We start from the raw sequence: 57,671 nt of genomic DNA on the forward strand, positions 1-57,671 counted from the left end.
AGTTGTTTGCTTATGCGGTGTTATGAAACATTTGCCTAGGGGGAATCTACTTCATTAATCTTGATTGAAAAATTCTCTGTTGTAATGTAAATAGTCTATGTCAATAGAAGTTCCCTAATAAATAAAAGAGGACAAAGTGAGAATCGTTAAAAATTTTACTATTATTTTTTTCCTGATTGGATACATACAGTGCTTTGCTTCCAATACGATACAAGTCAAAAAATCGGATGATTACTACATGCAAATCGCGATAGAGCTTGCAAAAAATAATCCCCAAGCTCCTTTTGCTGCGCTTATTGTTGATAATAAAACAGGGAAAATTTTGGCAAGAGGACTTAATGCCAGTAAAGTTAATCCGACTTTTCATGGGGAAATGGTTGCAATCAATAATTGCATCAAAAAACATCCGCATGTAAATTGGTCAAATGTTACTTTATATACTACCGCAGAACCATGTTCTATGTGTCAAAGCGCTGTTGTTTGGGCAAATATACCAAGGGTTGTGTTTGCTACTTCTTTGGAATATTTAAAAAGTCACGGATGGGATCAAATTGATTTTCATGCATCAGAAATTAACGAGAAGTCTCCTTTTTATCATGGGGTAATTATTGGCGGGGTTCTTGCTGATAAGGCTAATCCCTTATTTGCCTCTTCTTTTCACAAGAATTAAAAACAATTCACTATAAAAACTAACCTATTTTTATAGTGAATTTTAATATTAGCTCATCTGATTAAGTACACTTAAACTTTCGCATACAATTTCTTGACCCAAGGGCCAATGGTTAGTCCTTGAAATAGAATGGAGAAAATCACTACCATATAGGTCATCATCAAAATTGCATCGAAGGCAAATTCATTTGTTTTTCCAACGGTGTCGCGTAGAGAAAGAGCCAGTGCTACCGATATTCCACCCCGTAGGCCACCCCAAGTAAGAATTTTGATACTGTGTGGTGCGAAGTCCAATTGATGTCGCATTAAAGTTAATGGGATTGCCACTGAGATCCATCGTGACAGGATGACTACTGGAATTGCAATGATCCCAATCAATAGATATTGTTTATTGATGGTTAATACCAGCACTTCTAGACCAATTAAAACGAAAAGTACGGCGTTTAGAATCTCATCGAGCAACTCCCAAAAGGTATCTAGGTGTTCGCGAGTTTTATTGGACATCGCAAATTTTCGCCCGTGGTTCCCTATAAGTAAACCAGCTACTACCATTGCTATAGGGGCTGAGATATGAATTCGTTCTCCTAGGGTATATCCTCCCATCACCAGTGCTAGCGAGATAATAATTTCAACTTGATAGTTATCTATGGATTTTAACATTTGATAGGTAATATACCCCGCTACTAGTCCGAATAAGGCTCCACCAATGGCTTCTGTAACAAACAGCATTAATAAATGTGAGATGCTGATTTCTTGTGTTCCTGAGGCCATTTCAAGAATACCAAGAAAAAGTACAACACCTATACCATCATTAAAGAGTGATTCCCCAGCAATCTTCATTTCCAAATTTTTAGGTGCGCCTAAAATCTTCAAAATACTTATTACTGCGATGGGGTCGGTAGGAGAAATAAGTGCTCCAAAAAGCAGACAGTAGATAAAAGAGATTTGCATGTTAAGCATATGAAGGAGCCAATAGGTTAACAGGCCTACAAGGATGGTGGATACAAGTGTGCCAATAAGGGCTAGTACAGTAACAACGATTTTCTGTTCGGCGAGTTGACTAATATTAACATGTAGTGCACCTGCAAAGAGTAAGAAGGCCAACATTCCATGAAGCAGGGCTGCATTAAAATTAACCTGCTCCAAAAAGTTTTTGGCATTTGAAATAATTTCAGGCCATAGCATGCCACTTATATTTAAGCCTAAAGAAAACACTAAGGCTATGGCCATCAATCCAATCGTCGGCGGAAGTTTAAACAGTTTAAAATTGATGTAGCTAAATATCGCCGAAAGCGTGATGAGTACGGCAATGATTTCAAAAAGCGACATAAACATTCCTTTGTTTAAACCGAATTAGCATTAGAATCCATTTTCTTTTTGATTAAGTCAGTTATTAATACAATATTTATGCGAACAAAAGCAAGCTGCATTATTATTGTGGCATGTTTCCTTATCATCTAATATGCCCATCCCCAATGACCACCCATTTATAGCTTGTTAATGCATCTAAAGACATAGGGCCACGGGCATGCAATTTTTGCGTACTAACTCCTATTTCAGCACCCATGCCAAATTGTCCACCATCGGTAAATGCTGTTGAAGCATTAACATAAACAGCGGCCGCATCAATATGATCAAGAAAATAATTCTGTGCAGTTTGCTCTTCGGCAATAATTGCTTCACTGTGTCCAGAACTATATTCCATAATATGCTTAACTGCTTCTTTCACTGAATCGACCGTCTTTATTGCCATTTTATAAGAGAGAAACTCTTGCCCAAAGTCATCTGGCGTTGCCTTATGGAGCAATTCTGTTGGATAAAATGATCTTAGTGCTTGGAAGCTTAATTGATCGGCAAAAAGTTCAACATTTTTATTGGCAAGTGGCTTTACAATTAAAGGTAAATCAACCAAGCGATCTTTATGGATTACTAATGTATCCAGTGCGTTGCAAACGCTCACTCTTCTTGTTTTTGCATTATCAATAATTAAACGGCCTTTCTCTGTATTTCCACTTTGATCAAAGTAAATATGAACAATTCCAGCACCCGTTTCAATGAAAGGTATTCTTGCATGCTCACGTACAAAATTGATTAATGATTGACTTCCTCTTGGAATACACACATCAACGAACTGATTGGCTTTCAAAAGAATATGCGTTGCTTCTCGTTCTAAAGGCAATAAATAGACGATAGTTTTACTGATGTTGTGATTATTGAGTACTTGATGAATCAATGAAACTAAAAATAAATTAGTATGGTGAGCCTCCTTTCCACCTTTTAAGACACAGGCATTACCTGTTTTAAAACATAATGTAAACGCATCAATGGTTACATTAGGCCGTGATTCATAAATAATTGCCACAACCCCTAATGGAACAGAAACTTTCTGAATATTTAATCCGTTGGGAAGCCTTTTTTGTTCTAGGATTTTTGTTTGTGAGTAGGGTAAAGAAGCGACGTTTTCAATATCAGACGCTATCGTTTCAATTCGCTCTTTAGATAAAAGCAAACGATCGTACTTAGGATCATCTTTACTCATTAATGCTAGATCTTTTTTATTTGCATCAATGATTTGATTTACAGAGTCTCGTAATCGTTGTGCAAGCCCCAATAATATTTGGTTTCGTTTTTCTTCATTAACAAACCTTAAGCTATAACTGTCTTTTTTAGTTGCTTTAAGTTGGTTAGTGACTTCTTCGATCATGAGAGCACCTTAAAAAATATGTAAATGATCATAATGAATAAACTCCGGTTTTGCGGAGTGGCCTAAATATTCATTTAATTTAATTGCATCGTATTTAGCAAGTCCAATCCCTATTTTTTCATGATTGGGAGTCAGTATTTCGATTAAGTCACCTCGCTTAAAATCGCCAGTAAATTTTTCAATACCCACAGGTAATATACTGATAATTCGCTTATTTTCCTTTATAATTTCGACAAGGTGAGCGTTTATAGTGATTGTTCCTAATTTTTTTTCACCATATGCAATCCACCTTTTGATATTTGATCTTTTTTTAGTGGGTAGAATAGTGGTACCTAAAGATTCATTACCGAGAATGCGCATAATTACCGCATGTTGATTGATGCTTGCTATGTGTGTCGTTATACCCAGATTCGACATCCTGCGCGCTGTCCCAAGTTTGCTAATCATCCCACCTCTGCCATGAAGACTTTTTACTGCGGAAACTTCAGGCCAATCATTTTTGGGATGGATCATTGAAATAAGTTCTGAACCGGTTTCATCGGGGTGTTTCGTGTATACCCCTTCAACATTACTCAAAATGATGAGTTTATCCGCATTTATCATTGCGGCTATAAGACCCGATAATTCGTCGTTATCAGTAAACATCAACTCTGCAATAGCAACACTATCATTTTCATTGATAATGGGTACAATATTCTTATGCTCTAAAATTTCACGCAGTAATCTTGAAATATTCAAATAGTGTTGTCTTGTTTGAAAATCTTGTTTCGTAAGTAACAATTGAGAGGCAAGCATATTATATTTTTTGAACATCGAAGCATAAATATGCATCAGCTCATATTGCCCCAATGATGCTAAAACTTGTTTTTCTCCTATCGAACTCCCGTATTGGCGGTCAAAAAATTGATGTGCAACTTTTCGACCCGAAGCAACCGCACCTGAACTTACTAATATAACTTGATGGCCGGTTTTTTGGAGTGTGACAATCTGTTCCACTAGATGGAGCATAATGGGTTCAAATGGAGTGCCATCACTTGATAAAATACTTTGGGTTCCGACTTTGATAACTATTTTCATTTTTGACTCATTAATGTAACTTTTTTCAATTGATTAGAGTACTCTTTAATGGTTTATGAATTGAGCGTCCTAATTCTTAAAACATAATACTCAATTTGTTGTTCTATTGCTTTTGAAAATTATAAAAGACAATTGATTAGAGTGAAACTCATGGGTATTTTTCAAGAAAGACGTTTTGGAGATTTGTAAGCATATACACAATAAGTTGGGAGATTATTTTAGTTCAAAGAATGAAAACAAATATTAAAAATAGTCTATATAAGAAATAAGGGCTATTAAAAAAAAATAATATGATGAATCTTAATAAGAAAAAAAGTATTTTTGCAGGATTATACGGGAATACTTTGGAATGGTTTGATTTTCTTCTCTACGCTAATTTTACTCCCTTATTTGCTGAATTATTCTTTCCATCAAAGATATACTTTGTTTCTCTCCTTCTTACGTTTGGTGTATTTGCCGTGGGTTTTTTTATGCGTCCCTTGGGAGGAGTATTATTAGGGCACTATGCCGATCATATTGGCAGAAGAAAAACCTTAATTCTCTCAATGTCTATTATGACTTTTTCTACAGCGTGTATTGCATTAATCCCGGGGTTTAATACTTTAGGCATCGTGTCGCCGCTATTGTTTGTTTTTTTTAGGTTAATTCAAGGAATAGCTGTGGGAGGAGAGCTCCCTGGTTCAACCACTTTTCTTATTGAGCATATGGCAGATCATCGACGTGGTTTTGCCGGAAGTTTGGTATTAAGCACCGCCTTTCTAGGTATTTTTTTAGGTTCATTAACGGCTTCTTGTCTAAGTGTTTTATTACCCGACGACATTCTTAGAGACTGGGGATGGCGTTTGGCTTATTTGATAGGAGCTCTACTTGGTGTCCTAGGAATTTATTTACGGGTGACCAGTGTGGAGCCCAGCACTTTTTTGCATACCAAGCATACTACAGAACTTCCTGCAAAAATTGTTTTTTCTGCATACCGTCGCAAATTATTGTTGGCTATTATTTTTACAAGTATTATGGCTATCAGTAATTACCTACTAATTGCTTATATAACAAGCTTTCTTGTCAAATCAGAAGGATTTGTATTAAAAGATGCCCTAGTTGTTAACTTTATCGCTTTATTCGTTTTGACGGTGTTAATCCCTTTGATGGGATTATTATCCGATTTTTTTGGTAGGAAACCGATTTTTTTGTGCGGTGCTTTCGGTATTTTAATTTTTATTTATCCTATATTTATTCTTTTTTTGAGTGGTATTTGGTGGCATGTACTTGTAGGAGAAATATTGTTAGCCGTAATGCTCGCACCTTTGAATGCTACAGTGCCTACTATTCTTGCTGAAATGTTCCCCACAGCTATCCGAGCTAGCGGTGTCTCTATTGGGTATAATATAGGTCAGGCATTTTTTGGTGGGACAATACCTGTAGTCGCTCTAACGTTAGTTGAATTAACGGGAAATAAGTACGCTCCAGCGTTTTATATTTTATTTTGGGCTATTATCGCGATTATTGCTACTCGATATGCGCAAGAGACTTATCTTAATAAATTAACGTGAGTTTCGTATAAGCGAACGTGGATTTATTTCGACCCGTTCGGCTGAGGAAGCGCATAGCGCTGTCTCGAAGCCTTAGCACGAATTTTCAAGTTCTGTGTTAAGTCTTCGAGACGGCATACATGCCTCCTCAGCCCAAACGGTTTGAGATGGGGGCTGGATCTAAATAGATTCTTTATCCGAAACTTACGTTAAATTAGGACAAGACAAAAAACTTGGCTCATTTGATTTTTATTTCTTCAGTGGTGACTCACATGTTTCTAACGGACTAACAGCTTCTAATGGAATTCTAGAAGCGTTCAGTACCCGGCAAACACAGCTATAATGTCCGAGAATCGTAAATAACTCCATAATGAGAGCGACGCTATAACGTTCAAGTAACTTGGTAAACGTTTCATCGGTTAATGTTGCCAGATCTTCGAATTCATCAACTACCTGACAAATAAAATTTTCTTCATTAGATAAAGAAACGACTTTTTGTTCCGTACATATAATTTCTAATTCTTCGGAACTAATCCCTGCTTTTCGAGCTAATGCTTTATGCTGATGTAGCTCATAGGCCGAATTAGTTTTAAATCCATAACGGCAAATGGCAATTTCACGTAATCTTGGATCAAAATTTCCTTTATAAATACCTGCAACAAAATCCAACCACGGTTTATGTGTATTCGGCGCTAAAGTAAGTAAACGATGAATATTTAAAGGAGGAAGACTGTTTAATAAATCTACCGTTTCTGGAGGTAATTCATTATCTTGGGGTAAAGGAATGTGTTTAGGCGTATTCATTTTTCATTCTCCTGAATAAACGATAATAAGCGAACTCTTAAATTAACATAATTAGATTGACCTAGGCATTTTATATCTTTCAAATGCATCATTTACCACTAATTCAATCGTGTAGTTACCTTTTGGAGCGAAAGTATAATTTGGATTTTTCTATTTTAGACCGAACCGCCATCTATATTGATTTAACTCCAAAATTTGTTAATATTCAACACCATGTGATCACAATAGTCACATTTTATTTACTTAGGAGGCATCACGTGACAAAAATCTATCATCATCCAGCCAACAATACATCTGACGTTGACTACACCAAGGGAATACCTGCCAATTCAGTCTTTATTTGTGATGGGGGGGCCTATCAATATGCCTACATAGATGGGGATGTTGGAGAAGGTGCAACCATTATTAAAAGTAATTCAGGTAATATTCATTTTACTGGGAATATTGGCGCTAATGTTGTTTTTAGAATTTCAGGATTAGGAAATGTTTCCATTAATGGGAAAGTTGATGATTCTGTTGTATTTGTCTTGGAAGGGGTAGGAAGTCTAAGTTTTAATACCAAACCCTCAGCAAAAGTTCTTGAATCTATTTTGACAACTGGAGAACGAAATATTCATTTTTCAAAACCTCAAAGTTCTTTAGCTACTTCTAATCAAGGATTGTTTAAGCATTTCACTCCTCTCAATATGAGCAATCTTCAAGATGATGGCATCCATCCACCGCGTAAACATCGCACGCCTCAATAAACAGTATTGATTTTAGTTTTTAAATGCTATGTAAAGACCAATGGCGCATAATGCGCCATTGCTTATAAAATCCCAGTGGTATTTTCTATAAGTAAATTTACAAGTAGGTATCATAATATTGTGACTGGCCCATCGAGGATTAAATAAAAATTCAATGGTCCAACTTCGTATATAACTAGACTGTATTCTGTTCCTGATAAAGTATGCCTGCGGCTAATTCCTCATAAAGACGAATCACACTAATTAATTGCTCTAATTTACTGATCGTGAGTTGATATGCCTGTTGGTTAATTTCTATCTTGCTGTAGAGCAAATCATTGTGGCTAATAAGACCTTTAGCATAGAGATCTTGTTGTAAGAGATATCTTTTCTGCAAAGCTGCTAAAGAGAGATAGTCTTCATGATATTTAGCCATGAGTTTTTGATTGGCGGCGATACTATTGGCAATGAGGCGTAATGCATTTTGGATGACATTATTATATTCCGCTAAACTCCTATTAAAAATTGCTTTACTGGTTAAAATCTGTCCAAACAAAGAGGGAGATAAGTTAAATGTTGCGTACATATCCCCATAAGGTGCTGAATGGGTAGGATTGCTAAATGTACCATTTAAGCTCGCTTTTCCCCAAAAATAATCTAACGTTAGGGCAGGAAGGAGTTGGGACTCTGCAATATTGACGCCACTGCATGCGGCAAGTAGCGAAGTTAAGGCTATCATTACATCCGGTCGACGTAGAATCACTTGAGTATTAATCTTGTTCAGTGGCACTGCTTTACTGGGTAAGTTAATAAATGATTTCCTGGATTTTATTTTTCCTGGCGGCTGATTGATTAAATAACGTAGTGCATTTTCACTGGCGATGATGTTGTTTTGTACTTGTTTTTGCAGTCCTAGGATGCTTTGTAATTGGCTTGTTACAGTTAATAATTGTAGATCATTTGCTAAGCCTTGGTTCTTAGCTATTTTTAATGATACTAAAAGCTTTTCATTGTCGTGTTCGATTTGTTTCAATAGCACTAATTGATGATTCCAGGCGAGTAGTGAAAAATAACTACCAGTCACTTCGCCAATAACAGTTAAACGTACCCCAAGATAATATGCTTTAGTACGTTTTAAAATAAATTCTGCTTTTTTTTGTTGAAAATAAAGTGCAACAAAATTTTGGTAATAGCTGGGAAGAACGCCGTAAAACACACCCGGGTTTCCCAAAGCAGGGTTTTGGGCAAACCCCATTAAAACATTTAATCCAGGCAGCCAATTTAAGCGTATTGTTTGTAGCTCAGCCTGAGCAACACGAATTGATCGTTTGGCGATTGTCACATTATTATTGTATAGAAGCGCTTTCTCGACAAGTTGGTTGAGCAGAGGATCTTTAAAATCTTCCCACCAAGCTTGATAAGGAAGTCGATTTAATGCATCATTGCTTGAGTCTCTCAGATATGTAGGAATATAAATCGACGAAAGTCGTGAGTTTTTTGCGCTTGGCATGCATGCTACTAGCGCACTTGTCATGACTAAAATAATTAGTGTTGCCAGGCTGCGCAATTAAATGGTTTCCATAAAAATAACATGACTAATATTAAAAAATGGTAACACAAAAGCTTCGAAAGTTAAAACCTTATACAGTTGTACTTTCATTGGTCTTACTTGCGGTTTTATATTACTTTTTCTCTTTTTTAGTCCCTTTTACTAATAATGCTTTTGTCGTCGCCAATGTTCGCCCTGTAGCGGCGATTGTTAGTGGATACATTACGGATTTATATGTGGAAAATGAACAATATGTCCATAAGGGACAACCTTTGTTTACCGTTTTCCAAGAACCTTACAAGCTCACTTATAATCGGCTCATTGAAGAGGTTCATACTGCGAAAGTGGATCTTCAAAGTTTACAACATCAATTAGAAAAAGATAAACAATTACTGATACAGTACGATCAAGAATATAAGAGAATCCACTTAAATTATCTTCGAAATAAAGCGGTTTTAAAATCAGGTGCAATATCTGAAATTAATGTTAAAGATTTGCACTATGACGATCGTGGTAGTTTCGCCAAAGTGAATATGCAAAAGCAGCAAATTAGCGTGGATAAAAAAAATATTCAGAGTTTACAACATAAGATCAAAGCATTAATTTATAAAATGCGCTATGCCAAAGTTAATTTAGAGCAAACGACTGTTTATGCCCAAAGTAATGGCCGTATTCAAAATATGTATTTATCTTTGGGAACGCCCATAGAAATAAATAAACCCATCTTTTCTTTTGTAGATACGGATAATTTTTACATTCAGGCTAATTTTACTGAAATTGATTTGCGTATGGTCAAGACGGGCGCTAAAGTCTACATTATTCCTCGCATGTACTTTGCTACGAAGTTATATCATGGCACGGTAGTATCTGGTGCTTGGGCTGCTAACCGTCAATTGACAAACCCTAAGACGCAATTACAAACGGTAACCAATGATACTAATAATTGGATACTTTTGCCTCAGCGTTTTCCGGTGCAAATTAATATCGATGATTATGATGCCGAACATTATCCGCTGCCTATTGGAGCAACTTGTTATGTCATTATCAAGATATAATTGTCTTAAGGATTAATTTTCTTATGGAAGTGACTTCCGAAAAAACAATAATGGCCGCACGTATGGCCATCAGTATGATTATCGCTTTAATCATTACAACGTATTTTGATATTGTTGAGCCCACATGGGTTTACATTTCTTTATTTATTGTTTTATTTGAACAACGCACTATTGGCGCTTCGTTGACTCGCTGTTCTATGCGGGCGATTGCTACAATTAGTAGCGCTTTATATAGCCTTATTATTATTTTGCTTTTTCATAATGCTTATCTTATGAATATTATTGGGTTTATTATAGGGATTTTTTTATATACGTATTTATTTTTAGGGACTAAAAAAAGTTATATTGGAATTTTAGGCTGTGTCACTCTCGCTATCTGCCTTATTAATTATAATGATTTTACCTATGTATTTATGCGTCCAACCAATGTAATTATTGGGATATTAATCGGCTTCTTTACATTACGGTTTTTTTTTCCAACCCGTGCTACAAAAGTGCTTATTTTAGAAATGCAGAAATTTCTAAACGAATATGCCGCTTTATCTAATTACCTTGCAAATATAGACAACTCAACAACAGACTTATCCAAACATTTAGTTCAGTGCGAATCAAATGTTTTAGCACTTATTCTTCGCTTTCAAACATTAATTAATGAGGCCCAGGTTGAAATAGGCAAGGATTCTGAATTTACCCAAGTCGCTGCGGACATTCTGCAATCTTTCCGGCATATTTTTCGTTATTACGCTTCGATAATCGCATTAATCCTTTATGAGGGGGTTAAAATCAATGAAAAGGATAAGGAAAGTTTTCTTTTTTTAAGCAACACATTAAATATATTGGAAGAAAATCTTTTTGCTTTAAGGCGTAGACGCAATTTACTTATGGATCCTGGTAGAATATCTCCACAGGATGAAAATCTATTATCGTTGATGCTTAATTTACTTGTTGCAGAATGCAGCTCGTTGGAAATTAAGATTCATAAATTAATCCGTATGACTAAAGTAATTAAATTAACGTGAGCTCGACGTAAAAGATCATTTTTATATACATTTTTGCTTCATATGAATATTTTTCATTACAAAAATGAAAACAGGTTCTTATGAGAGTGAATGCATTATTTATGCTCATAAAGAAGTTTATTGTGTCAGTATGTATTATAATTAAAATGTTATAAACAGGAATTTATAACTCTCGTTAAGCTGTTAAAGGATAGGGAGCTTAACATGGCTACTAAAGTTGACATTTTATATGTAGAAGATGATGAAGTTGATATTAAGGCAATGCAGCGTGAATTTCTAAAAATGAATAAGCCCATTAATATTGCTATAGCAAAGGACGGAAAACGTGCTCTGGATATGTTGTATGGACTTAATGGGCAGCTTGAAATTAAACCTAATGTAATATTACTTGATCTCAATTTACCGCAAATGAATGGTATTGATTTTTTAAAAAAATTGAGAGAGGGCTTTAATTTTTCCGATGTCAAAGTGTTTGTGCTTACTGGTGCATATACTACGGAAGAAAAGCTTGCAACAAGTGATTTAAATATCTCCGGTTGTATTATCAAACCTTTGAAATATGAAGATGCATTAAATATTTTATGGTGTGCCTCTGCAGGCGAAGACATGTCAAAGTTGCTTTTTATGCAGTAAAAGCAGAATAATTGAAGAAAATCTAAAATCTTTATTTTTCTAATGTACACTACTTTTTTAAGTATTTTTACTGAGTAGAATATGGGGTTGGCTAATGGCGCCAACCTCCAGAGCGTATGATTCATTTAGATTATTTTTACTTAAAGGGGCTTATCTTCAGCTTTAATATGCCCCTTAAGTAAGGAGAGGTTTAATGACATACCATTTCTGCGGGTCTTCCAGGTACTGGCACACAAGTTTTGTAATATTTTCCCTTATAGAAGTAGTTATAATAAACGCCATTAATAAAGTATAAATAATACATGCCATTATAGAAATAATTGTAATAGCGTCCATTATTGTAATAAACATAATAGTTATTATTATGGTAGTAATTATAATATCTGCCATTATGGTAATAAACGTAATAATTATTCTTGTAATGGTAATTATAATATTTACCATTATGGTAATAGTTGTAATTATTTCCTTTATAATAATAATGTCCTGGTTTTACGCCCCCATGGACATTCACATTAACGTTTTTGTTTACATTGACATTATTTACATTAATATTAGTATTTTTATGCTTAATCACCTTATTTTGGTAATTGTGATGTTCGTAGGGACGCTCTACGGGGCCATTTCTATAGCGCTCAAAATGCTCTCTGTTTGCATCAGCAATGGAAGGCAAAATAAGCATCATGATGGAATAAACCATATATGCTCGCCAATTATAATTTTTACTACTCATGATGGTACCCCTCGCAAAATAAAAACCGTTAAAAGTAGAATTTCCCAGAAGTGATGCGTAGGAGATTCTGTAACTATTAAGTAGAAAAGTTGAGTCAACTATTATTCATTTTTAATTTTTAAGCAAGTTGAAAATTCAAACTTTAGCTTAACCCCCGCACTTTTTAATACCATCAAAGGCTCAATTTTTATTAATAAAAATAAACAACGGGATTGTGAGTCAAGTGATTTTTAATTACAATCCATGTTTTTAAATAAAGCAGATCATGTGATGAAATACAAGAAAATTAAAGAGCTTATTGAGAAAGCAGGATTTTATTATGTAGATGAGGGAAGAGGCATTGGCTTGGCAGAAGGAAAAAATGTAGCCTATTATCAAAAAGACAGTTACGGTGTTACAAGACAACAGCAAAGCATTTGTCTCGCAACAGACAAAGAGAATGAAGAGGACATTCTGCCCATTTTTTCGATTAATGTTCCTGAAAAATTACGTGATGCTGTTTACGAAATTATGAATGCGCCCTCAGAAGAGTGTGTACCAGCCAAGAATGCATGTATTGGATAAATGCATTTCAGGCAGTTTTAATAAATATAAAGGCTATGTAAAACATCAAATAAAGCCCAGCAAGGAGGATGATAACTCCACTACTGTAAATGAAAAATTTTATCAGGTTAGAGGGGTTATCAAAGCGGTATTGTCCCAAAGTAATTATTCTAAGTGTCAATTTGCCTGTTGAATAAATAAATGGATCAATAAAAAGATCAAAAATTACATCGATAATAAGCCATCCTAAAAACCGAAATATCCATCTTATAAAACCCACTATTACTTCATCAAACATTTTGTCCTCGAAAACAAGGAAATTTTTGCATCACCTGTATCTTGGTTACGAACTCTTGGGCATTACTAAGGCGACATTTTTGCTGAAATACGTTCATAAAAATATAAGCCCCTTTTATGTTGCCATAGGGGCTATATTATCTCTTACAGAGATTTTATCGTTAATGACTCAGCTTGGGGAAAGATACCGTTATCTAAAAGGGAAATTATTTCTTCATTCTTTAAAACATCACCGAGCATGCTATGCTCTTCTTCATCTATCCATGTTTCAAGATTTTTTAACAAGCGAGCTCTTTTTCCCCAAATTGCGGAAGGGCTTTTCTCTGCTGCATGAGTCGTGATTTTCTCGATCACTTGGTTGACTAATAAGGTAAAATCCTTATCTTCATTGCTCAATTTACTGTTGATGGTTTTAATATGCTCTTCACAACTCCATTTTGCTTTTAATCTTTTATAGATTAAAGGAGACATAGTGACAGCATGAGAAAGAAGAAATGCTAAGGAAGCGCCTAATGCAAATGGCGTGACGCCTCCTTCCTCACTTTTGTTCCAAGCTAAAAAACCACCAGTAGCTGTGCATGTAATGACGAACCCTCGCTCTATTAATTCTCGGGTTGAGTAGTGGTGGTTGCTAAAAAATAAGCTTCCTGGCCTGTTCCAATTAATCAAGTAATCTGTTTTTTGATTTAAGAAAGACCTTACATTATCCAATGACAGCATATTACTTCCTCTTTGAGTAAAAGAACTTATTATCCTTGGTTTCTTTATGATTGCAATATTGTTTCTTAAAGCCTACATTTTGGGTTTAATTTGAACTATATTGTGTCTTTAAATAAAAATTTCTCATAAATTAATATTATTTTAATAATAAATTTGATAACTATCAGATTCCCTATGCATTTACCTATAATTATCAAATCAAACTCGAATTAGGATTAAATGTGCTCAAGATTATTTCTCATCCTGGAAAATACGAGCAAGCTGAAGCTGAAAATGTAAGGTACCAGGATAAACATATGCCATTTGGTTATTTTGAAATGCAAAATTTCCCTTTTCGCTCAGCCCAAGAAGATGCATTGATATGGGAAACATTGGAGCAACTCTTAGACTCATTAAATCCAGAAGAAATTGGCAAACGCTTATGGACAACTTATCGAATTTTAGACGAGCAAATTTTAACGATGGAATACACTGACGGAACCACTGCTTCGACTACAATATTTGATGGACGAGGTAATTTAATTACGGCAACTTTAGCGGATGCTGCATCTTTTGCGGCAATTTATGATAAAGAGGAGCATCTCTTGGGAGTGGTCCGGCTAAATTCAGTCACTCATAAACCTACGGATCCAGGAGAAGCTCTGCGAATTGAGCAAACTGGGGGAACTGTAGTGTGGGACCGGGTTGATGGTGTGCTCGCTATTTCACGTGCTATTGGTGATAAGTTGCTCAAGCAACATGGGGTTTATTCTGAAGCAACAATTGATATTACGAATATTGATGATCTTGGAAAAAAATGTAACTTAAGCCGCGAAGCAATTGGGAAAATACAGATTATCATGACTTGTGACGGGTTTACTGATGGTGCAAGTAGTGACACTAAAAGAAGTCATGAGCAATTTTTATATCAATCATTACATGAAATTATAAAGTTAAATAAAAAGCAACCGGAAGTAGAAATAGCAAAAGCATTGGCATACAAAGCAAAAACAAATGGTTCATACGATAATATTAGTGTTGCGATACAAACGATAACTCACAATACCCCTGCTTTTTTGCTTGGAGTTTATGATGGGCATGGAGGTGCTGAGGCTTCAACTTATGTCGCAAATCATATTGGCGATGAATTTAAGAATCAATGTATTTTAACGTTAATGGCGTATACAGAACAGGCGCTGAGTGTTGAAAAAAATAAGCGTGCATATCTACGTGATAATTCGCAAGAGGTGAGAGATGAGAGAAAAAGACGAGAATCTATTATCGGTAAGACAGTATGATTCAATTGTCAACAATCTAATATTTTATTGATTCACCCATTGCACAAAACGTTCTGCTTGATCTATCCATAATTCTGGATGTAATAAAGTAAAATGACCGTATGAAAAGGGTGTTCCCTTTTGTAACGTCCATTGTCCATGTTTTACGCGCTTCATTAACTCGGATACTTGATAAAATTCGGGTGAGTCTAATGCATCATCAGTGAAGTCCAGCGCAAAAATCTTTGCTTTTATGGAATGTAACAAAGGTTCTGGATTGTAATCCTTAGAAGCTGACATCACATAAATTATATTATTAGCATCTTGTTTTGTACTGTCTAATACCGCGTTATTAATGTAGTTAGTCGCATCTTTTTCATTGGCAATGATGCGTTGCATATGAGGTACACCATCAACCATCATTGCTACTAACGGCCATATTGATTTTATTCCATAAGGAGGTGTCTTATAATTACCGTTAAGCCAGGATGGATCATTTTTGATACTGTTAATAACGATTTGTCGCCATAATAAATTTCGCCCATCGATTGCGTGAGGTAGTGAAACAATAGGCATGACTCCATCCATAAACTCAGGATATAACTCACTCCACATCCAGGAATGCATACCACCCATTGAAGTGCCAACAATCATTTTTAAATGAGAAATTTTTAATTGTTCAGTAACCAGGCTATGTTGCAATGCCACCATATCATGATAATTATAATGGGGAAACGCCATGCGTAAGCCATCACTCGGCTTACTCGATTGTCCTTGACCTACATTATCTGGAAAAATTAAAAAGTACTTATTGGCATCAAAGGGCTTCCCTGGAGCTAATAGTGCTTTTTTAAAATGTTCAAACATTTCTTTCCCACTACCACCAGTCCAGTGTAAAAAGAGAATCGCATTAGTAATTTCACCTTGATTATTTTTTTGGGGAACCCCTAATGTAATATAATGTATGCGCAGATTATCTAGGCTTTGACCATTGATAAAGCGATATTTAGCTATAATAAAATCATCTTCTTTATAATTAATTATTTCTTGTTGATGAAATGCAACTGGAGCATTATTGGTTGTTTTTCCATAGACCTGATACATCTGGAAAAATAAAATACAGCAGCATAGTAGAATTTTCATTTGCTCCATTGCGTTCCTTATAGTTATTTAAAATTTGAAAAGTCTGAATAGTTTGATATTATCGTGCCTTTTCAATTAAACATTCTATTGCTAAACATTGACTCATGCTTTTAGGGAAGTGTTTGAATTTTAATTCACTATACGTAATAAGCACGTTCCCCTGTATTGGTTTTTTGACTTCGTCTGAAACGAATTAAATCTGTTCTTACTTCTGCGTTGAGTTATATCCTTATCATTTTCAAAACTACGCTACAAAAATCGTTAGAGTACACTAACTTCATTTTTTTATAAATATTTAATGGGATCTGTTTTATAGGATTAAACTGTCTGCTCAAGAGGTTTTCAGCGACAGGTATGAAGAAGAGGGGCCATTATTTTTTGAAGATCATTCTTCTGAAATTATTGATGATGATGTATTTTGCAGGCTACAAACATTTTCCAAACGTACTTATTACTGTTTTTTCACATTGAAGAACACGACATTTGTAGCGTTGTTCTCCAGTAAGTGATTTACCATTTTTGACTCTATTATTGCTCGAGCAATGAACACATGTTGCTTCTATGACAGCCACAACTTTTGTCCTTGAAAATATTAAATGTTATTAAAATCAATAAATTAATTGCGCCACTTATTTTTAGGAAGTCCCTAAAGGAATTCACTATGACTAATCGGAATTAAAAGATCATTACTGCTTAATATTCGAACACTATCATTTCTAGTATAGAGGCAATAAATACTAGGAGGCTATCATGCCTAAGTCAAAAGTCAACCAAGGATTGTTCGGAATAACTGTGCAAACCTGGGGCACTAAGGATAAACAAAGTAATGGAATGATCAATTTTATGGATCAACAACTTTTTGGCGGTGATGTTGGTCATGCTTCCATCAACATGAAATTACCAATTAATGAAGATACCAAAAAATGGATTGAACAATATTGTTGTAAAGAAAGCTATGAAAAGTTCAAGACAAAGAACGGTGACGTATCTTATGAGCGTTATCTTGAAGAAGTTGAGAAAGCGATTCCTTTTTCACAAAAAAAACAAGAAGTACGCAAAGCACAATTTAATGAATCAGGAGCACTTCAAACCTCACAAGAACGAGCTTATGAACAAGAATATTTTGATATTGATTTTAGTTGGTGGCCTAGCCGCGTAAGTACTACAACAATGGATATGATTAAAGAGCGTGAAGGAAAACATGTCAATTATGCTGAAGAATGGAGGGATTACCTTCAACCAGTGCAACGATTACATAGGGGAAAAATTGGTCAACGGCTCATGGATTATGATCCTTTAACCGTTACTCACCAACGTGATTTACCTGATTTTATTTTAGAGCGAATGAAAAAAAGAAATAGCATGGAAAAAAATGATGAAAAATTAAATGCTATTACTCTCTTAGAGAAAAAAATTGGCGAATTAACTAGTACTACTTTTGGTTCAACCATGAAGTTAATGTTTAAAAACATAGGTATTGATGGTGAAAGTCTAAAAAAAGAGTTTTATGAAGGTAACAAGCAAACTGATAATATTGAAGAACTTAAAACCTTTCTAATTCAAAGGGTATCCGACACTAAAAGTAACTTAATAAATGAAAATGAAAACCTTAAGACTCAATTAGAAGATAGTTCCGATATTGATGCGTTACAACAAAAAATAGCGGAGATATCAGAAAGCATTAAAACTGTCGCTGATGAAATAACCGAAATAAAACGCGATGAACGTTTAGATGATTTGCATGCTATTTTTAACGAAGCCAATGGCCCCATTCCTTTTACTGGGCAAGTCGATAGTATAGTGAATGGTTTACCAGAACTCAAAGACCTACTCAAATTACAATACGGTACTATAAGTGCTAATTCTGTTACTCGTTTGATTGCTCATATTGATAATTTAATCATAGAAAAACAAGCAAAGGATCAAAGTACCCATGCTCAAACCTTAGAAAAAATTGCTAAATATGAAGAGATCTGTAAATTACCTGAAAATGAGCAAGAGGATGCTTTATGGGATGAAGGTTTAAATGATGTTAATATTGATGAGCTTCGCAATCAAATAAAATCCGATAGTGGTTCAATAGAACCTCTTAAACAAATTAAAAGTGAGTTATTAAATTATCAAAATGATGGCCTGTCCTTTTCAGCTGAGTGGGAAGTAAAATTCAATCAGGTGATGACTGATTGGCATAGCGCCATAGATGAACCATGTCAATTCATTACTCCAGAAAGTAGTAAACAAATTGCGGCAACAGCCCTTACCTTAAAAACTACTCGAGATGAGGGGATTGTAGAAAAGCAATCAACCCAGGACAAATTCCAAAGTGAGCACGCTAAATTAAAACGAGATCTTGCCTATTTTGAAGAGTTTGAAGCTTTTTTTGAAGACAATAGTTCTGCTTATTCTACCCTAGGAAGGGCTCCTCATCATACTGTCTCACTTCCCTTACAAACCGATACAAGTAGAGGATTATCACCCGTTGAAATGCTCAAAAAAATGCACGAGTTAATTGTTGAAGATCCAGAAAAGTTCAATCTTTATAAAAAAAACTGTTCATTAACTTCAATGGAAGTCCTCAAAGCTGGAGCAAAACATGATCCTTACTTATTGCAAGTGATGGACACTCCCGCATTAGGTTTTTTTGGCACTCCGCAACAAGTACTAACTAATGCTCAAAATGCTCAAGCAGCGATAGATAACCAAAAAACAAATACGATTTTAAAAACCTTAAATCCCGATCGTTATTTGGATAGAGCATTAGGCTACGGTATTTCACTTTACATGGAGAAGGACAGTTCTAAGTTACAACAAGCCTTAGGAATCACGATCGGATCGCTCGTTTCTGTAGCGAAGCTTCCAGGAATAATAGCCGATGCGGTATTGGATCCTACAGCCTCATTAGACGATTTGGTTGATACCCTTGATCTGATTTATGAACGTGATTCAACCAAACTCAAAGTAGGAATGACTATTTTATCATCTCCTGCACTTGTATGTTTGGGAGCTATGTCAGGAATACAAAAAACCTTTGAATTAGCCGCCACCCCGTTTAAGTTTTTGTATCATAAATTAAGTCATCAACCAAAAGAATCCATGGATTTAATTACCGTGCCAGTAGGTGGTTATAAGCAAGAGGAGAGTGCTAGTAGCTCCTATACAAACACCGCTTTAGCTAGTTTAGTGAATCAAGGTATTAAACAAAAACTAGACGCTAATACCATTACTATAGCAAAGCAAAAGAATCCCAAAGATACCTTAGATGCTTTTGCAAAAGCTTTAAGCGACAATCCCAAAATGGTTGTTGTATTAGATGCCAAAGCGCATACACAACTTTTGTCTTATGTATTAAAGCCAGAAAATGCTGAGCAAAAACAACTTTTTTATAAATGCTGCAATCAGTCAGTAGCGCAAGCAGCTGCTTTTGAACCTAAAACAAAAGAAGGGATAAGAGAGTTCATTCCTGAGGAAAGGAGACCACAACAAACACAAACCAATGAAGCTGTTGAAGAGGTTACTATGGAGAATAATGAACTAGAAGAGGAGGAAATGGATGAGCATTCAGCATTAAGTATGTCCATGTCTTAAAAGAAGAAAGGGGGTTAAATTCGATTTAGCCCCTTCTTTATTCCAAGAAACTTTTATAATGTCAAAATGCTTAGTACTTCTCTCGATAATGAAAATCTTGATTTTTTGAAGATCAATTAAAGCAAATTATGGAATGAGGTATTGAATGGAACTATTAGATGGGTCAGGTGATCTGGAACAAAAATACGTTGTTTGCGGCGCCGACCTTTATCAATACCTTTGAGCTATTTGATTTCACTATGAAATTGCTCCACATACCATCGGATTTCAAACTAGCGTGAAATACTAGGTGTTTGCACATCGTTTAATAAGAAGGCCTCTTCAAGATTTTTTAGTGAGCCACGATATAATGCGAGGGTTTGTTTGCTTTTTCCTTGCTTTAGGAAAATAAACTCGTGTGAATTAATCCAAAAAGGGCTCCACGCTAGCATTCCTTTGGGTGTAATTCGTATGGTTTTGCCTGATTTAAGATCAAGTGTCCATAATGCTGGGGGCGGCCCTTCCCAGGTTTTTTCATGAACCTCCTCATCCATATCTACATCCATAAGCAGTGTTTTTCCATCAGGAGAAACTTGAATTCGAGATGCACTACTCATGCTCCCGTGAGGGATAAGGGTGTCAAGAGGCCATTTTTTTAGGAGCATGCCTTCAAGATCCATCCAATAGATTGCATCAATATCATGATTTAAAAACGATTTTCCATCGTGAGCCCAAGCAGGAGTGTATTTATTTTGAGTATCTTTTAGCAGGCGATAACCACTACTATCCGCATTGATGAGGGCCAGATACCAATTATTATCGATAAAGGTATTGAATAATAATCTTTTACTGTCGGGAGACCACACGGGGTTAAAGTTATTTTGGGAGGGTATATTTTGTAATTGAGTTACTTTACCTGTTTTCAATTCCACTATTGCTAGGTGGCGATCCGACGATTGATTGTCGGCTGTATTATAGGCAATGTATTTTCCGTCCGGTGAAATTTCAGGTACATATCCCGCAGTTATTTTTCGAGCCTTGCTGCCATCAAGATTGGCGCTCCAAATAAAACCCGATCGTTCAAAGGCGATCATAGGATAAGCGTGTACAAAGACGCAATAAATTAATGAAAACAAGAACACGGGAATTCGCATAGAAATTAAATTTATTCTGAAATAATTTTTGGATGTCATATTTTTACCATAGAGTGATTTAATGGCGTTAATTGTTTCTGCTCGTTTTCTCTAGGATTGTTAGTTGTGGGCTGTGACTGTGATGGTTTTGAGCGCCAAAAATGTGGTCTAGAGGCCACTGATGTAATAGCATGACTTATATTATCTACTTCTCTTTGAATGAATTGAAGTGGCCAATGCTTGGGATTCGTATTATTGTAAAAATCAGCATACTGACTTAAATACTGATAACCCTCTTGCAGTGCATCCATCATCATGACAACAAGTTCATGCTCATTGAGTGAATTGATTTCTTCATCACTTAAATTAATTATTTTTAAACTTCTTAAAATACTTAATTCAACCTCTACCTCATTGATAAATAAAGTCGGAATCAGATGCGTCTTTGTCGCTGCTCGCAGTAATATTTGCGATTCCATAGCGTATTTATTGCCAATCCGTAAATGTTTTCTTGGCAGCTTTTCAGGTATGCCATCTACATAAATAGAGGTAGTGTGTTCGTGCAAAAAGAAAAACAAAACCGCCTCTACTTTATTTTTCAATAGAGGATTGTCTTGAAGCTTTTGATCATTATAAATTTGCTCAAACAATAATCCTACTCGTGTAAATCGTTGCCAAAAATCAGTTACATCCTTCTGATAATGGCGTTTCAAGAAACCAGCATGAATGAGATCGTGTTTTAATACTTCTAAAGAGCGGGTTTCTCGAGTAGCTCCATCTACGTTCATGGTTTTGACCCCATCAAACGAGACATGCTCACCACAGGCAATAGCAAGCACTCGGATGCCGAAAAAGGGTGATTGCTCATCGAGTCTAAAACTGGTCATTTGATTAATATCTTGTATTTTGACTAAGCCAGACATTGATACATGACTAATAAATTTCGAATAATCTTGATTTTCTAACTCCGTTTTAATGCTCCAATCACCTAGAGGGTGTACCACACCATAAACCATTGTTTTTAGCTGTTTCTTATATTCCAGTTCTAATTGCTCAGGCTCTATTCCAGTAATAAACGCAGACAAACAAAAACAGTAATAAGCATGTTCCGCAAAACTCATGGTTTCTTTTAATTTCAGATTATCAAAAAAAGTATTTATATTTTTCTGTGCTTTTTGAGAACGTTCAATATAAGTTTCCCATTGAATTAAAGCATGTTTTGCATAGGCTAAATCATGATCAAACATTTGCCTGACACTTTTTGATGGAATCAATTCAGGGCGAAGATTAGGATGTTCTTTCATTAAACTTTTGAACAGCTCAACTCGCTTTTGCAGCGGGAAGGGTTTGTTCAAAGCAGACAAATCATATTTTGATTCCATAACAATCTCTAAGTATTTGGTCAATTTCAAAACGAGCAATTGAATGTAACATTAATTTGAGTGTCTCAAATTTGCTAATTTTGTTGTTTATTATAACAATTGTCAATCACATGCGGAGTTTATCCTCAATAGTGGCGTGAGTACGATTAATATTAGAGTTGGTTATGGTTTCTAAAAGTGAATCGTCTATTTGATTAAAATGATTGATGAGCTCATTACAATAATTTAATGCATGCTCACTCGTACATCTTAAGTGAGGCTCTGAATGCATCATTGCCTGAACAAGATTAACAATTGCTTGTTCGGTAATGGTGAAGTTAGATTTATGAACGGAGATGTTTGCCTTTCCATTCTCAAAAGAGACTGTATATATTTCCGGAAATAAATACATAGTTACAAGGCCCATGGCATACAAATCTTTGCAAAAATGATCGCCAAAAGTATAAGGGTCGCTATACGCTGCGGTCCATCCAAACGATTTAGTTGATCCTCTTTTATGGGAAGTCCCAAAATCAATAAGTTTCATCGACTCCATAGTTAAATTTAGAACAAAATTTTGGCACTTAACATCTCCATGGATGCGATAGTGTTGGTGTAAGGTATTAAGATCAGACAAGCCAGAGCTTAAACAGAGTACTCTTTTTTCCATGGGTATTTGTAATAACTCATTTGCATGATAATGATCTAAACTGAGTTCGCGTTGCCATTCAGAAACAATATGTGCTTTTCCTTTATGGGAAAAATAAAATGCTTCTCGCCCTAATAATCGATGATATTTAACTTCACGAATGGCTGCTTTTTGGGCTTTATTAAGATCGGGTTCGTTTAATTTTTTAATTCCATAAAGAGGCTCATCGGAATCGAGAAAGCGGTACCCTTTTTTGACTTTACCAAAACCACCACTTTCATAGGAATCACTATGTTGTGCAAAGAAAGAGTGTTTATTATCTAATAAAAACTCAGAGCGAGGGGTGTTTGTTTCTTTTTTGCTTTTTTTGCTCATTGTAGATTCTGAAACAGGAGATAATTTATCGGTGACTCTTTGCAATGCTTTTGCAAATGACTGATGATCTAGCAGTTCACTTGCACTAAGCCTTGATAATACTCCATAAAATTGTTGTAGATTTGCATCCGATAAAGAAAAAAGAACGCCTAATTCTTCCTGATTCATATAAAAATGGCTTTTCTCGAATAATTCAAAGAAACTAAAAACGTCCGTGACAAATAATCCCTCTTTGGGCTTTATTAGCAATAATTTATAGTATGAAGTTAGAGTATTTTGGTCTAACACATCCGCTTTCTTTAAATAATGAATGGCTCTATAGGCCCGGTAACTATCAAGCTTTTTATTAATAATCGTATGAATTATTTCTTGATTATCTTTTAACAAGGATTTTTGAGATAAGATTTCTAATATTTGCCCAAATGAAAAAATATCATGGGTGTCAACATAATCAAAGATTTGGTTATCAAGCAGGTCATTTTTCTGGAGTAGTTTTAAAACGGAGTTTTTTTCTATAAAAAAAGAGAAATCTTGTTTTAAAAGTGATGTCACATGCTCCATTTTTAAATCAAACTCTTTAGCGCTGAGTAAGATCGATAGAGTTTCAATCAGAAGGTGAGCTTGGTCATTTGTACCTATTTTTTGAATTAACTCTTCATTAAGTGTAATTTTTGCACGATTTAATAATGAAATTAAGGTATCAATCGAATACAGAGATTTTCGGGCTACAAAATGTTTTAAACATTCATCATCGAAACAATTGGCTTTATCAAGCTCCTGTAATAAGGTGACAACGATGCCTAGCTCATTCGTTTTGCTGGTAAGTAAGTTGAGTGCAGTGGATGTTAGGTGATTTTTACTCTCTAAAAATCTTAAAGATTGTTCAATAAGCACACAAGAATGAGGTAGTTGTGAAGTGAGTGTTAAAACTGTTGCAAGAATTTCTTGATTTAACCGAATTCGTTGTGATTGAAAGCCACAAAATAAGCGGTGCAAAAGAGAGCGGCTTTCAAACGAAAGTGCATAAATAGATGCGAAATTATTTTCATGAATCATGCCTGCGTTATTTAAAACTATATAAATATCCAACAAGTAATGTTCCTCAAGCTTTTTTCTTATGGACTGCATGAGTTGTAAGTTACTATCAGGAGCAGTAATTTCAGGGATTTTTTGGAGTAGTTTAAAAATATCGGCAGAGGTTAATTCATAATTATCTTGCTTGTTAGCAAATTTTTTTAAGTATTGTTTTAATTTTTTGGCCCTTTCATGAGCACCATAAATCGATTTACGTGCATACCATGTTTGATCATATTCATTTAATAGTTGCCGAAGCTCATATAACTTCATTCTGACTCCTTTTTAGAATGATTTCTTAAAAAATGTTCAAATGGTATCACTTGGAATAAAAAATAAGAATATGTAACTGATATTATTGGGAAATTTTAAATGGTTTTAACCAAAGTAAGTCCATTCATTAAATTGCGGATACCCTTCAATTTCATTTAATCCGTTATAAATTTATGCTACTTTATCATTGCTAAGGTAAATGAACAAAAAAGAAGTGCGCAACTGATAGAGACAGATTCTTATCATGCCTAATTTTTACGTCAAAATTAAAGAAAGCTCTTTTACTTGGAGATTCATCAATTTTTTTTTAGATTACATAGCTTATTTTTGCGATGGTTTGATTTTTTTGAAAAAAAAAATAGGGGCACTGCTAAGAAAAGAGTGTTCTCCTATTTCTCATGGACATTCATTAAAAGCGTTTATTCGATATTGCCAACGACAGCCTGCACAACCCATACTTTTTCCAAATGCTCATAAAGATATAGCTGTTTCTATTATTATTCCAGTTTACAATCAATGGACATTAACTTGCGCTTGTTTAAACTCTATTTTAAAGACATGTAATGGCAAAGTTAATTATGAAGTAATTTTGGCTGATGATTGCTCAACAGATGAAACAATGAATGCAGCTGCGCTGTATCCAGGCCTAATCGTTATTAAAACGGAAAAAAATAGTGGATTTTTACAAAATTGCAATCATGCCGCACAACAAGCTCGAGGGCGATATCTTCTATTGCTTAACAATGACACTATAGTGTTGCCTAATTGGTTAGAAAGTTTATACCAGACGATGGACGCAGAGGAACGTATTGCGATCGTTGGTTCTAAGATTTTATGCCCAACCGGAAAGATTCAAGAAGCAGGCTCTATCATATTTCAAAATGGTGCTACTCAAAATATTGGGTATGGTCGTCGTCGCGATGTTTCTTTTTTAAATATCAAACGTGATGCCGATTATATTTCTGGTTGCTCTATTCTTATTCGAAAATCATTTTGGGACTTTGTAGGAGGATTTGATCCTCGCTATAAAAATGCGTATTACGAAGATACAGATTTAGCGATGAGTGCTCATGCGCAAGGAATGAGGGTGGTTTATGAACCTAGTTCGGAAGTAGTGCACTTTCTCCATAAGACTTATGGGCGTACCTATCAGAATCTTCTAGAGAAGAATAAAAAATTATTTATAGAAAAGTGGCACCATGCTTTAAAAAATTATTCTAAATTTGGTTCTTCCTGGCATGTGGCAATGATGCGAGCAGAACAGACCCCATCTGTAGCGGCCCATCATCGACGAACAACGAATCGTTTAAATATATTATATTACTCTCCTATTCCTACTTATCCCGCTAACCATGGCAATCGTGCTCGAATATGCACTCTTATTAAGAAATTTGAGAGGATGGGGCATAAGATTCATTTCGTTATGTTAGAAAATGCTGAATATAGTAAAGCCGACTTACAGGCAATGAAAAATCAATTTACTACCTTAGATGTTATTCCTTGTAATAAGGCAATGGTTAGTTTTGGTGTTGTTCCCTATGATGGTTGGTACCAAGAGGGTATTGGCGAGCATATTTATTTTTTATGTAAACGTTATGATATAGATCTTGTTTTGTGTTCTTATATATATCAATCAAAACTGCTTGAATTTGTACCTGATTATATTTTAAAAGTAATTGATACCCACGACAAAATGGGAAATCGTTCCGAAATGTTGCGTCTCAATAATTTACCATTAGGACACTTTTCATGTACTCCAGAAGAGGAAGGCACTTATTTAAGAAGAGCTGATTTGGTCATTGGAATCACTGAGGAAGAGACCAGATATTTTGAAACGGTTTCTGGCCAGAAAAATGCTGTAGCGATTTCTCATATTACTGCTCCTAAATTCTTAAACAATAAATTTTCCTCATTAGATAATATAGGTATTGTTGCAAGTAATAATCAATTTAATCTGGCTGTCGTACAGAAACTTTTGGAAAGTATCGGTCGCTATTTACAAAAAGAAGAGGATTGCCCCTTTGTCATCCATGTTGCTGGCGAAGTTAATAAAGCAGTTGCTAAAAGGATTTTCGATTCTAAAATGAACGTTTTTAAAAAGTCTTGGGTAAACATGCATGGCTATGTACCTAATATTACAGAATTTTATAGTCAGATGGATTTGATTGTATCCCCAATGTTGTGTGGTACAGGAATCAATATTAAAACAGTGGAGGCAATGGCTCATGGAATGCCATTATTAACTACCGCACACGGTAGTAGAGGAATGGATTTGAATGATCAGATGCATAATCATAAGGACATTAATTCTTTAGTTAATTCTTTATTTTTTATCAGTAAAAGTCCTGCAGATGAACTGCAGCGTCTTGCGGATTTGAGCCGAGAGAAGTACATGCAATTTTATGAAAAAAACGAAGATAACTGTAAATTGCTGTTTGAGCATCCGCGATTAAAAATTATAACGTAGGATGAAACAAATTAATTCGCCTCCCGCCTAAGTGCCACGGCTTGTCCGCGGTATCCAGTAGATGGTCAAATTAAAATCCATTCTTTCTCATTCATTGATTCATAAGGTAAAACCCATAGTATGACGGTTCTGACACCAAGTATAAACGGGTTTGCAATGCTTAGACTAATGCTATGGTTGAAGCTGAGGGAGAGCATGCTACAAGATGGCATTTATGACAAGCTGCGGCACTTAGGCGGTAGGCGAATTGTCAACAGACTTTATATGGCAATTTAAAAAAATTTTAAATAGAATGAGGCTAGCCCAATAAATTATTTTCTCATAATAATGAAACACATATTGCTAGGGATGAGCCGTTTATTATCGAATGTGATTGCCGCACACCGACTAACGGGAATTGATCGTGTGATTATGGCTTATTTAAGGCATTATGAACATCATGTAAGCGGGGTAGTGCAATTTAAGTTAATCTATTGGAAACTTAATCTTATTTTATCACAAAATACAACCAGTCAAATTTTGCAATTAATTGATTCAAAGCCAAAATACTATAGATTTAAAATTATCTTTTTGCTAATCAAAGGAAGAGCTACAAAAAAAGAAAGACAAGGGCTAGCAGGAGGAGTTTTATTAAACATCGAGCCAGCTCGATATGATGGTCATCCTCACATAAGTAACATCCCAGGAGTAATCAGTTTATTCATGGTCCATGATTTAATTCCCCTACATTACCCCGAATATTGTTCGCCTGGAAGAGGACAAGAATATCTAAGCATGTTCAATTGTCTTACAAACTATGCGCACGGTATTCTCACCAATTCACAAGCTACTTTGGAGGAACTACAAAGCTTTGCTGTATCTCAACGTAAACAATTACCTCCTACCAGAGCTGTGTTGCTAGGTAGTGATCTGCACCTAAATTTGGCGACACCCTCAACCGTTCCCCCTTTATCACAGCCTTATTTTGTGATCCTTGGAACTATTGAGCCTCGAAAAAATCATTTACTTTTATTACAAGTTTGGCGTCGTTTGGTGGAACAGCTTAAAGAAAAAACACCGCGCTTAGTCATTATTGGCAAAAGAGGTTGGGAGCTTGAAAATATTGTCGATTATCTGGAAAGATGTGAGATTTTACGAGAGCTTGTTATTGAAGTTCTTGTAAATGATAATGACTTAGCCTCTTACTTATGTCATGCACGCGCCTTATTGTTCCCCACTTTTGCAGAGGGTTATGGCATACCCTTAGCGGAAGCCTTATCCTTAAAAGTACCTGTAATTGCAAGTAATCTCCAGGTTTTTAAAGAAATAGCCAGAGACATCCCCGAATATATTGATCCTTTAGATGGAATAACCTGGTTAAAAACGATCAAGGCTTATACTCATGAAAATAGCGAGCAACGTTTCTCCCAATTGCAGCGATTATCTCATTATACGCCACCAACGTGGGCTGAGCATTTTGAAAAACTGGATGCATTTATGGAACATTTATTACAATAGCTTGGAGATAACGTTCGTTTAGCGACGTCAAGGCATTTCCATGGCTTGACGTCGAACTCACGTTAATTAATATAAGATTCAAATCGATTTAAAATTGCGTCTACCGGTCTTGAGGGAAGTAATTGCGACAATTTAATAAGCAAATGTAGTGGTAATGGAAAGACAATAGATGCTTTATTCTTTAGTAAACCTTTTTGAATAATTTTCGCCGCTTTTTCGCAGGGAACTAAGAAAGGCTTAAGTCCAGTAAGCCGATCCGACATATCTGTTTTTACATAACCCGGGCAAATCACATTAACATGAATTTTGTATCGGATAAGCCACGCACGCAAGGATTGACCATATATATGAAGTGCTGCTTTACTGGCACAGTAACTTGGAGATTGAGGTAATCCACGTAAACCAGCAATGGAACCCATCATGGCAATTTGTCCTTTTTTTCGTGCCATCATCCTAGGAATCAATGGATTCACTGTATTCATAGTCCCTTGCAAATTAATGGCAAGCACCTGGTTAATATCTTCTTCTTTTTCAGGTTGCCAGTTAGCTTGTAGTGTTGAAGATACTCCAGCATTAGCAATCACTAAATCAATAGGTGTTTTACTATCTACATCAATAATAAATTTTTTTAATTGAAGGGTGTCTTGGACATTAATGCGTTCATAAGTCGTATGCGCTCCTTGTTCTTGGCAACATTGAGCAACATGGGTCAATTTTTCTAGATCTCTTGCGACTAAAATTAAATTTATATCTGCTGAGGCATATTGAAGTGCTAATTGTTTCCCTATACCACGACTTGCACCTGTAATTAATATTGTTTTTTTATTCATTTGAATGATGCTCTTTATCCATTATACAATTTAGCATTAGTTATCAACTAAGTTAACAAGCATAAATCGCTAATGAAATAGCTGCTTGAAAATAAAATTGTTTAAAAGCAATCTATGCTACCCTACAAGATGACGGTTATATAATTGTTTGTTATTATCTTACAGTATAAATAGGATGGTTATTTCTCGTGTTATTATAAAACCGAATCATTTTATATGTTTAATTGGATTTAATCATGATAAAAGAAAAATCACGGGTTTGGCAAAAAACTTCAATGCTTCTGGGTAGGTTTTTTGCAAAATATAGTCCTTTTCCTGCGGGATTTTATACAATAAATTCTTTAATCTTAGCGGCAATTGCTGTTTTTTGTTCTTATTTTCATTATTACGTTATTGCCATTCTACTTTTTCTTTTAGCGGGTATTTTTGATGTGATTGATGGATCAGTCGCACGGGCTCGGAACAAAGCATCGAGTTTAGGGGCTTTTGTTGATGGAACAATTGATCGATTTGTTGACTTCGCGATTATTTTTTCTTATTTTTTTTGTGAAATTAAAGCCTTTTATTTGAGTTTGGATCAATTAATCTGTATTACCTCCTTTGTTGTTATTTTACCTTCGTTTATCGTGGCTTATGCCAATCACCGTGGGGCAGTATCTGATGATAATGAAACACTAATCTGGCGGGTGATGAATCGAGGTGAAATGCTTTTTTTCATGATAGGAATTTTGATTACCTCTTTATTTAGTTCGTATTGGGCAGGGGTTTTGTTAATTCTTTTAATTTCTTTGTCAACGCTTACGATAATACAAACGATTTTTTTAACGATTTATCATGCTAACAAACATAAATCAGTGTAAATTGTTGCAAGTGAGATGATAAGGATGTTAGACCGTTTCATTAGGATTAAGTGATGTTAGTAGTGGCCCTTTTGGTGATTAGTTATATTCTTATAGCAACTTTTATTTTAATAATATCTAACCCAGAACAAAAAAAATTACGCCATTTTTATCTCTTCATAAATTGCATTATTATTTTATGGGAGGTTTTTCCGTTTTTAAAACCGATTGATTCAAATGTTTTAAAAATTGTATACGATTGGCTTCCTTTAATGCTTTTACCCTTATTTTATAGAGAAACAGAGATCCTTACATCAGCATTTAATAAAATTCATTATGATGAGCAATTCATCCATTTTGAGCGGAAATATTGTATGTGGGTGATGAATTTTCATCACAATAATCGTGGGAATTCATTATTGCTTTCTGAATTTCTTCACTTATGTTATTTATTTTTTTATTTATTTATTTATGGCGTGCCGTTATTTTTTTATCTGAGACAAGAATTTGTAGCATTCTATGAATGTCAATTTGTTATCCTATTGTTACTTTTTTCATGTTATATCACACACAGCATAATTCCAGCTTGTGGGCCTCGTAATATTTTTGAAAAAATTAAGGACCGACGTAGCCAAGGTATTATCTTTAGAGTAACGCATAAATTATTACAGGATGGCTCAGCTACAGGTACTGCATTTCCTAGTGGCCATACTGGAGTGGCCTCTGCAATTTTGTTAACAACTGGGTATTTGCATACCCCGCTCTTTTATTACATTTTACCTTTTGGAATCGGATTAATAATTAGTACTATCTATGGAAGATTTCATTACGTCATTGATATGGTATTTGGATTTTTATATGCATTTATTGCATTTTTAGTAGCAACATCGTTAGCGCCTTATTATTAATATGTTTAGAACTCCTTTTTATAAATACAAAAAATAGCCATCTTCTGTAAAAGCAGGGAGTCTAAGCCAACAAGTTTTATGGATAAGGATCTAGAGTCTACCAGAGCCATTTGGGGTAATGGCTCGTTTTCTTATTCCGAACTCATGTTAATGTAACAAGTAGATTATGCTATTTGCGCAGGACTTTTTTGTACCTTTGGTTTTAGAATCTTTTCCCTCAATAAATTCACGGTTTTGTAAATTTGCTCATCTGTATGTAAGCAATTCACAAATAATCTTATTCTTGCTAAATTCTTTTCTACTGCGGGATAAATAATAGGTAAAGCTAAAATATGGTTTTCTTTTAAGTAATGACTGAGTTGTATTGCTACTAAGTCGTTGCCGACAATAATTGGAATAATAGGTGTATTATTGCTTAACCCAGTTGGAATGTTTTGTTCTTTTAATAAAGACAATAAAAGAGTATGTCTATCACGAAGCAAATCTACTCGCTGAGGTTCTTTTTTCATGACGTCAATCGCTGCTAATGCAGCGGCAGTGTTTGCAGGCGATATTCCTGCCGAATATACAAAGCCTGCGGCAGTATATTTAAGATTTTCAATTAATTCATGAGTCCCTGCGATGTAACCACCACAACTGGCAAATGATTTACTGAGCGTCCCCATCCAAATATCCACATCTTTAGCATCTAAATGGTAATATTCACGAATACCTTTACCTGTTTTCCCTAATACACCCATAGAATGTGCTTCATCGATCATTAAAAAAGCATTAAATTGTTTTTTAATGGCAACAAGTTTAGGAGCATCAGCAATATCTCCGTCCATGCTAAAGATCCCTTCAGTGACAATTAATACTTTTCTATAACGATCACGATATTTTTCAAGAAAATCAAAGAGAAATTGATAATTATTATGCGGAAAGGCAATACGTTCTGCTCCAGAAAATACTGCAGCCTGGATTATACTGTTATGGGCAAGCTCGTCATGAATAATAAGATCTTGTTTACCAAACAAATGTGTAATCACTGTAATATTAGTTGAATACCCGGAAGGAAATACGAGGCAATCTTCAGCGCCAATTAAATCAGCAATGGCCTTTTCTAACCTTCCATGAAGTGATTTTTCACCAGAAACCAAGCGGCTGGCAGAGACAGAGGTACCCCATTCTCTTACAGCAGCAATAACCGTTTCGTTAATGCTTGGATCACCAGATAAACCTAAATAGTTATATCCTGAATAATTAATATAGGCTTTTCCATCGATTACGGTAGTATTACTTGATATACCTTCATTAACATTAAAGTAAATGCTTTTTAAAGTTCTAATAAAATCATCGTCTAAATTCAAATCAGGATTTTGGATTAAATTTCGTAATCCGTATGTTAATGGCGGCTCAATAAGCTTAATTGATTCATTGCTTTTGGAGAGCTGATTGATTAATGAGCTGTCAACGAAGGGCTCTGCAATTTTAGTGTTTGGGTTACATTTTAAATCGTTAATAGGAGAGCTATCTGACAAAAAGGTGATAAGTTGATTTAAAGTATATTGTTCAAATAGAGGCAATAATTCAAACTTTTGACCTATTTTAGTCTGTAAATCATTGGATAATTCGACTGCAGCAATTGAATTAATTCCTAGGGCAGTGACGGATTTTTCATAATCATGATCCGTTAACTTCATATTAAGCCGCCTCATCATCCAATCGTTTAACCATTTTTTTATTTCATTTGTAGAAGAAGTTAGAGAAATAGTATCTGCTTGATTTTTAGAGTCTTTATTCCAGCAAGCAATATTTTTTAAGGTATTATCAAGAAATGCTTTGCGAGCAAGCCAACGTTGAATTTTTCCACTTGATGTTTTAGGCAAGGAGTATGGTTTCACTAAAACAATAGAGTAGGGCACTAATCCGAATTGATCCAATAAAAGAGCCTGGATTTTAGAAAATAATAGATCAGGTTCTATGGTGCTTATGGCTTCACGTCTAATTTCCTGGATGACAATAAGCTCTTGTCTCTCTTGAATTTCTACTGTGAATGCCGCTGCACTTTGTGTATCAAATGCATGGTGACTCTGAGTAATTGCTTGCTCGATGTCTTGCGGATAATAATTTTTGCCACGAATGATAATTAAGTCTTTAATTCTACCAGTGACATATAAATCCCCTTGATTGAGGAAGCCAAGATCTCCTGTTCTTAAATAAGTGACTCCAGGAGTATCCGCTAATTGATTTTCAAAAGTGGCTTTTGTGAGCTTTACTTTATTCCAATAGCCTTTTGCAATACTTGGTCCGCTTGCCCAGATTTCACCAAGAGTTTTTTCAGGCAATTCAGTTAATGTATTGAGATTAACAATACGAATGGAATGATCGGATTGACATTTACCACAATTGATTACTCGTACAGTAGATTGATTTGATTCCCCAACTGGAATAGATATTTTGCCCAATTCAAAATCAGATTTGATAAGCTTTAATGAGTTATTCGACTCATTAAATTGCTTTGCAGTTAACATTAAGGTGGCCTCAGCAAGACCATAGCATGAATGTATTGCTTGCGGAGAAAGACCTGCTGCAGAAAATTTATTAATAAATTGATGCACTGAATCAAATTGGATAGGTTCGGAGCCATTGTAAATGCATTGCAAACTACTTAGATCTAATTGTTTCATTTGAGCGTCTGTAATTTTTGACACACAGTAATCAAAAGCAAAATTGGGTACACAGGTTATGGTGATTCGTTCTTGTGTAATCACCTCAAGCCAACGTATGGGGGAGTTTAAAAAATAAGCGGGAGCCATTAAGATAAGCTCAACTCGCTTATACAAGGGAGTGAGAATACATCCAATCAAGCCCATATCATGATATGGGGGTAACCATGAACACACTTTGTTCCTATCACTATCATCAGAAGGAGGGATATTTATTATTGTCTTTATATTTGCTACAAGATTCAGATGGTTTATAAATACGCCTTTAGGAGTATTTGTAGAGCCTGAGGTATATTGCAGAAAAGCAATTTTATTTTGCTCAATAGGCTTAAATAGATATTCCGTAGATAATTCTTTATCCATTGCGTCGACGTCAATAACGCTATGATCAGGAAACTCAGGGGCAAGGGATTGATTCGTAATTATAAATTTTGCTTGTGAATCTTCAAGAATAGAGAATACTCTATTTTTATGCTGATTTCTTCGCGGCGGATATACAGGAACGGCAATGACACCTGCATAGAGGCAGGCAAAAAAAGCGACAATATATTCTAAACCCGGCGGCAACAGAATAACCGCGCATTCATTATAATAGGAACCATGTTGCTGTAGTTGATGCGCCAACCTTCGCGCCTGTTGATCGAGTTCTTTATAAGTCAGTATCTCATAGCCCTTTTGGGTCAAAAATTTAATAGCAATAAAATCAGGATATTCTGTTACGTGTTCCTTTAGAGCGTCAATGATTGAAATAAAGTTTTGCATTAAGTGTTGTCCATCTTATAAATTTTTTTCGTAAATACGATAAGTTTTATAATGCGTGGCATTAATTAGTTTAAGTCCCGCTTTCATAGCATGGTTGTTTTCTAGTATCCATGAGCATTCTGCCTCAAAAAATTGGGCCTGTGGCGGGATTTTTTTAATATATTCATAATATAACATGGCACCTATGGGAAGATGTTGGTATTTTTTTGATACTCCAAGCAATGGGATACGAAATTGATTAATCGTTTTTTTTATCTTAATCTGCCAAATTAACCTTAAAAAATGCAAGGATAATAACTTTCCACGGCGATTGGGTAATAGTACTTGATTGAGATCTGGAATGCCTACTGAAAAGCCACAAGGTTCTCCAGCTATTTCCGCGACATAAATCAAACTAGGATCAATAATGGATTTTAAATCTGAAATTAAATAATTGAACTCCTCTAAATCTAATGGTAAGTATCCCCAATTCTCACACCAAGCATCATTATAAATTTTTGAAATTAATTTTATCTCATCAGCAAAAGATTTTATGTTGGCGCATCTAATCGTAATGTCATATTTTTTTTGTACTGCATTCATGATCTTAATTTTTTTAGGCTCGATCTTTGCTTGGTTTACATTGATGTTCCACGCTTGGAGATCTTGGATTTTTTCATAACCTTGATTTTCTATTAATGAGATGTAATATTCAGGATTTTGGGGCATCATAAAAAAAGGCTTGGTATCAAAAGCAGAAATTTGCAATCCACATTCGTAGTTAATTGATGGATTCATTGGCCCGCGAATTTTACCAACATTGTGAAAAGAGGCCCATTCCTCTATTTTTTTGAAAAGAGCTTGTGTTACTTCATGGCTATTTTCGGCTTCAAAAAATCCCCAAAAAGCAATATTTTCTTTATAAAAATTATTGTGAGTCTGATTAATGATGCCTGCGATTCTACCTACTGGAATGTTATTTTTATAAGCAACCCATAAGCTAATTTCAGCTTTTTTATAAAAAGGATTTTTTTTATTTAAAATACGTTTTGTTACAATTTGCAGGGGAGGTACCCAATTTTGATCATTTTTATATAATCTATAAGAGACATTTAAAAAATCGCGAAAATGGTTGGATTTTTCACAATGTATGACATCCAATGACATGAAATCTCCATATAACAAACTTGAATAACAGTTTTTAAAGTCCTGAACACCAAAGAATAAATTATATTACAATTTGTTTCAATGAAAACAGGTATCTTAATTATTTTGATAAAATTAGAGTCTGTTGACAATTTGTCTTCCAAAACACCGACGTTCCGCATTGGGAACTGAATTGTCAACAGCCCCTTAAAATTTACTTTTCTTTATTTTGTGAGTTAAAAATTTTGATTTCAAATAAGCGTAGGCAGATGTCCCTTTTCCTTTTAGTACTTCAGAAAAAAAGATTGGGTTTTCGATTAAGAATCGATTGCTCTTATAAAGCGATCTTTCCGCGTTATAATAGCCAGGCCATGTCGTTGTGGCACCAAGATAACCGGCATTCTTGACGGTCTCCACTACTTTTGTATTATAGCCCCCATAGGGATAGCAGAATGTTTCTATGGCAATTCCCAGCTCATCTTCTAAATATTTTTTGGAGTCAGAAATCTCATAGGTAAGATTTTTCCGATCAATCTGATGAAGTTTGGGATGAGAAAAACTATGTGAACCGACTTCCATTCCAGCATTCAGTAATGCTTTGCGATGATTTTTTTGCATATTTTTATAGGGAATTGTATATCCTGTTTTTTGAACATTACTCCATTTTCTTTTTCCTGGATGTACCCAACGGGTTATTTTATCAAATCCAGGGACCACAAAAAAAGTGGCTACAAAACCATACTGATTTAACAAGGGTAATGCATTTTCATAATTATCCAATAAACCATCGTCAAATGTTAAAACTGCATTTTGTTTTGTTGCATCATATTTTTCTTTAAATAAATCAGCAAGAGTAATTGTGGTATACGATTGAACTTTCAAGGCATCCAAATGTGCGGTAAAGCGGTGTAAATCTAATGTTTCAGGTCCAGTACCACCAATGGAATGATAATAGAAAATAGGAATTCTTTTCTTCATGATTAGTTACCGTTCAAACAAGTGATGAAAAACGCGATTAAAATTATTTTTATCCTTATTTTCGTGCATACATAATCCCATAGAGCGTTTATTTCCTAGAATGAGGCTTTGCCATCCTGGTAATGAAGGAACCAGGATTCGTCGTATATCTTTTTTTTGTAAATGCCCACTAATCCAGACATCATCTTCAAAAAATGCCTCAGGTAAATTAGGAGGATAATGAAAAATATCTTCTGAAAAGAATGTTGGCTTTACCAGTACCCCATTATATCCCAGGAGCACATCAACCAGAGTCATTTTTTTTATCGCTTTATATTCGTAGCGCATTGAACCATGCATCACAGTCCCTGCTATTCCTAGCGCAGCATTAGGATCCAATTGTTCGTAATGCAATAGATCACGAATAAAGTGAGGTGGATAGATTCTATCGTCATCAATGATAATTAATTTTTTATTTTGTCCCGCAAAGAACTCTAAACAAGGCAATAATTTTGAAGCAGGACCATAATCATATTCAATATATTGGATAAAAACGTTAGGATATTTTTTAATAAAATTAGGGAGCTGAGAAATAGATTGATTTGCAAAACGTTTAAATCGTTTAGGGATCCACAACATAATTTTTTCGGGTTGTTGCGATTGTAACGCAATGGAGTTTAAAGTTGGCCATATTTTATTGATTCGTTTTGGGGTTGTAGTGAACGTAACAATGACATTATTTTGAATGTTTGTGTTACTGATCTGAGGTATGATTTTTAAATGACATCTTAAAAAATGAAAATAATTGATAAGTCGTGATATCAAAGGAGCTTCCTTATAATTTTTTTCCTTCCGTAAGTGATATCCCTTGAGGATGAGAAGAAATCAATAAACTATAGTAAACAGATAAAGTTTGTTTCGCAATATCCTCCCATTTAAATTTATTGAGTAAAGGGTATGCCTTATCTCCTAATGCAGAACGTAATGCCTCATCATCAATAAGTTGGGTTATTTTTTCGATCATTTCAGGCAGTGAGGAAACTAAAAAACCTGTTTTTCCTGAAGAGATTATGTCAGAAATTCCATTATTGGCATAAGCAACAGTTGGGACTTTGTGATAAATCGCTTCTAATATAACCATTCCAAATGCTTCGTGAGGAGAGGTTAAAACAAAAATATCTGTTTGCTGTATTAAATGAAATACGGCTGTTCGTGATATATTTCCGGTAAAAGAGATATATTCTGCAATACCTAATTGATTGGCCATTCGTTGTAGTTTTGTATTTTGTGGTCCATCCCCAACTATAAAAAATTTTAGGTTTTTATGTTTTTTAAGCAATTCATGAGCAACCAAGATAAAATCGGCAACTTTTTTTTTGCTCGATAATCGGGATACGGTGGTTATTATGAGTTCATCAGGCTTTTTTACTAAAGGGATAGACTTTTCTGTACCATTAGGAGAAAACATATCAAACCCGTTGGGAATATAGTAAGTGGCTGCATTTTTTTTTAAAGATTTCATATTATCTATAACGGCATGGCTGACACAAATCACATGTTGAACGAGTAGTGCGAAGCCTTTAATTAAACGCTTGTCTTGATTTCTATAGAGGGAATGGCTTGTCAAAACATGGGGCTTTTTTATTTTTTTTGCCAGTAAAAGAGCTTGTACTGCTAATATGGAGCCCAAACTATGGGCGTTTATGATATCAAATTGAGTAAAAAACTCATTATATTGACGAGAAAATCCTAAAAGTGTCCTACACATCTGAGTGTATGAAATTCGTTTAATGAATAGCGATCCTTTTCTCTCTTCTAAAGGGTAATTTTTTCTTTTGCGCGTGATAATGCATACTTGATGTCCAAGCGCGGCTAAGTTTCTTCCTAAGGCATCAACACAATATTCAACTCCCCCTATTTGAGGGAAATAGTTATCAGTAATTAGGGCAATCTTTAATGATTGTGGCTGCATCGAAATAACCCAGTTTATTTTTATTAATCTATGGTGAATTGTTTCTAACTTTTTAAAACAAGGCTCTGGTGTATCTAAGGACACTATCCATAAAGGTATTATTATTTACATCGACTCGTTTTAGTGTAATTCAATGACAGAAACTAGTAAACTTAAGACATCAATAATAAACGCATTGGTTTTAATATAGAACCTTACAAAAGATATAGAGGTTCCAGCCGCTCGTTAGAACCAAAAGTATTTTTTAGTTTAAATTGAGTGAGTAACTTCTAGGGACAGCTCGATGCACACAAATGATAAAAATAAGCAACCATTGTTTGTACGTTTTATTAGATATCAAGCCCGTATTTGGTCTTATGTTTTTATAGGGATCACCATTTTTATGGTGTCTCGAACTTTTATGCTTGTTTATTTTTTTGACTCTCACGCAACCCATTTAATCAAAGATATTCTCACTTTATATGGACTTGGACTGGCTTATGATGTGCAAGCAACCACATTTATATTCTCCCCATTAGTCGTATTAGGCTTGTTTTTGATTTTTTTTAATCAAACTCGGCTTTTTAGTTTATATAATTTACTCGGGACATTTTTTCTTCTGTTTATTGTGCTTATTTGTGTAGTTAACTTCTTCTATTATCAATACTTTAGCACACAAATAGGGATGAATTTTTTTCATATTCTGTTGGGTCAGGCAGATGCAACCTTTGCTTATATTTTTGAGAGTTATCCTATTGAGTGGTTTATTTTAGGAAGTGGGCTACTTCTCATTTTGATGCTGAGTTTATTGCGAACTGTAGAAAAAAATATCCAAAAAATAAACTGGAATCCCCGATGGTTTGTCAAATTTACTTGCATCATTCTCTTTATCTTTTTATATATTTCTGCGATGCGTTGTTCCTTTGGCGGATACAGTTTATATCATAATGGGTTTCCAGTGATTGCCTCTTCATCACTGGTGAATCAATTGGTCGAAAACGGTGCCGCTGCTTTATATGATGCTTATAAGGAAATAGCTATTGCACGGTCGATTTGGACCTCTATTACTATGCAAGAAGCACTTAATGCATATAACCAATACTTTGATAAAAACATACAATCAGAAGAATTTGGAGTACACCACTTATATTCACAGACCTCAACCAAGCAGTTTTCTAAGGACCATCCAAAACCTAATGTTGTATTTGTGCAGATGGAAAGTTTTGGGAGACATTTATTACTCTACTCGAATACTCAAAATGACATGGTGGGTAAATTGGGGAGATATTTTAACCAAGATTTTTTATTTAATAATTTTCTTTCTAGTGGAAATGCTACTTATGAATCTTTAGGTTATTTAACATTTAATACGCCACGTCCAGAATTATTAAGTACACAATGTTCTAATATGCTCTCTTCATCTGTGGCAAAGCCCTTTAAGATGGCAGGATATAAAACAGTTTTTTTAACTTCAGGATCAGCGCATTGGGCTAATACGGATCATTTTTTGTTTACCCAAGGGTTTGATCAAATAATTGGCTTAGAGACAATTTTAAAACACTACCCACAGGCAGAAAGATCACCTTGGGGAGTCTATGATGAATATACTTTTGCTTATGCATATCATTTATTAAATGAGACGAATGAAAATCACCAACCTATTTTTATTTATATTAATACAGTAACCAATCACCCACCCTATAGTATCCCGACGCATTATCAATCTTATCCTATAACGTTACCTGATACACTTTTGCAAATGGTAACCACACCTTTTGAAGAGCTTATTCAAGCAGCGCAGACCTATCAATATGCTAATGACTCTTTAGGTCATTTTATAGATAAAATAGATCATAGTCATTGGGGCTGGAAAACTATCATTGGCGCTTCAGGAGATCATAATCAAAGGGAGTTGATGTTTCACTATAAAGATCATACAACCTTAGGCATAAGATTTGAGGTTCCATTTTTTTTACATGTTCCGTCGGTATATCAAAATAACATTCAGTATGATCCAGAACGTATCGGTTCTCATAAAGATATTTTTCCAACCTTATATGAGCTCGCACTATCAGATATACCTTATCTTAAATTAGGAACTAATTTATTATCTCCTAATAAACCAGGCTTTGAATTTGGATATAATGTGTCCGCTTTTCTTTTCCCAGAGGGAATTATAGTTTCAGAGGAAAATAAACATCGTTTTTATCCTTGGGCGGATAAATCCAAAATATTAGTTGGGGAAGGTCTGGATTTAAGCCCATCGCAAAAAGAACAACTTAACAAGGTGAGGCAATATGAGTTGTTGCTCTCTTGGCAACTCAATGAGTCTGCGAAATTGGCTAAATGCTCTTAAACATTGAAGAAGAGGGATATTTTACCTAGAGTATTAGGGGCTGTTGGCGTTCGCTTTATAGAACATTTTTAGTCTGATGCAGAATCAGTTCTCTTAACCAGCGATGCCCCGGGTCAGCATCGTCTTTTTGATGCCAATATTGATAGCAATGATAGCCGTCAACCTCAAAAGGCACAGAAGCAATACTTAATGGGATGAAATGAGATACCTTTTCAGCAACTTGACGAATACTTAAAGTAAGGTAATTGGAGTCAGTTAACACAAGTAAGGGCATGATTCCTTGCCCTACGCTAATGGAGACCCGTTTGTCATGTCCAAGCTGATTTAAATAACGATCGAAATAATTATAAAAAGGTGTTTCTCTTAATGAAAATTGGATTAATGGGTACTTTAATAACTCGTCCAAAGTGATTTTCCCTTCTTGGATTCCTGGGTGGTGACTGCCTCCGACTATGACTGCTTCATCTTGGAGCAACTTTTGTTGTTTTAAGTTTTCCGGAACTCCTTCAAACATACCAATCATCAAATCAATATCTCCGGATTCAAACACTTCTGCAGAATTTAAATAATTAGGATGCTTTATATTTAATTTTATTCCTGGAGCTTCTTGTTCCAATTGGTGAATCAAGCCTGGAGTCCATAAAATTGACAATAAATCAGTCATACCAATTGAAAAGGTTCTTTTGGAGATCAAGGGGTTAAATGTTTTTGTAGTGTTAAATAAGGTTTCAATCAGGGAAAGAGATTCGCGGGTTTTTCCTATCAATGAATTTGCTAAAGGAGTTAATTGCATGATATTGCCTTGGCCGCGAACAAGAAGATCATCATGGAAATGCTCACGAAGTTGCTTTAAATAAACACTCATTGACGATTGGCTTATACTTATTTTTTTGCTTGCAAGAGTAAGATGACGACAGGTTAATAATGCATGCAATGCTCGAAGTAAATTGAGATTAAGTTTATCCATAAAATGCCTCATTGGCTCTCGCGAACAAGCCGCGGGGTATTGATTTAGTGACCTTTAAGTCAATGGCAGTGCTCCTCAGCTCGAACGGTTCAAGGTGGAGTCTGGATTTAAATAGATTCTTTATCCGAACCCACGCTAAATTATTTTTTTAACGACTTCAGTTTGAGGTATAGCTGAGAGTAATTGAGTTTGCAAATGAGCTAAATTTAATTTTGAAATAATTCTCGCTTCTTAAAGTTAGCCCGAAGATTTAGACTTCGAGCTTTTTGATACGTCAATTTAGAGAATACTGCATTGCTCTGACAATTTGGGTTTATAACTCATCCTGGTTTCGCCATTTAATTTATTTAAAGCGGCTTGCAAGTAATCATTTATCTCTGATTGATTGCTTATACTTTGTTTGCAAGCTTCAATGAATACTTCTTTGAATTGTTCGCATTCGGTAGATGTAATTGCTTGCTCGATGTACTCATGAGATCTCATTCTTAATGCTCGGATCTGCGCTGCTTGTTCCACAGTTCGGGGTAATTGATTATGCACCCATGTTCCTATTAAAGTCTCTGTTAAAATAACCATATCAAGGCTGTTTCCTCGACTTATATGGAAATGTTCAATTCCCTTTGGCGACTCAGCATAAACTGATAAATCCCCCCCTGTTCTATAAATTCCTATCATATAATTTTCATCACTGATTAAATGTTCATGATTAATGATTGAACGTTTGCTGCTTAATATTTCTGTTTTGCTGTGCATGGACAACTCCAATTAAATTAGGTAAAAAATAATCATTTCAATTTTGAGCTATTTTTGGTCTTGTTGAATTGATTGCGTCCATTTTATGGGTGAAGCCTTAGCATATTCTTAAAATTGCTAATGAAATTTTAATACTCGGTATTAAAATTCTGGGGAGTGGATGCAGTGTTGATTAGCTGATGATTTGTAGAGCAGCTTATAAATAGGTCCAGCTCTTTTTCATAAAGCTCCGTACTGATATTCATTAAGCCTAAAATTGAATGAAAAAGGTTATCATGAGAAAGTTTTTTACTCATAGATTCTTTTTTCAAACAACTATGGGATAAATTTTTTTCCTCCACGAACGAATCAGATGCCCAGAAAATAAGGGGGACACTCGTTTGCTCCTGGGGAGCAATGAGATATGGCGTGCCGTGTTCATATATTCCTTTTTCACCAATAGATTCTCCATGATCCGAAGTGTAGAGAAGTGCAGTATTCCAAAAGGCATCTTGTTCTTTTAGAAAATTAATGAGTTCATGGAGTACAAAATCGGTATATAAAATACTATTATCATACGCATTTAATAAGGTTTGGCGGTCACAAAGTCGAAACTCTTGATTTTGGCAAGCAGGAGTAAATTGATTAAAATGATTAGGATAGCGAGTATAATAATTTTGACCATGACTGCCTTTTAAATGGAGCACAAGAACCGTATCTACTTTTTGAAAATGATAGATTTTATTTTTTAATTCGTTAATTAATTCCCCATCAAAATTATAATCAGTGATTGTTGATGTAATATGTTTGCAAACACCTTGGCAATCACCGGCACCATTATTGTCCAGCCAAAATACATTTACCCCTGTTCGTTTTAAAATATCGAGTAGATTATCTTGGCTCTCTGCAATTAAATTACTAAACTGAGTTCGTGGTAGATGTGAAAAAATGCAAGGTACAGACACACTTGTCGCTGTTCCACACGAGGTCATGTTTGGAAAAGAGATTACACCTAGTTTTTTTGTATATGAATTTGTTGCGCGCTCATAGCCATTTAATTCAAAATTCATTCCTCGAGCAGTTTCGCCAACGACCAAAATCAAAAGATTATTTTTCCCATTATGATGCATACTGTTGTTTTTAGCATCTAGTCCGATTTGTTTGTAAGGATGCTGTTGCGCGATTATTTTATCGTGATAATAGTTAAATGCTGCATTGAGAAAATTATTTGGGACCATTTCAAACGGAGGTTTTCCGGCGAGTCCAGTTAATGGGATTATTGAATAATAACGAATGGAAAAGGGAAATATAATTATAAAATAAAAAAAGGGATATACAAAAACACTTAATAGTTTGATGAGTATTTCTTTTTTAATAGAAAAATGAATAATCTTAACTTTATAGATTAAAAAAGATGGGACAACTCCAAATACAAAAAAACAAATTAAAAATGAAGGAGTAATAAAGGGAAGAACTTCTTTTGCATTCGTTTTTTCAAGTGTAGCAATCATTGAGGAGTGAGAATCAAAAACAAATCCATAATATATATGGCAATAACTCAAAATAGATGAAACTAAAGTTACTGTTATAAAAACAGGTTTTTCCACATACTTGACAGTAAAAAGAGAAAATAAAGAGAAAAAGACACAAAATAAAAAGAGGGGGATAGTAATGCTCAAAAAAACTGTACTATCAATCGAAATATGTTCCTCTTTTATATGAGTAATCGCTTTAATAATAAATGGAAAATTGAGCACTAATGCAAAATATGCAGTTAAGATTAATGTAAAAGATACAACATTTAATCTCTTACGACTCATGCAACAAGTTCCTTATTCTATATGGTCAATAAAACCCTATGAATTAACATTTCCTCCTAAGGCTTTATAAAGATTTATTTGAGCTACTTGAAGTCGCACAATATTTTGTAAATAGGTAAATTCTATATAATTTAACTCTTCTTCTGCGCGAAGTACTGAATTAAAATCAGAAGAAGATTTTTGATAAACATCTTTAGCTAATTTTAACGCTAGTCTTTTTTGTTCCACCGCGCGTTTAAGATGAGTGACACTTTTTTTATAATGCTGATAATAACTATACTGGGTTTCAATCTCATGTAGTGCGCGCATCACAGCGAGTTGATATTGTATAACTACCATTGCTTTTTCACGTTTACGTAATTCAATGGAATTGAATAAAGCGACGTTGAAGATAGGTGCTGTAAAAGTTCCATAGAAAGTGGATTCAGGATTTTGTACCGTAAGCAGATTGCGTGCGGTAAGAATACTGCCTGCAATGGTTTGAGTTTGCCACCCCAATAGCCATCCTATAGTAATTTGGGGCAATAAGTTTGCCATTGTCGCACGAATATTGGCATGCGCTGCGGCTACTCTGCGTTCAGCGGCTTTAATATCAGGGCGTCGCTGTAAGAGTTGGGCAGGTAACCCTAAATTGATATTTTGAGTGATTTGAGGAATTGGTTTAGGGGGCAATAATTTTTTCGCTAATACGCCGGGATTATTTCCAGTTAGCAGTTCTATTTTGTGCAATAGGGCTGTTGTTAATGCTTTATTTTGTTCCAACTCCGCCAGTTGAGTTTCAATTAATCCATCTTGTTGGGCAAAATTCAAATAATTAGCATAGCCTTCTTTATAACGGGATTTGATAAATTGCAGTGTTTGTTTATTGCCTGCAATATTATTGTTTAGTACCGTCCTTCTGGCTTGCGCTTCGCGTAATTCCAAATAAGAGGAGGCAATTTCTGCGTATAAATTAATCAATGCAAAATCAAGATCTTCTTGTTCCGCTTGAAAATTCGCTTTGGTCATTTGTTTTAGTTGGCGATTTTTGCCAAAAATATCAGGATCTAAGTTGCCCGTTAACGCAATAAGTTGATTGATATCAAATCCTGTTCCAGTTGGTGGAGAAGCCCCAAGACCTGCAATTGGAAGTAATTGGGCGACTGCTACAGCATATTGTGCTCGTGCAACACTTACTCTGGTTTGTGCTATTTTTATATTTAAGTTGTAAACTGCTTGTTGTTCAATCAAATTATTTAATATGGGGTCATGAAAATTACGCCACCAGGCCTCGTCGTTTTTTACTATAGAAGTATGTTGAATTCCTTTACTCCAGTTGGAGGGTACAGAGGCAGTAGGCGGAACATATTTTGGGCCTATGGAGCATCCTGTCAGGAGAAGAATAAGTAATACAAAGTACGAAGTATAATAGTTCATGTGACGATCATTTATTTTGAATGGCAATATGGGCATCGAATTGTCGGCCTGCCACAAGATTAGGATAATCTGCTCTTTTATAAAAATATAACGCTTCTTGGACACGTGCGTTTAAGCGATCATTATTAATAATGTAGCGATCCAGTTGAATAAAAGTTAAAGGGATGTTTAGGTCTTCTCCAGTTAAATAAGCGGATGCTTCAGGAGAAAACTTCTTAGTATCTCGTTCTTCTATAGAAACACGCACGATTACTTTTTGAGCATCTCCTAAGAGAATGATTTGACTTCCTCCTCCAACAAATTCATCAACATGTGCATTAATTTGTAAAATAATTCCATCTTTTGGCGCTAAAACATGCAATTGACTGAGTGCCAACTCAGCATTTCTAAGATTTGCTTTGGCAGTGTCTAAGCTGTGTTGTAATTGTTCAATTTGAATGGCGCCCATTTTCACTTCATGAGTTTTTTCTCGTACCTCAGCTTGATTAATTGCTCGCTTATCAATACTTTTTAATCGTTTTAATTGTGTTTGAGTATGTTTTAGGTTTTTCTTCTGAATGATGAGGTTGTTTTCCGCTTGTTTCAGCGCACTCTTATTCACTGCTACATTGTGTTGTCCTACTGTGTCATCAAGTGAAAATAAAATCTCTCCTTGTTTTACCATTTGTCCTACATTGACATTGATTTTTTTAATAATACCGCTTTGTACTGTTGGAACATGAGTAATGTCATTTGTCGCATCAATTATGGCGGGAACAATCATTTCTTCATTCACAGCGACTGGTGCGGCTGGAGTTTGAGGTAATGACATTTTGTGACTCCATATGAAATAAAAGTATGAGCCTCCAATTAAAAGTAACAGCAAGCTACAACCAATAATTTTTCTTTTCATACTGTTTCCTTTCGATAAGTCACTTGATAATCATTTAATCCTTTGAACTCAAGTACCTTATCTGCATGTGCCATAATACGATAATCATGAGTAGAAATTAAAAAAGTACATCCATGCTTTTCGGCATACTCTTGTATCAGCGAAAAAACTAAATCACTACTGTCTCTATCTAAATTACTGGTGGGTTCATCGCAAAGTATTAAGCGTGGTGCACGAATTAATGCACGACCCATCGCAATTCTTTGTTTTTGTCCACCAGATAGAGTATCTAATTTTGAGTAAATATGAATTTCAAGTCCTAAACGAATCATGAGTTGTTTTGCCTGTTGGTAAGCATTCTCGGGTGATACTCCATCAATCAGCAAGGGCAATGCTAAATTTTCCAGGGCAGAGAGTGCTGGGAATAAATGAAGATGTTGGAAAAGAAAACTTATATGGGTGGCACGAAAAGCCACTTTCTCTTTTGGAGACATTTTATAAAGGTCATGTCCACACACAGCACAAATCCCTTGATCAGGGGTGAGAATACCGCCTACTATCATGAGCAACGTTGTTTTTCCACATCCAGATGCACCCATTAACATTCCTATTTCACCTGGATGAAGTGCTAATGAGAAATTATCTAATACTGAAAGAGTAGTAGTACCTGTTTGGTAATTTTTGGCAATATTCATACAATTTAAAGTAGGGGTTTCATTGTTATCCATTAATTGGTATCCCGACATAATTCTATGGTATCCAAACGCAAGACTTTTAAGATAGCAAAATAAGAAGAAAAAACAATGACTATTGTTGAGCCTATGGCTCCCAATAAAATAATTTGTTTGGTGAGGTGAAATGCCACTGTTGTGTCATGGAAGATCAATCCAAAAAGCACTGTCAGTGCTAACCCAAGAATATAACCTAGGCCTCCAGTAATAGCTGCTTGGAATAATACCATTTTGATTAAGGAAGCACTGGGGACACCTAACATTTTCAACATTCCGAATTGATGGAGATGAGTTAAAACAAAATTAGTAAAGATTTGCCACATCATAACAAGGCCAATAATGAATCCAACAATTGCTACGGCGATAAAAGCAATAACAATAGGTGTTTTTTCACGGAAAAATTGATTAGAACGATCGACAAATTGGTCTGGGGTTAAGGGAAGAAAACCAGTAGTTCTTCGAATCTCATAGGCAATTTGTCGCACATCATAGGATGGTTTTACTTTCACTAAAATAAATGAGTTGCGATGAGAAACATCAGGAATATGATTACTTGTCATGTAAGCTTTAGGCTCATACATATAAGTACGTAATGGTTTAGTGATACCCGTTACAATCAATTTATTTCGTCCTTCAATCATTTTTTCTCCCAATTGAATTGTTCTTCCATCGGGTGCTTCAAACTGCTTTAAAGCATAGCCATCAATGATAATTGAGTTCGTTTTGTGGATTGAGGAACGCGTACCAGCGATCATTGTTTTAGGTAAACCAACTAATGATTCGGGGTCGACTCCTATAAGCTCCCAAGAGGTTATTTTCCCAGTTCCAGAGTGTATCATGGTATACCAAGTTCGGTATAATTGTTTTGCCCAAAGTACGCCGGGAATACTGCGAATGCGATAGATATCTATAGGTCTAAAATATAAGGGATCTGCAAATGAAAACGAAGTATCTCCCATCACCCATAAATCAATATCGGTAATTGCTCGGATGGGTGCAACAATGCGATCGGTTACTCCTTGGTAAATACCCGGTTGTTGCATGATAATGAAGGCAGAAAAGGTAGCTCCAATGACCATACCAATAAACTTACGTTTACTGTTTACGAGCATTTTAAAAGCAACTGAAAACAAATTGATGTGTTTCGCATCAATTAACGAGCGAGCTATTTTACCAATCATTTCTTAGTGCTCTATGGCAATCCTTTAAGTATAGGTTCATCCGGAACATGTAATAATACCCCCCGTAGTTTAAACGTAGGTTTTAGATATCTCAAGCCAATATGAGATATTTAGTTTCTTTTTCAATAAATTCATTATTATACAAAGAGTTAATGAAATTTCGTTGTAAGAAAACTTACAGGCTTTTCAGTGTATTTTAATTGAATGTTGTTGTATAGTAACAACCTGGATGTATGTATTTATAGGAAATAAAATGGGGCGTTCTTTATCAAAAAATCATCCTGCACAGATGTTTTTAATGTTATGGCGGCATTATGATCTCATTTTACAACTGGTCAAACGTGACATCTTAATGAGGTACCGTGGTTCTTTTGCTGGAGTGTTGTGGTTAATAATTGCCCCTCTTTTAATGTTAGGCCTTTATACACTTGCATTTGGTGTCTTTATGCATATTCAATGGCCAGGCGTCACTAATAAGCTTATGTATTCATTATTGATTTATGTAGGGTTAATCATTTTGAATTTTTTTGGTGAATGTATGAATCGTTCACCTGTTATGATTGTAAGTAATTCAAACTTTGTAAAAAAAGTAGTGTTTCCTGTAGAAATATATCCATGGGTAATTGTAGGATCAGCGCTTTTTCATGCAATAATAAATATGTTTATATTAGCGGTATTTTGTTTTCTATTATTAGGGAAAGTGAATATTACTATTTTGTTACTCCCTATTTTATTTATACCGCTAATTTTATTTGCCTTAGGGATGAGTTGGTTTCTTTGTTCGGCAGGAGTGTATATAAGAGACATTGCCCATATGATGGCTTTTATTTTACAAGTCACAATGTATCTTTCTCCCGTTTTCTATTCAATAAGTATGTTGCCCGAAATTTTTCAAAAAATTTTGTTTCTTAATCCATTAACCTTTATCATTGAGGAAGCGAGGAGTCTCGTTATTTTTGGAAAATTACCTCAATGGGAATTTCTAGGTATTTTTTTTATTGTTAGTGTTTTTGTTGCTTATATAGGGTTTTGGGGATTTCAGAAAACAAAGGATGGATTTGCTGATGTTTTATAGTCTTTTTGCTTGATCCTCAGCATTTTTATCTGTTAAATCGTACATACTTTCTGCTTTTCCAGTAGTTAAATTTTATAGCGTCACAAATAGGACTATGTATCTTTTTAATTAATTGACTTTCTAAAAAAGGATTGGTGAGTGAATGTCGTCTGAAATTGCCATTAAAGTAAACAATCTAAGCAAATGTTATCATATTTATGACAAGCCACAAGATCGCTTGCTACAAATGTTAAGCCGTAATCGCAAACAATATTATCGCGAGTTTTGGGCACTTAAAGATGTATCCTTTCAAGTAAATAAAGGAGAAACGGTTGGCATTATCGGAAAAAATGGCAGTGGTAAATCAACTCTATTACAAATTATTTGTGGAACACTTACTGCGACACAGGGTGAGGTACAAACGCAAGGTCGAATTGCTGCTTTATTAGAGCTGGGTTCAGGTTTTAATCCAGAGTTTACTGGGCGTGAAAATGTTTATATGAATGCTACGATGCTTGGATTGAATAAGAAAGAAATTGATGAGCGTTTTGATGATATTGTTGCTTTTGCAGATATAGGGGATTTTATTGAGCAACCGATTAAAACATACTCTACTGGGATGACGATAAGATTAGCTTTTGCGGTTCAATCACAAGTTGAACCAGACATTCTTATTGTTGATGAGGCTTTAGCTGTAGGGGATGCAAAATTCCAAGCAAAATGTTTTGATAGATTGAAGCAACTGAGAGAAAATGGAACGAGCATTTTATTGGTCACTCACTCAAGCGAACAAATTGTCACCCATTGCTCTCAAGCCATTCTATTAAATAATGGTGTGGTTATGGACTTAGGTGAGCCAAGACATGTTGTCAATCGATATTTAGATTTGTTATTTGGCAAAGTAAATACATTAGCACTTTCCGAAGAGCAACAGCCTACAATTGAAACAACAAAGCCAAAACATGAATTAAGTACTTCTGCAGATGTATTCGCTACTCGCCCTTGCTACAACCCCTATGAATATCGATGGGGAGATGGAGCAGCTCAAATCCTTGACTTTTATATGGAAGTAGAGAATAAGCCTTATCCTGCATCCATCACTACAGGCCAGCTGATCACATTTCAGATTTCGGTAAGGTTTTTAAGAGATGTGGTTCGGCCAATTTTTGGTATTACTATTAAAACAAAAGAAGGTGTAGCTGTTTATGGTGCTAATTCAGAAACACTTAATGTTGATGAGTTTAAAACCTTCGGTGCTAATGGGAATATCATCCAATCTGAAGTATCATTTCAATGTAAGCTTGCTTCGGGCGATTATTTTGTTTCTTTCGGGGTGGCTTCTCGACAAGGGGAGGACATCATTCCTCATGACAGGCGTTATGACTCAGTTCATTTATATGTTTTGTCTGAGACAAGTTTTTTTGGTCTTGTTGATTTAGGTCTTAAACTCTCTGCACAGGAAGTATGCACATGATCTCTTTACTTTCTAAGCTAGGTTACACTCTAGATTTTAATACTCAGGTATGGTTAAAAGCTGACTGTGAAAGTATTGCTTATAACGACGGAGATGAGGTTGAGAATCGTATCACCTCGGCAATCGCTCACGCTAAGGATGTTTCATTATTTTCACCCGAATTAAAAAAACATTGTATTGATTGGCCTTCTTTATATCATCTTAGTGCTGGTAGAGCGAATATTTTACGCCCTTTTCGGGATATTCTTCCAGATGCGGATGTACTTGAAATTGGTTCAGGTTGTGGTGCTATAACCCGTTATTTAGGGGAATGTGGAGCAAATGTTTTAGCGCTTGAAGGAACATTAAGGCGCGCAGTAGTTACTCGTGCTCGTACTCGTGATTTGGATAATGTAGCGGTAGTATGTGAGCAATTTCATAAATTTGCTAGCAGTCAGAAATTTGATGTGATTACTTTAATTGGTGTGTTGGAATATGCCAATTTATTTATGCCTGGCGAGAGTCCAGTACACAATATGCTTCAACAAGTTAAATCTATGTTAAAACCCGAAGGTCGACTCATTATAGCAATTGAAAATCAGCTAGGGCTCAAATATTTTGCTGGGGCTCCTGAAGATCATCATGGTCAACCTTTATATGGAATAGAAGGACGTTATAAAGAAAAACAACCAACAACTTATGGGCGACGCACTTTAAAAAATTATCTCCATCAAGCAGGGTTTATAGAGAATCATTTTTTTGTTCCATTCCCTGATTACAAATTACCGTTGTCCATCATTACTCAACGCGGTTTCTCCAATCAAGAATTTGATCCGGGAATGTTAGTAACACATGGTGTAAGAGCAGATCCACAATTGCCTCCCCATTTATTTTTTTCACTGGAATTAGTTTGGCCCGTTGTTTTAAAAAATGAACTCGCACTTGATCTTGCGAACTCCTTTTTAATTGTGGCTCAAACCTCAAAAATTAAATTACCTGCGCCAGAAGTTTTAGCCTACCATTATTCGACTTACCGCTCCAAAGTATTTTGTAAAGAAACTTTATTTTTACAAACTAAAAAGGGAGATATTGAAGTCCAATGCAAATTGCTCGAATCCACGATATTTCAAAATATAGAAGATCAAGAGCTTTCGCATACTTTCGAAAAAAGAGCTGATTATATTAAGGGTAAACTATTATCTTGTGACTTTATCGACATTGTAATACGTGATGGATGGTCTGTAGAGGAAGTTGGCTCATTTTTTAAAAAATATTTATCCATTGTAGTTTCACTTATTTCGAAAAATAATCCAATTAAAGAAATTGACATTGATACACTTCTTTCTGGAAATAGTATTGATTTGACCCCTCTAAATATCATAATTAAGGAAAATGGGGAGCCTCATGCAATAGATCAAGAGTGGGGATGGAACAACTCAATTTCAGTAGGATTTCTTATTTTTCGTAGCTTGCTGTGGCTGAATAATATAATTTCTTGTTACGGTAAACCAGAAAGCACGGTTCCTAATACTTTACTAGGATTATTTTTAGCTCTATATAAAGAAATGGGCTTTGAAATAAGAGAAGACAAAATTCAATCTTACTATGAATTGGAAGTTTTATTTCAATCCAAAGTCGCTCAAGATAAAGTCGTAATACCCCATTTATCATCGTCCCTACGGACTTCTAATCTAAGTCATTTAATTAATGATTATACGAATTATATTCAGAATATAGAAAACACTCTTATAGAGAGAGAGCATCATATAAGAAATTTGGAATATGTAGTTGCAGATAAAAACAGACATACTGAAAATTTAGAACATACTTTTGAAGAGAAAGATCATCATATAAGAAATTTGGAACATATGGTTGCAGAGAAAAATCTACATATTGAAAATTTAGAATGTATCTTTGAGGATAAAGATCACCATATAAGAAATTTGGAATACTTGGTTGCAGAGAAAAACAGACATATTGAGAATTTAGAACATATCTTTGGAGAGAAAGAGAACCATATAAAAAATTTAGAGCGTATGGTTGAAGATAAAGACAGACATATTGGAAATTTAGAGTATATCTTTGGAGAGAAGGATAACCATATAAGTAATTTAGAGCGTATGGTTGAAGATAAAGACAGACATATTGGAAATTTAGAGTATATCTTTGGAGAGAAGGATAACCATATAAGTAATTTAGAGCGTATGGTTGAAGATAAAGACAGACATATTGGAAATTTAGAATATATCTTTGGAGAGAAGGATAACCACATAAGTAATTTAGAGCGTATGGTTGAAGATAAAGACAGACATATTGGAAATTTAGAATATATCTTTGGAGAGAAGGATAACCATATAAGTAGGTTGGAGCATAAGGTTGAAGATAAAGACAGGCATATTGAGAATTTAGAATATATGTTTGCTGAAAAAGAGAGTCATATAAGTAATCTAGAGCATATGGTTGCGGATAAAGACAGACATGTTGAAAATTTAGAGCATATTTTTGCAGGACAAGCGAGCCATATAAGCAGTTTAGAGCATATAGTTGTAGATAAAGGGAGGCATATTGAAAATTTAGAGTGTATGTTTGCAGAGAAAAACAGACATATTGAAAATTTAGAATGTTTGTGTGCAGATAAAGACAGGCATATTGAAGATTTAGAATATATGTTTGCAGAAAAAGACAGGCATATTGAAAATTTAGAATATATGTTTGTAGAAAAAGACAGGCATATTGAGAATTTAGAATATATGTTTGTAGAAAAAGACAGGCATATTGAAAATTTAGAATGCATGTTCGCCGAAAAAGAGAGCCATATAAGTAGTTTGGAGAGTATCGTTGCAGATAAAGACAAGTATATTGAGCGTTTAGAACATAGGTTTGGAGAAAAAGGGAATCGTATAAAAAGCTTGGAACAAATGGTTGTAGATAAAGATAAATATATTGAACATTTAGAAAACATTTCTTTATATAAAAACAGAAAAATATTATTTTTAGAGCAAATTATAAACTCTTTTAAAAAGAAAAAAATTGTGCAATTTTCTTTGTATATCAGGAAAAAAATAATAAGGAATCCGATCAAAATCTGTAGTAAAAGTACTTTTTTTGATAAAAAATGGTACTTAGATTATTATCCTGATGTCAGGGTATCGGGATTAGATCCAGTAATTCATTACATAAAATATGGTGCTGCCGAGAAACGAGATCCTGGTCCTAATTTTTCAACTAGATATTATTTGGAAGAAAATCCAGACGTAGAAAAAATGGGTATTAATCCGTTAGTGCATTATGAAATTCAAAAAAATTTTTTGATTGAATGACTAGGCTTGTTCTTGTTTAAGGCAGAAGAAAATATTAAAAAAATCAGGGTTGTATTATTTAATTTAATACACTAAAGTATTCCAGCATTGGCTAAATGAAAGCTTTAAATTTCTAAAAGTATTAGGTTTACTTAAACTAGGGAAAAAATGTTTCGATTCATGGAGATTTGGCGTAGAAGTAGAGTATTAAATAAAAAAACGATTAAGATTTGTAGTAATAGTATTTATTTCGATGCTAATTGGTATCTGGAGCGTTATCCTGATGTAAAAGCTTCCGGCCTAGATCCGCTGTTTCATTTCGTAAAACATGGCGCATTAGAAAGACGCGATCCTGGTCCTAATTTTTCAACTGCCGATTATTTACTCGAGTATCCTGAGTTAGAAAAAAAAGGAATCAATCCTTTAGTGCACCTCGAAAAAACGCGTAAAAAGTTGTGGAATACTAAAAAAAATTATCAAGACTGGGTTAGGTTATATGACACTATAACGAATCGAGATAGAAACTATATTAAGGAGAAGATAGCCACTCTAAAATATACGCCTACTATTTCTATAGTTCTGCCCGTGTATAACACACCTGAAAAATGGCTAAAACTAGCTATCAATTCTGTTTTAAAACAACTCTACCCTTATTGGGAGCTTTGTATTGCTGATGATGCTTCTTCTGCTACTCATGTAAAAGAAATTTTAAGTGATTATGTTAAAAATGATTCGCGCATTAAGGTCATTTATCGTGAAACGAATGGCCATATTTCTGAGTCTAGTAATAGTGCATTACAATTAGCGACAGGCGAATTTATTGCTTTATTAGATCATGATGATGAATTATCGGAACATGCATTATATAAGATCGCAGAAGAATTAAATGATTATCCTAATGCAGCATTAATTTACAGTGATGAAGATAAAATTGATGCTCAGGGAACACGCTGTGAACCTTATTTTAAGTCAAATTGGAATCCAGATTTATTTTATAGCCATAATTTTATTAGTCATTTAGGTGTTTATAGACGTTCGGTAATTAACGAAATAGGTGGATTTCGTAAAGGCTATGAAGGAAGCCAAGATTATGATTTGGCACTTCGGGTTATTGAAATTATTACGCCAGATCAGATTCGTCATGTTCCACATGTTTTATATCATTGGCGGATTGTTTCGGATTCAGTGTCAAATTCAAAAGCATATACATGTGAAGATGCAGCAAGATATGCAATTCAAACACATTTAGAGCGTCAAAAGGTAATTGGTGCCCAAGTAGTCCAAAATCCTTTTTTACCAAATTTTCATCGTGTTATTTATCCTTTGCCTACGGTTCAGCCTTTGGTGAGCATAATTGTTCCCACAAAAGATAAAGTAAATGTGCTTAAATGCTGTATAGAGAGTATTCTTAAAAAAACTGAATATTCCAATTTTGAGGTGCTTATTGTTGATAATCAAAGTCAACAACAAGAAACACATGCTTATTTTGAACAATTAAAGCATAATCAAAAAATCAAAATTATTTCTTATCGTAAACCCTTTAATTATTCAAAAATCAATAATTTCGCAGTAGCACAGGCCCAAGGAGAAATAGTACTTTTTCTCAATAATGATACCGAAGTTATTTCTTCTAGTTGGTTAACAGAGATGGTTAGTCAGGTTATAAGGCCTGAGGTTGGAGTGGTTGGCGCCAAACTTTATTATCCTGATGATACTATTCAACATGCAGGTGTTATCGGAGGTTATGGTTTAGTAGCTGGTCATATATTTTCCAGGTGGCCTAGAAAAAAACATGGCTATATGGGAAAGGACTCATTGTCACAGAATTTTTTGGCGGTTACGGCTGCATGTATGGCTATGCGGCGTGCTGTATTTGCAGAATTAGAGGGGTTTGAAGAAAATACTTTGGCAGTCGCTTTCAATGATGTCGATCTTTGTTTGCGTGCTTATAAAAAAGGTTATAGGATTCTTTGGACCCCATATGCCGAATTATATCATTATGAATCTTTAACAAGGGGGAAGGCCCAGACCGAAGAAGAAAAGGCCCAAGAAAAAAAAGAAGTTATTTATATGGTGAAGTATTGGAGTGATTTACTGCAAAACGATCCATTTTATAATCCTAATTTAAGTTTATCATGCAGCTATTATTCTTTGGCATTTCCTCCTAGACGTTCTAAAATTACAGCTCCTGTCACTGTTATCGAATCAAAAGAGAGGTATTTAGCTACCGAGAGTTTTGCTGAGTCTTTACTTGATGCTCAGGGTTCATTTGTGGGCAGTCTAATTCCCCCCGCCGAATTTGATAAAGATTATTATTTAACACTTTATCCTGATGTTGCAAATGCCGGTATAGATCCTTATTGGCATTTCATCAATCATGGAAAGACAGAGGGGCGAAGAGGAAGCCCTTTTAACTTATATAAGGATGTCATTCCATTTAACGATACAAAAGAAACCGTGCTCTTAGTAAGCCATGATGCGTCTAGGACTGGTGCACCAATACTTACTCTTAATATTGCTCAAGAATTAAAAAAACAATTCAATATAGTTATTCTGCTTTTAAACTCTGGGAGCATAACTTCATTTTTTGAACAAACCTGTAATACTATAATAAGCATCGATAGATCAATTCATTCGAATAAGGTTTTTACAGACAATTTGGTATATCAAACAGTCCAGCATTATAATATTCAATTCTCAATTGTTAATTCTATTGAGTCATTTTATGTATTGGAGCCCTTAGCGAAACGTTTTATTCCTAGTATCCTTTTAATTCATGAGTTTGCAACGTATACACGTCCTCATTGTAAGTTTATGGATGCTTTCTTGTGGGCGGGAAAAATAGTTTTTCCGGCTAAAATT

44 protein-coding genes (1 of these 44 cut by a window edge) are annotated in these 57,671 nt (G+C 34.9%); 18 read left to right on the forward strand and 26 right to left on the reverse strand.

Features of this window, described 5'->3' with window-relative positions; all coding sequences use genetic code 11:
• The first annotated feature begins 136 nt into the window (after positions 1-136).
• A complete protein-coding gene (locus Lsan_RS05510; protein WP_058513502.1) occupies positions 137-670 on the forward strand; it encodes a nucleoside deaminase in 534 nt (177 codons plus the stop codon).
• A 71-nt stretch (positions 671-741) separates the two neighbouring features.
• On the opposite strand, the gene Lsan_RS05515 is transcribed toward Lsan_RS05510, so the two are convergent.
• From Lsan_RS05515 to proB, 3 genes are all read right to left on the reverse strand, one after another.
• Complete coding sequence (locus tag Lsan_RS05515; RefSeq protein WP_058513503.1) at positions 742-1,998, reverse strand: cation:proton antiporter; 1,257 nt, start codon at positions 1,996-1,998, stop codon at positions 742-744.
• 124 nt (positions 1,999-2,122) lie between these two features.
• A complete protein-coding gene (locus Lsan_RS05520) occupies positions 2,123-3,373 on the reverse strand; it encodes a glutamate-5-semialdehyde dehydrogenase (RefSeq protein ID WP_058513504.1) in 1,251 nt (416 codons plus the stop codon).
• A gap of 9 nt (positions 3,374-3,382) precedes the next feature.
• Complete coding sequence (gene proB, locus Lsan_RS05525; RefSeq protein ID WP_058513505.1) at positions 3,383-4,450, reverse strand: glutamate 5-kinase; 1,068 nt, start codon at positions 4,448-4,450, stop codon at positions 3,383-3,385.
• 293 nt (positions 4,451-4,743) lie between these two features.
• Between proB and Lsan_RS05530 the strand changes: the two genes are divergently transcribed.
• On the forward strand, positions 4,744-6,000 hold the full coding sequence (locus Lsan_RS05530) for an MFS transporter (RefSeq protein ID WP_058513693.1): 1,257 nt from the start codon (positions 4,744-4,746) through the stop codon (positions 5,998-6,000).
• Between the two features lie 228 nt (positions 6,001-6,228).
• Here Lsan_RS05530 and Lsan_RS05535 read toward each other — a convergent pair whose 3' ends face one another.
• Positions 6,229-6,783, reverse strand: a complete 555-nt coding sequence (locus tag Lsan_RS05535) for a carboxymuconolactone decarboxylase family protein (protein WP_058513506.1) — start codon at positions 6,781-6,783, stop codon at positions 6,229-6,231.
• Positions 6,784-7,040: 257 nt separating this feature from the next.
• Here Lsan_RS05535 and Lsan_RS05540 point away from each other — a divergent pair, with 257 nt between their 5' ends.
• The gene (locus Lsan_RS05540; protein ID WP_058513507.1) at positions 7,041-7,529 is read left to right on the forward strand and encodes a hypothetical protein; all 489 of its coding nucleotides are present in this window, start codon (positions 7,041-7,043) and stop codon (positions 7,527-7,529) included.
• Between the two features lie 175 nt (positions 7,530-7,704).
• Here the strand turns inward: Lsan_RS05540 and Lsan_RS05545 are convergent, their stop codons facing one another.
• Positions 7,705-9,018, reverse strand: coding sequence for a TolC family protein (locus Lsan_RS05545; RefSeq protein WP_058513694.1), 1,314 nt, complete (start codon positions 9,016-9,018; stop codon positions 7,705-7,707).
• Positions 9,019-9,116: 98 nt separating this feature from the next.
• Here Lsan_RS05545 and Lsan_RS05550 point away from each other — a divergent pair, with 98 nt between their 5' ends.
• The 3 genes from Lsan_RS05550 to Lsan_RS05560 all read left to right on the forward strand — a co-directional run bounded on the left by Lsan_RS05550 (position 9,117) and on the right by Lsan_RS05560 (position 11,764).
• Positions 9,117-10,112 (forward strand): HlyD family secretion protein, encoded by a 996-nt coding sequence (locus Lsan_RS05550; protein ID WP_058513508.1) that lies wholly within the window; start codon positions 9,117-9,119, stop codon positions 10,110-10,112.
• 23 nt (positions 10,113-10,135) lie between these two features.
• Positions 10,136-11,131 carry an FUSC family protein gene (locus Lsan_RS05555; RefSeq protein WP_058513509.1) on the forward strand — a complete coding sequence of 332 codons (996 nt, stop codon included), beginning with the start codon at positions 10,136-10,138 and terminating at the stop codon, positions 11,129-11,131.
• Between the two features lie 204 nt (positions 11,132-11,335).
• Entirely contained in the window at positions 11,336-11,764 is a 429-nt protein-coding gene (locus Lsan_RS05560) for a response regulator (RefSeq protein ID WP_058513510.1), read from the forward strand.
• A 190-nt stretch (positions 11,765-11,954) separates the two neighbouring features.
• Here Lsan_RS05560 and Lsan_RS05565 read toward each other — a convergent pair whose 3' ends face one another.
• A complete protein-coding gene (locus Lsan_RS05565; RefSeq protein ID WP_058513511.1) occupies positions 11,955-12,497 on the reverse strand; it encodes a hypothetical protein in 543 nt (180 codons plus the stop codon).
• A gap of 270 nt (positions 12,498-12,767) precedes the next feature.
• Between Lsan_RS05565 and Lsan_RS05570 the strand changes: the two genes are divergently transcribed.
• On the forward strand, positions 12,768-13,061 hold the full coding sequence (locus Lsan_RS05570; protein WP_065236282.1) for a hypothetical protein: 294 nt from the start codon (positions 12,768-12,770) through the stop codon (positions 13,059-13,061).
• A 7-nt stretch (positions 13,062-13,068) separates the two neighbouring features.
• Here the strand turns inward: Lsan_RS05570 and Lsan_RS05575 are convergent, their stop codons facing one another.
• On the reverse strand, positions 13,069-13,338 hold the full coding sequence (locus tag Lsan_RS05575; RefSeq protein ID WP_058513513.1) for a hypothetical protein: 270 nt from the start codon (positions 13,336-13,338) through the stop codon (positions 13,069-13,071).
• A gap of 143 nt (positions 13,339-13,481) precedes the next feature.
• Positions 13,482-14,057: a hypothetical protein gene (locus Lsan_RS05580; RefSeq protein ID WP_058513514.1), complete on the reverse strand. Its 576-nt coding sequence runs from the start codon at positions 14,055-14,057 to the stop codon at positions 13,482-13,484.
• Between the two features lie 221 nt (positions 14,058-14,278).
• On the opposite strand from Lsan_RS05580, the gene Lsan_RS05585 reads away from it, so the two are divergent.
• Positions 14,279-15,334 (forward strand): PP2C family serine/threonine-protein phosphatase, encoded by a 1,056-nt coding sequence (locus Lsan_RS05585; protein WP_237762049.1) that lies wholly within the window; start codon positions 14,279-14,281, stop codon positions 15,332-15,334.
• A 24-nt stretch (positions 15,335-15,358) separates the two neighbouring features.
• Here Lsan_RS05585 and Lsan_RS05590 read toward each other — a convergent pair whose 3' ends face one another.
• Positions 15,359-16,456, reverse strand: coding sequence for an alpha/beta fold hydrolase (locus tag Lsan_RS05590; protein ID WP_237762050.1), 1,098 nt, complete (start codon positions 16,454-16,456; stop codon positions 15,359-15,361).
• Positions 16,457-16,881: 425 nt separating this feature from the next.
• Positions 16,882-17,028, reverse strand: a complete 147-nt coding sequence (locus Lsan_RS23500; RefSeq protein ID WP_162265587.1) for an IS1 family transposase — start codon at positions 17,026-17,028, stop codon at positions 16,882-16,884.
• A 178-nt stretch (positions 17,029-17,206) separates the two neighbouring features.
• On the opposite strand from Lsan_RS23500, the gene Lsan_RS05595 reads away from it, so the two are divergent.
• A complete protein-coding gene (locus Lsan_RS05595; RefSeq protein ID WP_058513516.1) occupies positions 17,207-20,041 on the forward strand; it encodes a hypothetical protein in 2,835 nt (944 codons plus the stop codon).
• 272 nt (positions 20,042-20,313) lie between these two features.
• On the opposite strand, the gene Lsan_RS05600 is transcribed toward Lsan_RS05595, so the two are convergent.
• From Lsan_RS05600 to Lsan_RS05610, 3 genes are all read right to left on the reverse strand, one after another.
• Positions 20,314-21,213 carry a TolB-like translocation protein gene (locus tag Lsan_RS05600; protein WP_237762051.1) on the reverse strand — a complete coding sequence of 300 codons (900 nt, stop codon included), beginning with the start codon at positions 21,211-21,213 and terminating at the stop codon, positions 20,314-20,316.
• The gene (locus tag Lsan_RS22860; RefSeq protein WP_237762052.1) at positions 21,210-22,535 is read right to left on the reverse strand and encodes a hypothetical protein; all 1,326 of its coding nucleotides are present in this window, start codon (positions 22,533-22,535) and stop codon (positions 21,210-21,212) included. The genes Lsan_RS05600 and Lsan_RS22860 overlap by 4 nt, the downstream gene beginning before the upstream one ends.
• A 106-nt stretch (positions 22,536-22,641) precedes the next feature.
• Positions 22,642-24,885, reverse strand: a complete 2,244-nt coding sequence (locus tag Lsan_RS05610) for a protein kinase domain-containing protein (protein ID WP_058513517.1) — start codon at positions 24,883-24,885, stop codon at positions 22,642-22,644.
• A 346-nt stretch (positions 24,886-25,231) separates the two neighbouring features.
• Here Lsan_RS05610 and Lsan_RS05615 point away from each other — a divergent pair, with 346 nt between their 5' ends.
• Positions 25,232-27,352 carry a glycosyltransferase gene (locus tag Lsan_RS05615; protein ID WP_162265588.1) on the forward strand — a complete coding sequence of 707 codons (2,121 nt, stop codon included), beginning with the start codon at positions 25,232-25,234 and terminating at the stop codon, positions 27,350-27,352.
• A 348-nt stretch (positions 27,353-27,700) separates the two neighbouring features.
• Positions 27,701-28,849: a glycosyltransferase family 4 protein gene (locus tag Lsan_RS05620; protein ID WP_162265589.1), complete on the forward strand. Its 1,149-nt coding sequence runs from the start codon at positions 27,701-27,703 to the stop codon at positions 28,847-28,849.
• A gap of 62 nt (positions 28,850-28,911) precedes the next feature.
• Here Lsan_RS05620 and Lsan_RS05625 read toward each other — a convergent pair whose 3' ends face one another.
• Positions 28,912-29,679 (reverse strand): SDR family NAD(P)-dependent oxidoreductase, encoded by a 768-nt coding sequence (locus Lsan_RS05625; RefSeq protein ID WP_058513520.1) that lies wholly within the window; start codon positions 29,677-29,679, stop codon positions 28,912-28,914.
• A gap of 236 nt (positions 29,680-29,915) precedes the next feature.
• Here Lsan_RS05625 and Lsan_RS05630 point away from each other — a divergent pair, with 236 nt between their 5' ends.
• Positions 29,916-30,539 carry a CDP-alcohol phosphatidyltransferase family protein gene (locus Lsan_RS05630; RefSeq protein WP_058513521.1) on the forward strand — a complete coding sequence of 208 codons (624 nt, stop codon included), beginning with the start codon at positions 29,916-29,918 and terminating at the stop codon, positions 30,537-30,539.
• 53 nt (positions 30,540-30,592) lie between these two features.
• On the forward strand, positions 30,593-31,426 hold the full coding sequence (locus Lsan_RS05635; RefSeq protein ID WP_058513522.1) for a phosphatase PAP2 family protein: 834 nt from the start codon (positions 30,593-30,595) through the stop codon (positions 31,424-31,426).
• 164 nt (positions 31,427-31,590) lie between these two features.
• On the opposite strand, the gene Lsan_RS05640 is transcribed toward Lsan_RS05635, so the two are convergent.
• The 5 genes from Lsan_RS05640 to Lsan_RS05660 all read right to left on the reverse strand — a co-directional run bounded on the left by Lsan_RS05640 (position 31,591) and on the right by Lsan_RS05660 (position 39,034).
• Positions 31,591-34,896, reverse strand: coding sequence for an aminotransferase class I/II-fold pyridoxal phosphate-dependent enzyme (locus Lsan_RS05640; RefSeq protein ID WP_058513523.1), 3,306 nt, complete (start codon positions 34,894-34,896; stop codon positions 31,591-31,593).
• Between the two features lie 15 nt (positions 34,897-34,911).
• Positions 34,912-36,042 carry a GNAT family N-acetyltransferase gene (locus Lsan_RS05645; RefSeq protein ID WP_058513524.1) on the reverse strand — a complete coding sequence of 377 codons (1,131 nt, stop codon included), beginning with the start codon at positions 36,040-36,042 and terminating at the stop codon, positions 34,912-34,914.
• 186 nt (positions 36,043-36,228) lie between these two features.
• Entirely contained in the window at positions 36,229-36,999 is a 771-nt protein-coding gene (locus Lsan_RS05650; protein ID WP_058513525.1) for a polysaccharide deacetylase family protein, read from the reverse strand.
• A 6-nt stretch (positions 37,000-37,005) separates the two neighbouring features.
• Positions 37,006-37,803 carry a hypothetical protein gene (locus Lsan_RS05655; RefSeq protein WP_058513526.1) on the reverse strand — a complete coding sequence of 266 codons (798 nt, stop codon included), beginning with the start codon at positions 37,801-37,803 and terminating at the stop codon, positions 37,006-37,008.
• A 10-nt stretch (positions 37,804-37,813) separates the two neighbouring features.
• Positions 37,814-39,034, reverse strand: a complete 1,221-nt coding sequence (locus tag Lsan_RS05660; protein ID WP_133134209.1) for a glycosyltransferase family 4 protein — start codon at positions 39,032-39,034, stop codon at positions 37,814-37,816.
• Between the two features lie 199 nt (positions 39,035-39,233).
• Here Lsan_RS05660 and Lsan_RS05665 point away from each other — a divergent pair, with 199 nt between their 5' ends.
• Positions 39,234-41,285: an LTA synthase family protein gene (locus tag Lsan_RS05665; RefSeq protein WP_058513528.1), complete on the forward strand. Its 2,052-nt coding sequence runs from the start codon at positions 39,234-39,236 to the stop codon at positions 41,283-41,285.
• A gap of 55 nt (positions 41,286-41,340) precedes the next feature.
• Here Lsan_RS05665 and Lsan_RS05670 read toward each other — a convergent pair whose 3' ends face one another.
• The 7 genes from Lsan_RS05670 to Lsan_RS05700 form a co-directional block, all read right to left on the reverse strand.
• Positions 41,341-42,252, reverse strand: coding sequence for a LysR family transcriptional regulator (locus Lsan_RS05670; protein ID WP_058513529.1), 912 nt, complete (start codon positions 42,250-42,252; stop codon positions 41,341-41,343).
• A gap of 279 nt (positions 42,253-42,531) precedes the next feature.
• Complete coding sequence (locus tag Lsan_RS05675; RefSeq protein ID WP_058513530.1) at positions 42,532-43,005, reverse strand: hypothetical protein; 474 nt, start codon at positions 43,003-43,005, stop codon at positions 42,532-42,534.
• Between the two features lie 128 nt (positions 43,006-43,133).
• A complete protein-coding gene (locus Lsan_RS05680) occupies positions 43,134-44,804 on the reverse strand; it encodes a phosphoethanolamine transferase (RefSeq protein ID WP_058513531.1) in 1,671 nt (556 codons plus the stop codon).
• A gap of 36 nt (positions 44,805-44,840) precedes the next feature.
• Complete coding sequence (locus Lsan_RS05685) at positions 44,841-46,220, reverse strand: efflux transporter outer membrane subunit (protein WP_058513532.1); 1,380 nt, start codon at positions 46,218-46,220, stop codon at positions 44,841-44,843.
• 7 nt (positions 46,221-46,227) lie between these two features.
• The gene (locus tag Lsan_RS05690; RefSeq protein ID WP_162265590.1) at positions 46,228-47,031 is read right to left on the reverse strand and encodes an efflux RND transporter periplasmic adaptor subunit; all 804 of its coding nucleotides are present in this window, start codon (positions 47,029-47,031) and stop codon (positions 46,228-46,230) included.
• A gap of 77 nt (positions 47,032-47,108) precedes the next feature.
• Positions 47,109-47,819 carry an ABC transporter ATP-binding protein gene (locus tag Lsan_RS05695; protein WP_058513534.1) on the reverse strand — a complete coding sequence of 237 codons (711 nt, stop codon included), beginning with the start codon at positions 47,817-47,819 and terminating at the stop codon, positions 47,109-47,111.
• Positions 47,819-49,003 carry an ABC transporter permease gene (locus tag Lsan_RS05700; RefSeq protein ID WP_058513535.1) on the reverse strand — a complete coding sequence of 395 codons (1,185 nt, stop codon included), beginning with the start codon at positions 49,001-49,003 and terminating at the stop codon, positions 47,819-47,821. Before Lsan_RS05700 ends, Lsan_RS05695 begins: the two co-directional genes overlap by 1 nt.
• A 253-nt stretch (positions 49,004-49,256) precedes the next feature.
• On the opposite strand from Lsan_RS05700, the gene Lsan_RS05705 reads away from it, so the two are divergent.
• The 4 genes from Lsan_RS05705 to Lsan_RS21440 all read left to right on the forward strand — a co-directional run.
• Positions 49,257-50,078 (forward strand): ABC transporter permease, encoded by an 822-nt coding sequence (locus Lsan_RS05705; RefSeq protein WP_058513536.1) that lies wholly within the window; start codon positions 49,257-49,259, stop codon positions 50,076-50,078.
• A 142-nt stretch (positions 50,079-50,220) separates the two neighbouring features.
• Entirely contained in the window at positions 50,221-51,531 is a 1,311-nt protein-coding gene (locus tag Lsan_RS05710; protein WP_058513537.1) for an ABC transporter ATP-binding protein, read from the forward strand.
• Positions 51,528-54,830: a methyltransferase gene (locus Lsan_RS05715; RefSeq protein WP_058513538.1), complete on the forward strand. Its 3,303-nt coding sequence runs from the start codon at positions 51,528-51,530 to the stop codon at positions 54,828-54,830. Before Lsan_RS05710 ends, Lsan_RS05715 begins: the two co-directional genes overlap by 4 nt.
• 147 nt (positions 54,831-54,977) lie before the next feature.
• On the forward strand, positions 54,978-57,671 hold the 5' portion of the coding sequence (locus Lsan_RS21440) for a glycosyltransferase (protein WP_083505091.1). It continues 1,752 nt past the right edge of the window; only the first 2,694 of its 4,446 coding nucleotides appear in the window; the start codon lies at positions 54,978-54,980; the stop codon falls past the right edge of the window.

The organism is Legionella santicrucis (genome assembly GCF_001468135.1).
Taxonomy (GTDB): Bacteria; Pseudomonadota; Gammaproteobacteria; order Legionellales; family Legionellaceae; genus Legionella; species Legionella santicrucis.

What these genes read in the sequence shown, in the direction of transcription:
- Lsan_RS05515 (WP_058513503.1), bottom strand. Translation starts at nt 1,998, where the DNA reads ATGTCGCTTTTTGAAATCATTGCCGTACTCATCACGCTTTCGGCGATA.
- Lsan_RS05520 (WP_058513504.1), bottom strand. Translation starts at nt 3,373, where the DNA reads ATGATCGAAGAAGTCACTAACCAACTTAAAGCAACTAAAAAAGACAGT.
- proB (WP_058513505.1), bottom strand. Translation starts at nt 4,450, where the DNA reads ATGAAAATAGTTATCAAAGTCGGAACCCAAAGTATTTTATCAAGTGAT.
- Lsan_RS05530 (WP_058513693.1), top strand. Translation starts at nt 4,744, where the DNA reads ATGAATCTTAATAAGAAAAAAAGTATTTTTGCAGGATTATACGGGAAT.
- Lsan_RS05535 (WP_058513506.1), bottom strand. Translation starts at nt 6,783, where the DNA reads ATGAATACGCCTAAACACATTCCTTTACCCCAAGATAATGAATTACCT.
- Lsan_RS05545 (WP_058513694.1), bottom strand. Translation starts at nt 9,018, where the DNA reads ATGCCAAGCGCAAAAAACTCACGACTTTCGTCGATTTATATTCCTACA.
- Lsan_RS05550 (WP_058513508.1), top strand. Translation starts at nt 9,117, where the DNA reads ATGGTAACACAAAAGCTTCGAAAGTTAAAACCTTATACAGTTGTACTT.
- Lsan_RS05555 (WP_058513509.1), top strand. Translation starts at nt 10,136, where the DNA reads ATGGAAGTGACTTCCGAAAAAACAATAATGGCCGCACGTATGGCCATC.
- Lsan_RS05560 (WP_058513510.1), top strand. Translation starts at nt 11,336, where the DNA reads ATGGCTACTAAAGTTGACATTTTATATGTAGAAGATGATGAAGTTGAT.
- Lsan_RS05565 (WP_058513511.1), bottom strand. Translation starts at nt 12,497, where the DNA reads ATGAGTAGTAAAAATTATAATTGGCGAGCATATATGGTTTATTCCATC.
- Lsan_RS05570 (WP_065236282.1), top strand. Translation starts at nt 12,768, where the DNA reads ATGAAATACAAGAAAATTAAAGAGCTTATTGAGAAAGCAGGATTTTAT.
- Lsan_RS05575 (WP_058513513.1), bottom strand. Translation starts at nt 13,338, where the DNA reads ATGTTTGATGAAGTAATAGTGGGTTTTATAAGATGGATATTTCGGTTT.
- Lsan_RS05580 (WP_058513514.1), bottom strand. Translation starts at nt 14,057, where the DNA reads ATGCTGTCATTGGATAATGTAAGGTCTTTCTTAAATCAAAAAACAGAT.
- Lsan_RS05590 (WP_237762050.1), bottom strand. Translation starts at nt 16,456, where the DNA reads ATGAAAATTCTACTATGCTGCTGTATTTTATTTTTCCAGATGTATCAG.
- Lsan_RS05595 (WP_058513516.1), top strand. Translation starts at nt 17,207, where the DNA reads ATGCCTAAGTCAAAAGTCAACCAAGGATTGTTCGGAATAACTGTGCAA.
- Lsan_RS05600 (WP_237762051.1), bottom strand. Translation starts at nt 21,213, where the DNA reads ATGACATCCAAAAATTATTTCAGAATAAATTTAATTTCTATGCGAATT.
- Lsan_RS22860 (WP_237762052.1), bottom strand. Translation starts at nt 22,535, where the DNA reads ATGGAATCAAAATATGATTTGTCTGCTTTGAACAAACCCTTCCCGCTG.
- Lsan_RS05610 (WP_058513517.1), bottom strand. Translation starts at nt 24,885, where the DNA reads ATGAAGTTATATGAGCTTCGGCAACTATTAAATGAATATGATCAAACA.
- Lsan_RS05620 (WP_162265589.1), top strand. Translation starts at nt 27,701, where the DNA reads ATGAGCCGTTTATTATCGAATGTGATTGCCGCACACCGACTAACGGGA.
- Lsan_RS05625 (WP_058513520.1), bottom strand. Translation starts at nt 29,679, where the DNA reads ATGAATAAAAAAACAATATTAATTACAGGTGCAAGTCGTGGTATAGGG.
- Lsan_RS05630 (WP_058513521.1), top strand. Translation starts at nt 29,916, where the DNA reads ATGATAAAAGAAAAATCACGGGTTTGGCAAAAAACTTCAATGCTTCTG.
- Lsan_RS05635 (WP_058513522.1), top strand. Translation starts at nt 30,593, where the DNA reads ATGTTAGTAGTGGCCCTTTTGGTGATTAGTTATATTCTTATAGCAACT.
- Lsan_RS05640 (WP_058513523.1), bottom strand. Translation starts at nt 34,896, where the DNA reads ATGCAAAACTTTATTTCAATCATTGACGCTCTAAAGGAACACGTAACA.
- Lsan_RS05645 (WP_058513524.1), bottom strand. Translation starts at nt 36,042, where the DNA reads ATGTCATTGGATGTCATACATTGTGAAAAATCCAACCATTTTCGCGAT.
- Lsan_RS05650 (WP_058513525.1), bottom strand. Translation starts at nt 36,999, where the DNA reads ATGAAGAAAAGAATTCCTATTTTCTATTATCATTCCATTGGTGGTACT.
- Lsan_RS05665 (WP_058513528.1), top strand. Translation starts at nt 39,234, where the DNA reads ATGCACACAAATGATAAAAATAAGCAACCATTGTTTGTACGTTTTATT.
- Lsan_RS05670 (WP_058513529.1), bottom strand. Translation starts at nt 42,252, where the DNA reads ATGGATAAACTTAATCTCAATTTACTTCGAGCATTGCATGCATTATTA.
- Lsan_RS05675 (WP_058513530.1), bottom strand. Translation starts at nt 43,005, where the DNA reads ATGCACAGCAAAACAGAAATATTAAGCAGCAAACGTTCAATCATTAAT.
- Lsan_RS05680 (WP_058513531.1), bottom strand. Translation starts at nt 44,804, where the DNA reads ATGAGTCGTAAGAGATTAAATGTTGTATCTTTTACATTAATCTTAACT.
- Lsan_RS05685 (WP_058513532.1), bottom strand. Translation starts at nt 46,220, where the DNA reads ATGAACTATTATACTTCGTACTTTGTATTACTTATTCTTCTCCTGACA.
- Lsan_RS05690 (WP_162265590.1), bottom strand. Translation starts at nt 47,031, where the DNA reads ATGTCATTACCTCAAACTCCAGCCGCACCAGTCGCTGTGAATGAAGAA.
- Lsan_RS05695 (WP_058513534.1), bottom strand. Translation starts at nt 47,819, where the DNA reads ATGGATAACAATGAAACCCCTACTTTAAATTGTATGAATATTGCCAAA.
- Lsan_RS05700 (WP_058513535.1), bottom strand. Translation starts at nt 49,003, where the DNA reads ATGATTGGTAAAATAGCTCGCTCGTTAATTGATGCGAAACACATCAAT.
- Lsan_RS05705 (WP_058513536.1), top strand. Translation starts at nt 49,257, where the DNA reads ATGGGGCGTTCTTTATCAAAAAATCATCCTGCACAGATGTTTTTAATG.
- Lsan_RS05710 (WP_058513537.1), top strand. Translation starts at nt 50,221, where the DNA reads ATGTCGTCTGAAATTGCCATTAAAGTAAACAATCTAAGCAAATGTTAT.
- Lsan_RS05715 (WP_058513538.1), top strand. Translation starts at nt 51,528, where the DNA reads ATGATCTCTTTACTTTCTAAGCTAGGTTACACTCTAGATTTTAATACT.